The organism is Methylobacterium sp. 275MFSha3.1, assembly GCF_900108435.1.
Taxonomy (GTDB): domain Bacteria; phylum Pseudomonadota; class Alphaproteobacteria; order Rhizobiales; family Beijerinckiaceae; genus Methylobacterium.
Genome location: NZ_FNWP01000018.1, coordinates 1 through 54,473, shown reverse-complemented (window position 1 = coordinate 54,473; position 54,473 = coordinate 1). Strand labels below are relative to the sequence as shown.

The 54,473-nt window shown below is 72.9% G+C and carries 59 protein-coding genes (1 of these 59 running past the window's edge); 38 read left to right on the top strand and 21 right to left on the bottom strand.

All coding sequences use genetic code 11. The annotated features are described in order from the left end of the window. Together zwf and BLW78_RS20710 are read left to right on the top strand one after the other, a co-directional pair. On the top strand, positions 1-357 hold the 3' portion of the coding sequence (zwf, locus tag BLW78_RS20715; RefSeq protein WP_091681801.1) for a glucose-6-phosphate dehydrogenase. It extends 1,116 nt beyond the left edge of the window; the window shows 357 of its 1,473 coding nt (coding positions 1,117-1,473); the start codon falls outside the window, past its left edge; its stop codon occupies positions 355-357. Between the two features lie 122 nt (positions 358-479). Beyond that, the gene (locus tag BLW78_RS20710) at positions 480-680 is read left to right on the top strand and encodes a hypothetical protein (protein ID WP_056523710.1); all 201 of its coding nucleotides are present in this window, start codon (positions 480-482) and stop codon (positions 678-680) included. Between the two features lie 103 nt (positions 681-783). Here BLW78_RS20710 and BLW78_RS20705 read toward each other — a convergent pair whose 3' ends face one another. Further along, a complete protein-coding gene (locus tag BLW78_RS20705) occupies positions 784-2,298 on the bottom strand; it encodes an OpgD/OpgG family glucan biosynthesis protein (protein WP_091681799.1) in 1,515 nt (504 codons plus the stop codon). 271 nt (positions 2,299-2,569) lie between these two features. Here BLW78_RS20705 and mdoH point away from each other — a divergent pair, with 271 nt between their 5' ends. After that, positions 2,570-4,498: a glucans biosynthesis glucosyltransferase MdoH gene (gene mdoH, locus BLW78_RS20700; RefSeq protein WP_091681797.1), complete on the top strand. Its 1,929-nt coding sequence runs from the start codon at positions 2,570-2,572 to the stop codon at positions 4,496-4,498. Positions 4,499-4,723: 225 nt separating this feature from the next. Then, positions 4,724-5,389, top strand: coding sequence for a L,D-transpeptidase (locus tag BLW78_RS20695; protein WP_091681796.1), 666 nt, complete (start codon positions 4,724-4,726; stop codon positions 5,387-5,389). A 219-nt stretch (positions 5,390-5,608) separates the two neighbouring features. Here the strand turns inward: BLW78_RS20695 and BLW78_RS20690 are convergent, their stop codons facing one another. Together BLW78_RS20690 and BLW78_RS20685 are read right to left on the bottom strand one after the other, a co-directional pair. Next, positions 5,609-5,929 (bottom strand): cupin domain-containing protein, encoded by a 321-nt coding sequence (locus BLW78_RS20690; RefSeq protein ID WP_020093808.1) that lies wholly within the window; start codon positions 5,927-5,929, stop codon positions 5,609-5,611. 173 nt (positions 5,930-6,102) lie between these two features. Beyond that, a complete protein-coding gene (locus BLW78_RS20685) occupies positions 6,103-6,525 on the bottom strand; it encodes a gamma-butyrobetaine hydroxylase family protein (RefSeq protein ID WP_056523722.1) in 423 nt (140 codons plus the stop codon). Between the two features lie 81 nt (positions 6,526-6,606). Between BLW78_RS20685 and moaA the strand changes: the two genes are divergently transcribed. Further along, the gene (moaA, locus tag BLW78_RS20680; protein WP_091681793.1) at positions 6,607-7,659 is read left to right on the top strand and encodes a GTP 3',8-cyclase MoaA; all 1,053 of its coding nucleotides are present in this window, start codon (positions 6,607-6,609) and stop codon (positions 7,657-7,659) included. Positions 7,660-7,765: 106 nt separating this feature from the next. Here moaA and radA read toward each other — a convergent pair whose 3' ends face one another. Together radA and alr are read right to left on the bottom strand one after the other, a co-directional pair. Next, positions 7,766-9,202, bottom strand: coding sequence for a DNA repair protein RadA (radA, locus tag BLW78_RS20675; protein ID WP_091681792.1), 1,437 nt, complete (start codon positions 9,200-9,202; stop codon positions 7,766-7,768). 45 nt (positions 9,203-9,247) lie between these two features. Beyond that, positions 9,248-10,357, bottom strand: coding sequence for an alanine racemase (gene alr / locus BLW78_RS20670; RefSeq protein ID WP_139307705.1), 1,110 nt, complete (start codon positions 10,355-10,357; stop codon positions 9,248-9,250). Positions 10,358-10,633: 276 nt separating this feature from the next. On the opposite strand from alr, the gene BLW78_RS20665 reads away from it, so the two are divergent. The 5 genes from BLW78_RS20665 to BLW78_RS20645 all read left to right on the top strand — a co-directional run bounded on the left by BLW78_RS20665 (position 10,634) and on the right by BLW78_RS20645 (position 15,450). After that, complete coding sequence (locus BLW78_RS20665; protein ID WP_056523728.1) at positions 10,634-11,242, top strand: CvpA family protein; 609 nt, start codon at positions 10,634-10,636, stop codon at positions 11,240-11,242. Positions 11,243-11,373: 131 nt separating this feature from the next. Then, complete coding sequence (gene purF / locus BLW78_RS20660; protein WP_091681890.1) at positions 11,374-12,849, top strand: amidophosphoribosyltransferase; 1,476 nt, start codon at positions 11,374-11,376, stop codon at positions 12,847-12,849. A 64-nt stretch (positions 12,850-12,913) separates the two neighbouring features. Continuing rightward, positions 12,914-13,663, top strand: coding sequence for an SDR family NAD(P)-dependent oxidoreductase (locus tag BLW78_RS20655; RefSeq protein WP_091681790.1), 750 nt, complete (start codon positions 12,914-12,916; stop codon positions 13,661-13,663). Positions 13,664-13,859: 196 nt separating this feature from the next. Next, positions 13,860-14,270: a dihydrofolate reductase gene (locus BLW78_RS20650; protein WP_012320823.1), complete on the top strand. Its 411-nt coding sequence runs from the start codon at positions 13,860-13,862 to the stop codon at positions 14,268-14,270. Between the two features lie 61 nt (positions 14,271-14,331). Next, positions 14,332-15,450: a carboxylate-amine ligase gene (locus tag BLW78_RS20645; RefSeq protein ID WP_091681788.1), complete on the top strand. Its 1,119-nt coding sequence runs from the start codon at positions 14,332-14,334 to the stop codon at positions 15,448-15,450. Between the two features lie 123 nt (positions 15,451-15,573). Here the strand turns inward: BLW78_RS20645 and der are convergent, their stop codons facing one another. From der to BLW78_RS20630, 3 genes are all read right to left on the bottom strand, one after another. Beyond that, positions 15,574-16,923: a ribosome biogenesis GTPase Der gene (der, locus tag BLW78_RS20640; RefSeq protein WP_020093798.1), complete on the bottom strand. Its 1,350-nt coding sequence runs from the start codon at positions 16,921-16,923 to the stop codon at positions 15,574-15,576. Between the two features lie 31 nt (positions 16,924-16,954). Further along, positions 16,955-17,665 (bottom strand): tetratricopeptide repeat protein, encoded by a 711-nt coding sequence (locus BLW78_RS20635; protein WP_091681787.1) that lies wholly within the window; start codon positions 17,663-17,665, stop codon positions 16,955-16,957. A gap of 128 nt (positions 17,666-17,793) precedes the next feature. Continuing rightward, positions 17,794-18,405 carry an NnrU family protein gene (locus BLW78_RS20630; protein ID WP_091681785.1) on the bottom strand — a complete coding sequence of 204 codons (612 nt, stop codon included), beginning with the start codon at positions 18,403-18,405 and terminating at the stop codon, positions 17,794-17,796. A gap of 117 nt (positions 18,406-18,522) precedes the next feature. Here BLW78_RS20630 and BLW78_RS20625 point away from each other — a divergent pair, with 117 nt between their 5' ends. Continuing rightward, on the top strand, positions 18,523-19,782 hold the full coding sequence (locus BLW78_RS20625) for a hypothetical protein (RefSeq protein ID WP_244526998.1): 1,260 nt from the start codon (positions 18,523-18,525) through the stop codon (positions 19,780-19,782). Between the two features lie 77 nt (positions 19,783-19,859). Here BLW78_RS20625 and BLW78_RS20620 read toward each other — a convergent pair whose 3' ends face one another. Further along, positions 19,860-20,081, bottom strand: a complete 222-nt coding sequence (locus BLW78_RS20620) for a hypothetical protein (protein WP_020093794.1) — start codon at positions 20,079-20,081, stop codon at positions 19,860-19,862. A gap of 137 nt (positions 20,082-20,218) precedes the next feature. Between BLW78_RS20620 and BLW78_RS20615 the strand changes: the two genes are divergently transcribed. The 3 genes from BLW78_RS20615 (at position 20,219) to BLW78_RS20605 (ending at position 21,661) form a co-directional block, all read left to right on the top strand. Then, entirely contained in the window at positions 20,219-20,509 is a 291-nt protein-coding gene (locus BLW78_RS20615) for a hypothetical protein (protein ID WP_170855206.1), read from the top strand. 48 nt (positions 20,510-20,557) lie between these two features. Beyond that, positions 20,558-20,818, top strand: a complete 261-nt coding sequence (locus BLW78_RS20610; RefSeq protein WP_020093792.1) for a hypothetical protein — start codon at positions 20,558-20,560, stop codon at positions 20,816-20,818. 72 nt (positions 20,819-20,890) lie between these two features. Beyond that, on the top strand, positions 20,891-21,661 hold the full coding sequence (locus BLW78_RS20605; RefSeq protein ID WP_091681783.1) for a lytic transglycosylase domain-containing protein: 771 nt from the start codon (positions 20,891-20,893) through the stop codon (positions 21,659-21,661). Positions 21,662-21,667: 6 nt separating this feature from the next. On the opposite strand, the gene BLW78_RS20600 is transcribed toward BLW78_RS20605, so the two are convergent. The 9 genes from BLW78_RS20600 to BLW78_RS20560 all read right to left on the bottom strand — a co-directional run bounded on the left by BLW78_RS20600 (position 21,668) and on the right by BLW78_RS20560 (position 30,328). Next, positions 21,668-22,336 (bottom strand): SOS response-associated peptidase, encoded by a 669-nt coding sequence (locus BLW78_RS20600; protein WP_091681782.1) that lies wholly within the window; start codon positions 22,334-22,336, stop codon positions 21,668-21,670. Between the two features lie 114 nt (positions 22,337-22,450). Beyond that, entirely contained in the window at positions 22,451-23,626 is a 1,176-nt protein-coding gene (locus BLW78_RS20595) for a zinc-dependent alcohol dehydrogenase (protein ID WP_091681780.1), read from the bottom strand. A 185-nt stretch (positions 23,627-23,811) separates the two neighbouring features. Beyond that, on the bottom strand, positions 23,812-25,053 hold the full coding sequence (locus BLW78_RS20590) for a cytochrome P450 (protein WP_091681778.1): 1,242 nt from the start codon (positions 25,051-25,053) through the stop codon (positions 23,812-23,814). Then, the gene (locus BLW78_RS20585) at positions 25,046-26,371 is read right to left on the bottom strand and encodes an NAD(P)/FAD-dependent oxidoreductase (protein ID WP_091681776.1); all 1,326 of its coding nucleotides are present in this window, start codon (positions 26,369-26,371) and stop codon (positions 25,046-25,048) included. The genes BLW78_RS20590 and BLW78_RS20585 overlap by 8 nt, the downstream gene beginning before the upstream one ends. After that, positions 26,368-26,604 carry a ferredoxin gene (locus tag BLW78_RS20580; protein ID WP_020093786.1) on the bottom strand — a complete coding sequence of 79 codons (237 nt, stop codon included), beginning with the start codon at positions 26,602-26,604 and terminating at the stop codon, positions 26,368-26,370. The genes BLW78_RS20585 and BLW78_RS20580 overlap by 4 nt, the downstream gene beginning before the upstream one ends. Continuing rightward, entirely contained in the window at positions 26,604-27,920 is a 1,317-nt protein-coding gene (locus BLW78_RS20575) for a glycosyltransferase (RefSeq protein ID WP_091681774.1), read from the bottom strand. The genes BLW78_RS20580 and BLW78_RS20575 overlap by 1 nt, the downstream gene beginning before the upstream one ends. A 303-nt stretch (positions 27,921-28,223) precedes the next feature. Next, positions 28,224-28,856 (bottom strand): TPM domain-containing protein, encoded by a 633-nt coding sequence (locus BLW78_RS20570; protein WP_091681772.1) that lies wholly within the window; start codon positions 28,854-28,856, stop codon positions 28,224-28,226. After that, a complete protein-coding gene (locus tag BLW78_RS20565; RefSeq protein WP_091681771.1) occupies positions 28,846-29,658 on the bottom strand; it encodes a TPM domain-containing protein in 813 nt (270 codons plus the stop codon). The genes BLW78_RS20570 and BLW78_RS20565 overlap by 11 nt, the downstream gene beginning before the upstream one ends. 34 nt (positions 29,659-29,692) lie before the next feature. Next, positions 29,693-30,328, bottom strand: coding sequence for a LemA family protein (locus BLW78_RS20560; protein ID WP_020093782.1), 636 nt, complete (start codon positions 30,326-30,328; stop codon positions 29,693-29,695). A gap of 218 nt (positions 30,329-30,546) precedes the next feature. Between BLW78_RS20560 and BLW78_RS20555 the strand changes: the two genes are divergently transcribed. From BLW78_RS20555 to BLW78_RS20520, 7 genes are all read left to right on the top strand, one after another. After that, positions 30,547-30,921: a hypothetical protein gene (locus BLW78_RS20555; protein WP_020093781.1), complete on the top strand. Its 375-nt coding sequence runs from the start codon at positions 30,547-30,549 to the stop codon at positions 30,919-30,921. Positions 30,922-30,946: 25 nt separating this feature from the next. Continuing rightward, on the top strand, positions 30,947-31,867 hold the full coding sequence (locus BLW78_RS20550; RefSeq protein WP_056523758.1) for a LysR family transcriptional regulator: 921 nt from the start codon (positions 30,947-30,949) through the stop codon (positions 31,865-31,867). Between the two features lie 100 nt (positions 31,868-31,967). Then, a complete protein-coding gene (locus BLW78_RS20545) occupies positions 31,968-33,161 on the top strand; it encodes a CaiB/BaiF CoA transferase family protein (RefSeq protein WP_091681769.1) in 1,194 nt (397 codons plus the stop codon). Beyond that, on the top strand, positions 33,158-34,084 hold the full coding sequence (locus tag BLW78_RS20540) for a hydroxymethylglutaryl-CoA lyase (protein WP_020093778.1): 927 nt from the start codon (positions 33,158-33,160) through the stop codon (positions 34,082-34,084). Before BLW78_RS20545 ends, BLW78_RS20540 begins: the two co-directional genes overlap by 4 nt. Before the next feature lie 339 nt (positions 34,085-34,423). Beyond that, positions 34,424-35,752, top strand: coding sequence for an MFS transporter (locus BLW78_RS20535; RefSeq protein WP_091681768.1), 1,329 nt, complete (start codon positions 34,424-34,426; stop codon positions 35,750-35,752). Between the two features lie 477 nt (positions 35,753-36,229). Beyond that, on the top strand, positions 36,230-36,637 hold the full coding sequence (locus BLW78_RS20525; protein WP_020093775.1) for a Ros/MucR family transcriptional regulator: 408 nt from the start codon (positions 36,230-36,232) through the stop codon (positions 36,635-36,637). Positions 36,638-36,640: 3 nt separating this feature from the next. After that, complete coding sequence (locus BLW78_RS20520) at positions 36,641-36,892, top strand: hypothetical protein (RefSeq protein WP_091681764.1); 252 nt, start codon at positions 36,641-36,643, stop codon at positions 36,890-36,892. A gap of 89 nt (positions 36,893-36,981) precedes the next feature. Here the strand turns inward: BLW78_RS20520 and BLW78_RS20515 are convergent, their stop codons facing one another. After that, positions 36,982-38,610 (bottom strand): inorganic phosphate transporter, encoded by a 1,629-nt coding sequence (locus tag BLW78_RS20515; protein ID WP_091681762.1) that lies wholly within the window; start codon positions 38,608-38,610, stop codon positions 36,982-36,984. Between the two features lie 197 nt (positions 38,611-38,807). Between BLW78_RS20515 and BLW78_RS20510 the strand changes: the two genes are divergently transcribed. The 7 genes from BLW78_RS20510 to phnE (BLW78_RS20480) all read left to right on the top strand — a co-directional run bounded on the left by BLW78_RS20510 (position 38,808) and on the right by phnE (BLW78_RS20480) (position 45,049). Continuing rightward, on the top strand, positions 38,808-39,956 hold the full coding sequence (locus tag BLW78_RS20510) for a ceramide glucosyltransferase (protein WP_091681761.1): 1,149 nt from the start codon (positions 38,808-38,810) through the stop codon (positions 39,954-39,956). 24 nt (positions 39,957-39,980) lie between these two features. Next, a complete protein-coding gene (locus BLW78_RS20505) occupies positions 39,981-40,667 on the top strand; it encodes a DUF1045 domain-containing protein (protein ID WP_091681759.1) in 687 nt (228 codons plus the stop codon). Beyond that, positions 40,660-41,280 (top strand): LbetaH domain-containing protein, encoded by a 621-nt coding sequence (locus tag BLW78_RS20500; RefSeq protein WP_091681758.1) that lies wholly within the window; start codon positions 40,660-40,662, stop codon positions 41,278-41,280. The genes BLW78_RS20505 and BLW78_RS20500 overlap by 8 nt, the downstream gene beginning before the upstream one ends. Before the next feature lie 114 nt (positions 41,281-41,394). Beyond that, complete coding sequence (phnC, locus tag BLW78_RS20495) at positions 41,395-42,243, top strand: phosphonate ABC transporter ATP-binding protein (RefSeq protein WP_091681756.1); 849 nt, start codon at positions 41,395-41,397, stop codon at positions 42,241-42,243. 118 nt (positions 42,244-42,361) lie between these two features. Then, positions 42,362-43,288: a phosphonate ABC transporter substrate-binding protein gene (gene phnD, locus BLW78_RS20490; RefSeq protein ID WP_012320793.1), complete on the top strand. Its 927-nt coding sequence runs from the start codon at positions 42,362-42,364 to the stop codon at positions 43,286-43,288. Positions 43,289-43,304: 16 nt separating this feature from the next. Then, positions 43,305-44,186 (top strand): phosphonate ABC transporter, permease protein PhnE, encoded by an 882-nt coding sequence (gene phnE / locus BLW78_RS20485; RefSeq protein ID WP_020093767.1) that lies wholly within the window; start codon positions 43,305-43,307, stop codon positions 44,184-44,186. Then, positions 44,183-45,049: a phosphonate ABC transporter, permease protein PhnE gene (gene phnE, locus BLW78_RS20480; RefSeq protein ID WP_091681755.1), complete on the top strand. Its 867-nt coding sequence runs from the start codon at positions 44,183-44,185 to the stop codon at positions 45,047-45,049. Before phnE (BLW78_RS20485) ends, phnE (BLW78_RS20480) begins: the two co-directional genes overlap by 4 nt. 130 nt (positions 45,050-45,179) lie before the next feature. Here the strand turns inward: phnE (BLW78_RS20480) and phnF are convergent, their stop codons facing one another. Then, positions 45,180-45,923, bottom strand: a complete 744-nt coding sequence (phnF, locus tag BLW78_RS20475; protein WP_091681753.1) for a phosphonate metabolism transcriptional regulator PhnF — start codon at positions 45,921-45,923, stop codon at positions 45,180-45,182. 79 nt (positions 45,924-46,002) lie between these two features. Here phnF and phnG point away from each other — a divergent pair, with 79 nt between their 5' ends. Genes phnG through phnN form a run of 9 tightly spaced genes read left to right on the top strand, consistent with a single transcriptional unit; the run spans position 46,003 to position 52,709 of the window. Continuing rightward, positions 46,003-46,485, top strand: a complete 483-nt coding sequence (gene phnG, locus BLW78_RS20470; RefSeq protein WP_091681751.1) for a phosphonate C-P lyase system protein PhnG — start codon at positions 46,003-46,005, stop codon at positions 46,483-46,485. Positions 46,486-46,487: 2 nt separating this feature from the next. Further along, positions 46,488-47,075, top strand: a complete 588-nt coding sequence (gene phnH, locus BLW78_RS20465) for a phosphonate C-P lyase system protein PhnH (protein ID WP_056523801.1) — start codon at positions 46,488-46,490, stop codon at positions 47,073-47,075. A gap of 3 nt (positions 47,076-47,078) precedes the next feature. Beyond that, the gene (locus BLW78_RS20460) at positions 47,079-48,191 is read left to right on the top strand and encodes a carbon-phosphorus lyase complex subunit (protein ID WP_091681750.1); all 1,113 of its coding nucleotides are present in this window, start codon (positions 47,079-47,081) and stop codon (positions 48,189-48,191) included. Then, positions 48,188-49,075 (top strand): alpha-D-ribose 1-methylphosphonate 5-phosphate C-P-lyase PhnJ, encoded by an 888-nt coding sequence (locus tag BLW78_RS20455; RefSeq protein ID WP_020093761.1) that lies wholly within the window; start codon positions 48,188-48,190, stop codon positions 49,073-49,075. The genes BLW78_RS20460 and BLW78_RS20455 overlap by 4 nt, the downstream gene beginning before the upstream one ends. Beyond that, a complete protein-coding gene (locus tag BLW78_RS20450) occupies positions 49,072-49,557 on the top strand; it encodes a GNAT family N-acetyltransferase (protein WP_244526997.1) in 486 nt (161 codons plus the stop codon). Before BLW78_RS20455 ends, BLW78_RS20450 begins: the two co-directional genes overlap by 4 nt. Further along, positions 49,554-50,327 carry a phosphonate C-P lyase system protein PhnK gene (gene phnK / locus BLW78_RS20445; RefSeq protein WP_091681747.1) on the top strand — a complete coding sequence of 258 codons (774 nt, stop codon included), beginning with the start codon at positions 49,554-49,556 and terminating at the stop codon, positions 50,325-50,327. The genes BLW78_RS20450 and phnK overlap by 4 nt, the downstream gene beginning before the upstream one ends. After that, entirely contained in the window at positions 50,324-51,031 is a 708-nt protein-coding gene (gene phnL, locus BLW78_RS20440; RefSeq protein WP_091681745.1) for a phosphonate C-P lyase system protein PhnL, read from the top strand. Before phnK ends, phnL begins: the two co-directional genes overlap by 4 nt. 11 nt (positions 51,032-51,042) lie before the next feature. Next, positions 51,043-52,179: an alpha-D-ribose 1-methylphosphonate 5-triphosphate diphosphatase gene (locus BLW78_RS20435; protein WP_091681743.1), complete on the top strand. Its 1,137-nt coding sequence runs from the start codon at positions 51,043-51,045 to the stop codon at positions 52,177-52,179. After that, a complete protein-coding gene (phnN, locus tag BLW78_RS20430) occupies positions 52,179-52,709 on the top strand; it encodes a phosphonate metabolism protein/1,5-bisphosphokinase (PRPP-forming) PhnN (RefSeq protein WP_091681741.1) in 531 nt (176 codons plus the stop codon). Before BLW78_RS20435 ends, phnN begins: the two co-directional genes overlap by 1 nt. A 168-nt stretch (positions 52,710-52,877) precedes the next feature. Here phnN and BLW78_RS20425 read toward each other — a convergent pair whose 3' ends face one another. Continuing rightward, complete coding sequence (locus BLW78_RS20425) at positions 52,878-53,741, bottom strand: outer membrane protein (protein WP_020093755.1); 864 nt, start codon at positions 53,739-53,741, stop codon at positions 52,878-52,880. A gap of 308 nt (positions 53,742-54,049) precedes the next feature. Here BLW78_RS20425 and BLW78_RS20420 point away from each other — a divergent pair. After that, the coding region (locus tag BLW78_RS20420; protein ID WP_139307704.1) for a GTP-binding protein at positions 54,050-54,473 on the top strand (424 nt) is incomplete at its 3' end.

Here is a 54,473-nt window from a genome sequence, read left to right as displayed (position 1 = left end):
GTGATCCGCCTGCAGCCGCAGGAGGGCATGAAGCTCGAGGTGATGACCAAGGACCCGGGGCCCGGCGGCCTGCGGCTGCGCCCGACCGACCTCGACATCTCCTTCGAGGAGACCTTCAAGCAGCGCTACCCCGACGCCTACGAGCGGCTGCTGATGGACGTGGTCCGCGGCAACGCGACGCTGTTCATGCGCCGCGACGAGGTCGAGGCCGCCTGGGCCTGGGCGGACGGCGTGCTCAAGGCCTGGGCCGACCGGCCCGAGGCGCCCCGGCCCTACCCGGCCGGGAGCTGGGGCCCGACCGCCGCCATCGCGCTGATCGAGCGCGACGGCCGGACGTGGCACGAGGAATTGCGGTAACGACGCGCCGCGGCTCACGGCCAAGCTGCCTTGATACGGTCAAGCCGGATGTGAAATCTGTCGGCGCTGCCGGATACCGCCCCGCCAGAGGGTGGAGACGGCGCAGCACGAGGGATCATCACATGCTGGACCATCATCGGGACGCGGCCGTCCAGGCCGAGCGTCGCCTGGAGCGTTCGGTCGCCGCCGCCCTCCGCGTCATCGCGGCCGCCCACGACGAGCGGCAGGCGCCGCCGGTCACCGCGGCCCGCCGCCGCCTGAGCGAGGTCTACGGCGCCACCCGCCTGGCCCGGCGCCTGGAGCAGGAGCGCCGGACCGCCTGAGACACGCCGTCTTCGCGAGCGCGGCGAAGCGGCCCAGTGTCGCGCCACCTTCGGGGATGTCGCGCCGCCCCGGGTCGCTTCGCCACGCGCGCGATGACGGAGCCTACACGGCGGCGTCCCAGGTCTCGCTGAGGGGTGCCGTGCCGCGGACCAGCCGGGCGCGCAGGACGACGTCGCCCGGCGGCACCGGCTCCGGCGGGCGCCACTCGACGTAGATCCGCCAGCCTCCGGTCTGCGGCACGAAGTTGGCCACCGGATCGTGCAGCGTGCCGGCGCTGGCCGAGACCTCCGCGGCGACCGCGTCGTCGGGACCCTTCGGCAGGCCCGGACCCTCGAAGTCGATGACGCAGAGCCGCCGCCGCGGGTCGGGCGGGTTCGACGGGCGCAGGCGCTCCGCCGAGCCGAGTCGCGTCGACGTCACCCGGGCGAGGGCGGTCTCCGGGATCGCCGGCACCGGCTCGGCCCCCACCGTGGTCAGCCCGTAGCGGACGTGCAGCGGCGCGCCGGGCTGCGCCGGGGCCGCCGGCACGAAGGCCGCCACGATGTTGTCCATGTACTCCTCGCCCGACGGGATCTCGAAGAGCTGCACGGCGCCGTCCGCGAAGGCGCCCCCGGCGGAATCCGGCGCCACCCACAGGCCCGGCCGCGCCTCGTGGCGCGCCTCCACGTCGAGGTAGGCCGCGAAGCTCCGCTCCCGCTGCAGCAGCCCGAAGCCGGCGAGCGGCCGGGCCGCGAAGGCGGAGATCTGCGGCTGCGCCCGCCCGTTGACCAGGGGCCGCCAGATCCGGTCGATCCGCGCCGGGTCGGCCCCGGCCGCGACGCAGAGCCCGTCGGAGTCGTGCACCTGCGGCCGGAAATCGTCGAACGGCTTGGCGCCCCGGGCCCCGGGCCCGTTCTGGCCGTACAGGAACATGCTGGTGAGCGGCGCCAGCCCGAGCTTCGGGAGCGCCCGGCGCGGGTAGAGCGCCGCCGTGACGGCGATCCGGGCCGGGTCGCCGGGCGCGATCTCGAACCGGTAGGCGCCGGCCACGCTCGGGCTGTCGAGGAGGGAGAGCACCGTGAGGGTGCGCGCCTCCGGCTCCGGCTCGCAGATCCAGTGGGCGACGAAGTCGGGGAATTCCTCGCCCTCCGGGGCGCCGGTGCCGATGGCGAGCCCCCGGGCCGAGAGCCCGTATTCCTGGTTCGCCGCCCGCAGGCGGAAGTAGGAGGCGCCCAGGAAGACGAGGAACTCCTCCTGGAAGCCCTTCGGCCGCCAGGCCGGCGTGTCCGGGAAGGCGTAGTGCAGGCGGAAGCCCGCGAAGCCGAGATCCGCCGGGAAGCCCTGGCCGGCGAGCCGCGTGCCCAGGTCGAACAGCCCCGTGTCGTAGGGGATCGGCCGCGCGGGCCCCCGGAGCGGCTGGAGGTGGAGCGCCACGCGCCGGCGCTGCAGGAAGCCGCGGTGGAACAGCTGGGCGCTGAAATGCGCGCCGAGCCGCAGGCCCGCGTCCGGCCGGAAGGTGATCGCCCGGTAGCCGTCATAGTCGAGGGCGGCGAGCGCCGGCGGCAGGTCCTCGGGCGGCGGGGCGTAGGGCACTGCGGCGCGCTGCGCCGCCTGCGCCGACAGGCTCTCGAAGGTCATCGCGTCGCCCTGCGGCGGAAGCGCCGGCCCGGCCCACGTTCTGGACCCATTCAGATCCGTCGCGCTAGGTAGAACCGTGCCGGCAGCCGCGGCCAGGACTGTTCGAAGAACGCGGCGCCGGGAGGGGGGATTGATCCGTTCGGCTTCCGGCGGCCTGGGCTGCCGGCTCGGCTCCGTATCCTCACCCCGCACATCGGTATCCACGGTCATCGGTTCCCGGCCCCGCACGGCCGGGCGGCCGGCAGCCTTCCACGGTCGAGTTCCTCGCGCCATGTCGTCACGCGTCACCTCCTCCGCCGAGCGGTCGCACCGGAACGCGGCTCCCGCCATACCCGATCCGTCGGAGAACGCAGCCTGCCGCGAGGTCTGGACCGACGCGCCGCGCGGCGCCCTGCGCGCCCGCCGCCTCGCCCTGGCCGTCCCGAGCCTCGCCACCGCCGGCGGCCTCGTCTGGCTCGCCGCGCTCGCCTACCCGGCGGGTGTCAGCCCGCTGGCCTGGGCGGTCCTGGTGCTGTTCGGCCTCGTGATGGGCTGGCAGGCCTTCGTCGCCTGCCAGTACGTCTACGGGTTCGTCGCGGCTCTCCTGGGCGATCGGGCGAAGTCCGCGCTGGAGCGCCGCTCCGAGCAGGCTGGCGCCGGCCCGGACGGGGCCGGTCGCACCGCCGCCGTGGTGGCAATCCACGCCGAGGACGCGGTCGCGGTCTTCGCCCGCCTGCGGGTGATGGCCCGGTCGCTCGCCCGCGCCGAGGCGCGGGGCATCGACATCTTCGTCCTCTCCGACACACGGGACGGCGCGATCGCCGCCGTGGAGGAGCACGAGTACGCCCGCATCCAGGCCTGGGCGGCCTCCGACCCGGCGCTGCCGCGGATCCGCTACCGGCGCCGGACGGAGAATGTCGGCCGCAAGGCCGGCAATATCGGCGAGTTCTGCCGCACCTACGGCGGCGAGTACGCCTTCATGATCGTGCTGGACGCCGACAGCCTGATGACCGGCGCGGCCATGGGCCGCCTCGTCGGGCTGATGCAGGCGAGCCCGCGCACCGGCCTGATCCAGACCGTCTCGTACGCGGCCGGCCGGGACACGCTCTTCGCCCGCATCCAGCAATTCGCCGTCCGCCTCTACGCGCCGCTGGCCCTGCGCTGCCTGGAGACCTGGCAGGGCCCGGAGGGCAGCTACTGGGGCCACAACGCGATCCTGCGGGTCGAGGCCTTCGCGGAGAACGCGCAGCTCCCGAAGCTCCCGGGCCGGGAGCCGCTCGGCGGCGAGATCCTGTGCCACGACATCGTCGAGGGCGCGCTGATGGTGCGCGCCGGCTGGGAGGTGCGGCTGCTGCCCGAGATGGGCGGCACCTGGGAGGAGATGCCCACCAACCTCGTCGACCTGCTGGGCCGCGAGCGCCGCTGGTGCCAGGGCAACCTCCAGCACCTGCGGGTGCTGCCCTGGGCGGGCCTTCACGGCGCGAGCCGCTGGCACCTCCTCGTCGGCATCCTCTCCTACGGGGTGCTGCCGCTCTGGATCGCCTTCCTGGGCCTCGCCGCGTGGCAGGCCGCCCGGACCGGCGATCTCGGCCTCCTGGCCTACGGGCTGACCGGGCAGGGCGCCGCCGCCCACGCGCTCGCCGCCCTCAGCGTCGCCGTGCTGGCCCTGCCCAAGCTCCTGAGCCTCGGCCACGTCCTCGCCTCCGCGGAGCGCCGGGCGGCCTTCGGCGGCACGCGGGCGCTGCTCGCGAGCGCCGCCCTGGAGCAGGCGGTGTGGGTGGTCCTGTGGCCGGTCCTGACCCTGTTCACCGCCGGCGCCGTGGTCTCGACCTTCTTCGGCCGGGTGGTCCGCTGGGAGACGCAGGACCGGGACGACCGGCAGGTCTCCTGGGCGGAGGCGTTCCGGCTCCAGGCCGACGCCGTGGTGGTCGGCGCGCTGATGGTGCTCGCCCTGGTCCTCGTCGGGAACCCGTGGCTCGCCCTCTGGCTGGCGCCGATCGCCCTGGCGCTGCTCACGAGCCCGGCCCAGAGCGTCTGGACCAGCCGGGCCGATCTCGGCCGCGCCGCCCGGGCGCGGGGCCTGTTCCTGAACGCCGACGACACCGCGCAGGCGCCGGAGCTCGCCGAACTCGCCCAGCTGCGCGGTCTGCCCGCCGCCCCGGCCCCGCTCCGCCCGGCCGCGCGCGAACCGGCGATCTGGCTCGCCGCCGACGAGGCCTGACGGGGGGCGCGAACGCGCGGATCCGCGCCCGTCATCCCGGCTCTTACGGCCAAGCTGCCACAGTGTTGCCATCGAGTCACGGGCGGGCGGAACCGCCCCGGCCGGGCGGTTTCAGGCTTGGATTTGAGGCGCGAGCGTTTACCCCTTGGCGAGGATCGGCACGGCATCGTGCCGCGGTCTTCGCCGCGTTCCCGCCATAGTCCGCGCCTGCCCCGAGAGGCTTTGATGCGTCGTTTTCTCCCCGCCCTGATCGGGCTTCTCGGCGCGGCCGCCTGCGCCGCGCCGGCACTGGCCTACGAGATCGACCCGCTGACCCGCCAGCCGCTGAACGACGCGCTCACCGTGCGCGTCCGCCCGCAGGCCGTCGAGACCGTCGCGGTGCCGGTGGCCAATGCTGCCCTGAACCCCGCCGACCCGCTGAGCGCCGACGCGGCGGTCCCGCAGATGTCGGCGATCCCGCGCGAGACGGTGGCCTATAACGGCCCCTACGGCGCCGGCACGATCGTCGTCTCCACCGCCGAGCGGCGGCTCTACTACGTGCTCGGCGGCGGCCAGGCCCTGCGCTACGGCGTCGGCGTCGGCCGGCCGGGCTTCACCTGGGGCGGTGTGCAGACCATCACGATGAAGCGCGAGTGGCCGGATTGGCGCCCGCCGTCGACCATGCTGAAGCGCCGGCCCGACCTGCCGCGCTACATGAAGGGCGGTCTCGAGAACCCGCTCGGCGCCCGCGCCATGTATCTCGGCGGCTCGATTTACCGCATCCACGGCTCCAACGAGCCGGAGACGATCGGCACGGCCGTCTCGTCGGGCTGCATCCGCATGACCAACGACGACGTGACGGACCTCTACACCCGCGCCAAGGTCGGCACGAAGGTCATCGTCCAGCGCTGATTCCTTTCGGAGCTTCGACGAGGGGGCCGGCCGCGAGGTCGGCCCTTTTCGCGTTTCGTAGGGTTTCCGGTCGATGGCTTCGGCGCGGCCGTCTTTGCGAGCGGAGCGAAGCAATCCAGCGGCGCCACGCCTGCAGAGGTCGCGCTGCCCTGGGTCACTTCGCTTCGCTCGTGATGACGGGATAGGCACATCAACCGAAGCGTTCAAACGGAAACCGGATCAGGGCAGCGTGACCAGCGCGTCCGGACGCTTCACCTCGATCTCGACGAACGCGATCGGGTGGTCGGATCCGTTCATCACGTCGTGTCGGATGCCCGCGGGACGCATGTACGATTGCCCGGCCGCGAGCGCCGTCTCGCTGACTGCCGCGCCGTCGTGGACGCGCAGGATCCCGTCCACCAGCATCACCACGAAGTAGGGCCAGCCGTGCTCGTGCCAGCCGGTCACGCCGCCGGGCGGGAAATCCCAGCGGGTGATGCGCACAGCGGCGTCGTCCTGCTGGATCGTGGGCGTCGCGGGGATGGTGCAGGCGAAGGCCATGGCGGCTCCGAAGGTGCGGGCTGACGGGTGCGCGGCTCGACGCCGCCGTCATCGCGAGCGCAGCGAAGCGACCCAGGGATGCGCGACGCCGAAAATCGTGGCGTCACTCTGGATTGCTTCGCTCCGCTCGCAAAGACGAGGCTCGGGGCCGGAGTGAGCGGGAGCGGCTGCCCTCAGTGGCAGCCGCACGAGCCCGACCCGCAGCCCCCGCCCTGCTTTACCGGGGCGGTGCGCGCGGTCTCGCGGTCGAGGCCGCGCTCGGCGAGCTCGCCGAGATAGGTGTTCCAGCGCGTCTCGTACTCGCGGCCCAGGGTGTGGAGGTAGCCCCAGCCGTAGATGCCGGTGTCGTGCATGTCGTCGAAGCCGAGCTTCACCGCGTAGTTGCCGACCGGCTCCACCGCCAGGATCGCCACGGCGCGCTTGCCGCCGATCACCTTCCGCTCCAGCGGCGAGTGCCCCTGCACCTCGGCCGAGGGGCTCGACACCCGCAGGTACTCGGCCGGCAGGGCGTAGCGGGCCCCATCCTCGAAGGCGACGTTGAGCACCCGCCGGTCGGCCGACAGGCGGATCTCGGTCGGCCACAGATCCTCGCTCACGGGTCACACTCCTCACGCAATCCGGGACTGCGGCGCGGGATCGGCTTGCCCGCGACCGCCGGTGGCATCATATGCCGGACGATGCTCGATGACAGCTCCCTGACGCCGCAGACGTCCGCTCTCGGCGCGCCCGCCGAGCCCGCGCCGCTGATCGACCCGTTTCAGCGGGCGATCTCGTACCTGCGCATCTCGGTGACGGATCGCTGCGACCTGCGCTGCGCCTACTGCATGTCCGAGCACATGGAGTTCCTGCCCAAGCGCGACCTGCTGACCCTGGAGGAGCTGGACCGGCTCTGCAGCGTGTTCATCGCCCGGGGCGTGCGCAAGCTCCGGATCACCGGCGGCGAGCCGCTCGTGCGCCGCGACATCATGCACCTGTTCCGCCGGCTCTCGCGCCACCTCGATTCGGGGGCGCTGGAGGAGCTGACGCTCACCACCAACGGCACGCAGCTCACGCGCTACGCCGACGAGCTGGCGAGCCTGGGCGTGCGCCGGATCAACGTCTCGCTCGACACCCTCGATCCGGACAAGTTCCGGGAGATCACCCGCCGCGGCGACCTGAAGGTGGTGCTCGATGGCATCGCGGCGGCGCGGGCCGCCGGGATGAAGGTGAAGATCAACGCCGTGGCGCTGCGCGACGTCAACGCCGACGAGATCCCCGGCATGATCGCCTGGGCCCACGGCCTCGGCATGGACATGACGCTGATCGAGGTCATGCCGCTCGGCGAGATCGAGGCGGACCGGACCGACCAGTTCCTGCCCCTGTCGGTCGCCCGGCAGCGCCTGGAGACCCGCTACACCCTGACGCCGCTGCCCGACCGCACCGGTGGCCCGGCGCGCTACGTGCGGGTCGAGGAGACCGGCGGGAAGCTCGGCTTCATCACACCGCTGACCCATAATTTCTGCGAGAGCTGCAACCGGGTCCGCCTGACCTGCACGGGCCAGCTCTACATGTGCCTCGGCCAGGAGGATTCGGCCGACCTGCGCGCGGTCCTGCGCGCCTCCCAGGACGACGCGGTGCTGGCCGCGGCGGTGGTCGAGGCGATCACCCGCAAGCCCAAGGGCCACGACTTCGTCATCGAGCGCCAGCGCCCGGCCGCCGTGCCGCGGCACATGAGCGTGACGGGGGGCTGACCGCCTCCGTCCTTGCGAGCGCAGCGAAGCAATCCAGTGCAGCGGGCCCTTCCCGGACGTAGCGCATCCCTGGATTGCTTCGCTGCGCTCGCAAGGACGGGAGCGCTCACATCTCCTCGTCGGCGTAGCGGGCCTGCTGCCGCCCGCGCTGGCCGGATCCCCGCCGCGGCGCGCCCGCGCTGATCCCCGCCACCAGGTCGGCGATGTGGCGGAGCGTCTCCACGGAGAGCGCCTTCTCGCCCTCGCCGCGGCCCTGCGGGATCAGCGCCTTGGCGAAGCCGAGCTTCTGCGCCTCCTTCAGCCGGGAGCCGGCCTGCGCCACGGGCCGGATCGCCCCCGACAGGCCGATCTCGCCGAAATAGACCGTCTCGGGCGGCAGCACCGCCCCCGACAGCGACGAGACGAGCGCCGCCGCCACCGCCAGATCCGCTGCCGGCTCGGTGATGCGTAAGCCTCCGGCAACATTCAAATAAACGTCGTGGCTGCCGAGCCGGATGCCGCCGTGGGCCTCCAGCACGGCGAGCACCATCGACAGCCGGTTCGGGTCCCAGCCGACCACGGCGCGCCGGGGCATGCCGAGCGACGAGGGCGCGACGAGCGCCTGGATCTCCACCAGCAGCGGCCGCGTCCCCTCCATGCCGGCGAAGACCGCGGTGCCCGCCGCCTGATGGTCGCGGCCCGCCAGGAACAGCGCCGACGGATTCGGCACCTCGCTGAGGCCGGCATCGGTCATCTCGAACACGCCGATCTCGTCGGTGGGCCCGAACCGGTTCTTCACGGCGCGCAGGATGCGGAAATGGTGGCCCTGGTCGCCCTCGAAGGAGGCGACCGCGTCGACCATGTGCTCCACCACGCGGGGACCGGCGATCTGCCCGTCCTTGGTGACGTGGCCGACCAAGATCACCGCCGTGCCGGTGGTCTTGGCGAAGCGGATCAGCGCCTGCGCGGAGGAGCGCACCTGCGTGACCGTGCCGGGGGCCGATTCCACCGTCTCGGTCCACATGGTCTGGATCGAGTCGATGATCGCGAGCGCGGGCGGGCGCCCCTGGCTCAGGGTCTCGACGATGTCCTCGACGTTGGTCTCGGCGGCGAGCTGGACCGGGCGCGCGCTCAGGCCCAGCCGCTCGGCCCGCAGGCGCACCTGTCCGACCGCCTCCTCGCCCGAGATGTAGGCGACCCGCTCGCCCGTGCCCGCCATGGCGGCCGAGGCCTGCATCAGCAGGGTCGACTTGCCGATGCCAGGATCGCCGCCGAGCAGGATCACCGAGCCGCGCACGAAGCCGCCCCCGGTCACCCGGTCGAGCTCGCCGATCCCCGAGGGGATGCGCGGCGCCTCCTTGGCCTCGCCGGTCAGGCCCTCGAGGGGGAAGACCCGGCCGCGATTGCGCGACGGCCGGGTCGCGGCGGGGCCGGACTGGCCGGGGGCTGAGGGCGCCTCCTCGACGATCGTGTTCCAGCCGTTGCAGGCCTCGCAGCGCCCGCGCCAGCGATTGTAGACCGCCCCGCAGGACTGGCAGACGAAGGTCTGGTGGATCTTGGCCATTCGGGTCCGGGCGCCGGCCGTCCGGCGTGTCAGGATGGAGTCGCGTCAGCCTACATAAGTTCGAACATACCGAGAACCCAGCCCCGTCAGGATCTCGTACCCGATCGTGCCGCCGGCGCGGCCGACCGCGTCGATGTCGAGGCTGTCGCCGATCAGCACCGCCTCCGCCCCGCGCCGGGCCGCGGGCGCCGCCGTGACGTCGAGGATGATCAGGTCCATGGAGACGAGGCCCAGGATCGGGCACGGGACGCCCCCGACCAGCGCCTGGCCGCGCCCGCTGATCGCCCGGGGGAAGCCGTCGGCGTAGCCGAGCGAGAGCGTCGCCAGCCGGCTCGGCGCGGCGGCGGTCCAGCGGCCGTTATAGCCCGCGGTGGCACCGGCCGCGACGCCGCGCACCTGCGCGATCGCCGCCTCCAGCCGCACCACCGGGCGCATCGGGTTCGCGGCGCCCGGCGTCGGGTTGCCGCCGAACAGGGCGTAGCCCGGCCGCAGCAGGTCGTGCCGGGCCCCGTCGAGGAAGATTCCCGACGAGTTCGCCAGCGAGGCCCGGAGCCCGGGATAGGCGGCCCGGACCCGCGCGAAATCGGCGATCTGCCGGGCGTTGACCGGGTCCTCCGGCTTCTCGGCGCTGACGAAGTGGCTGAGGAGCAGGTCGATCCCGGCCGCCGCGATCCGCGCGTCCCCGGCGAGGTCCAGCGCCTCGGGCACCGACAGGCCGAGCCGGTTCATGCCGGTATCGACGTGGAGCGCCGCGGGCGGCCGGTTCCCCGGGAACGCTGCCCAGTCCGACAGCTCCTCGACGCTGCCGAGCACCGGGCGCAGACCGTGGGCCGCGAAGGCCGCCGCGGCGCCCGGGGGCAGACCGTTCAGCACGTAGATCGCGGCCTCCGGCAGGGCGGCCCGGGCGGCGACGCCCTCGGACAGGTGCGCGACGAAGAAGGTCCGGCAGCCGGCGGCCCACAGGGCCGGCCCGACGCGGCCGACGCCGCAGCCGTAGGCGTCGGCCTTCACCACGGCGGCGCAGTCGGCGCCCGCGCCGCGGGCCGCCAGGATCCGCCAGTTGGCCGCGATCGCCCCGAGGTCGATCGTCAGCCGGGCGCCGTGGGCGCCGATCTCCGTCACAGGTCCGGCCTCGGACACGCGGAACGCCTCCATCCATTCGCCACCGGGAGTCCGGACGCGCGGACCGGACCCCGGGCGCGACCCATAGCACCGGGACGGTGCCCGGGTGGAGCCGGGCATTCCGCGCGGCGGCGCGCGCCACGGTGATCGGCGCGTCCGATGCACGGTCTGATGCACGGACGGCACAGGCGCGCGATCAGGCGGGCGCGCCAGGGTGACGGCCGAGGTCGGGCTTGGTATAAATCCGCCGCGGCCCGGGGGAGCCGCACGGCCGACGCGCTATCCCCGCGGGTACCAAAAAGCTCAACGATGCCGTTTACCGTCCTGGATCTCGCCGTGCTCGGCATCGTCGCGGTCTCCGCGCTGCTCGCGGCCGTGCGTGGTGTGACCCGCGAGGTCCTGGCGATCGTCGCCTGGGTGGCGGCCGCCGCGGTCGCGTGGACGCTCCACCCCATGCTGCTGCCCACCGTGAAGCAGCACGTGAACAGCGACACCGTGGCGCTCGTCGCCTCGATCGCGGCGATCTTCCTCGGCACCCTGATCGTCGTGTCGATCATCACGGTGAAGATCTCCGACGTCGTGCTCGACTCGCGGATCGGCGCGGTCGACCGCTCGCTCGGCTTCCTGTTCGGCGCGGCCCGCGGCTTCCTGATCTGCGTGATCGGCTGGGTGTTCCTGTCGTGGCTGGTGCAGGGCAAGGTGCCGGACTGGGCCGCCCAGGCCCGCACGCGCCCGATGCTGGAGAAGTCCGGCGACGCCCTGGTGGCGCAGCTGCCCGAGAATCCGGAAGGCTTCCTCAAGCAGTTCAAGAAGCCGAAGACCGGCGCGCCGCCGAGCGATTCCGCCGACGCCCCGGCCGAGACCGACGCGGCGCCGCAGCGCCGGACCGAGACCGCGCCGACCCCGACGCGACGCTGATCTGCGGTATTCGCCGTAGGTCTCGTCGCGCGGAACGCCTAGATAGCGGTTCCGGTGGTGTACGGATTGCTTCCGCGACGACCGGCGCGCCGGCCCGTCGCCGCCGGGATCTGTGAGTGATCGACAGCCCCATGTCACACGCCGCCGCCTCCACCGACACCTTCGATCTCGATCTCGACGGCGACACGCTCCGCGAGGAGTGCGGCGTCTTCGGCATCTTCGGCCATCCGGACGCCTCGGCGATCGTCGCGCTCGGCCTGCACGCCCTGCAGCACCGGGGCCAGGAGGCGGCCGGCATCGTCTCCTTCGACGGCTCGGTGTTCCACTCCGAGCGCCGCCCCGGCCTCGTCGGCGATTCCTTCTCGGACGGGGACACGATCGCCCGCCTCAAGGGCCGCGCCGCCATCGGGCACGTGCGCTACTCGACCACCGGCGGGACGATCCTGCGCAACGTCCAGCCGCTCTTCGCCGAGCTCGCCAGCGGCGGCCTCGCGGTCGCCCACAACGGCAACCTGACCAACGCCCTGTCGATCCGCCGCGACCTCGTGCGCGACGGCGCGATCACGCAGTCGACCTCCGACACCGAGGTGATCCTGCACCTCGCGGCCCGCTCGCGGAAGCCGCGGATCATCGAGCGCTTCATCGACGCCCTGCAGGCGATCCAGGGCGCCTACGCGATCGTGGCGCTCACCAACAAGAAGCTGATCGGTGCCCGCGACCCGCTGGGCATCCGCCCGCTGGTGCTGGGCGAGCTCGACGGCCGCTACATGCTGGCCTCCGAGACCTGCGCGCTCGACATCATCGGCGCCCGGTTCGTGCGCGACATCGAGAACGGCGAGATCGTGGTGATCTCCGAGGAGGGGATCGAGTCGATCCGCTTCGCCGACGCCGTGCCGATGCGGCCCTGCATCTTCGAGTACATCTACTTCGCCCGGCCGGACTCGGTGGTGAACGGCAAGAGCGTCTACGCGGTGCGCAAGGCGATCGGCCGGGAGCTGGCCCGCGAGGCCGCGGCGCCCGCCGACATCGTCGTGCCGGTGCCGGATTCCGGGGTGCCTGCGGCGCTCGGCTTCTCGCAGGAGACCGGGATCCCGTTCGAGATGGGGATCATCCGCAACCACTATGTCGGCCGGACCTTCATCCAGCCGACCCAGTCGGTGCGCGAGCTCGGCGTGCGGATGAAGCACTCGGCCAACCGCGCGGCGATCGAGGGCAAGAGCATCGTCCTCGTGGACGACAGCCTCGTGCGCGGCACGACCTCGGTGAAGATCGTCCGAATGATGCGCGAGGCCGGCGCCGCGGAGGTGCATTTCCGGATCGCCTCGCCGCCGATCACCTACCCGGACTTCTACGGGATCGACACGCCCGAGCGGGAGAAGCTGCTCGCCGCGACCCACGATCTCGAGGCCATGCGCAAGTATATCGGCGCCGATTCGCTGGCCTTCCTGTCGATTCCCGGCCTCTACCGGGCGATGGGCGAGGAGGCGCGCAACGCGGCCTGCCCGCAATACACCGACCACTGCTTCACGGGCGACTACCCGACCGGCCTGACCGACCTGTCCATCGCCGGCCCGAAGCGCTTCGCCATGCTGGCCGAGGCCGACTGACAGGATCCGGCCGTTTCGCGCGATCGGGCATCCCCTGCGCGCGGAAATGCGCTAGGTCCTCGCCATGGCTGAGTCTCAGAGAATCCTGGAAGGCCGCGTCGCGGTCGTCACCGGCGCGTCCCGCGGCATCGGGCGCGCCGCCGCCCTGGCGCTGGCCGGGGCCGGCGCGCACGTCATCGCGGTGGCCCGGACCGTGGGCGCCCTCGAGGAGCTCGACGACGCCGTCCGGGCGGCCGGCTCCAGCGCCACCCTGGTGCCGTTCGACCTCGCCGACTACGACGCGATCGACCGCCTGGGCGCGGCGATCAACGAGCGCTGGAAGCGCCTCGACATCCTGGTCGCCAATGCCGGCATCCTCGGCGCGCTCATGCCGATCGGCCACATCACCCCGAAGATCTGGGGGCAGGTGATGGACGTGAACGTCACCGCCAACTGGCGCCTGATCCGCTCCCTCGACCCGCTGCTGCGCATGTCGGACGCCGGCCGGGCGATCTTCGTCTCGTCCGGGGCCGCCTCGAAGTGCCGGCCCTACTGGGGGCCCTACTCGGTCTCGAAGGCGGCGCTGGAGGCCCTGGTGCGGACCTACGCGGCCGAGAACGAGAGCGCGGCGATCCGGGCCATGCTGCTCAATCCGGGCCCCCTGCGGACCGGCATGCGCCGCTCGGCCATGCCCGGCGAGGATCCCGAGACCCTCCGGACGCCCGAGGAACTCGCGCCTCATTTCGTGCGGCTCGCGTCCCCGGACTGGACCGAGACCGGGAAGCTCTACGATTTCCCCACCGACCGGGTGCTGAGTTTCCGCGCACCCGAGTGAGCCCCTGCGCTGTTATTCGAACGCACATCCCACCGCCTGCCTCATCCTGAAGTGCCGGAGCGAAGCGGAGGCCTCGAGAGAACGGCTCGGAGGTCGCGCGATCCCTGGAGTCCTCCTTCGCGGTCCGCTCGCGCGGGCATCTCGGGATGAGGGGTTGTATGGGACGGGCCTGATCTTCCTCTCTGAGTTCATCACGATGATCGACGTCCGCTGCATCTGCGCGATCGGCCTGCGAGGCCAGCTCGGCCTCAACGGCCACCTGCCCTGGGAGGGCAACACCGACCCGCTCTTCGTGGAGGACGTCACGCGCTTCTTCGCGCTGACCATGGGCCACGTGCTGATCGCCGGGCCGAAGACCGTGGCCTCGGTGCCCGAATTCGCCTTCAAGGACCGCACCATCGACGTGATCCGCAGCCACGAGGATCCGGAGGCGGTGCTCAAGCGCTATCCCGGGCGGCGGATCTTCGTCGGCGGCGGGATCGCGGTGTGGAACGTCTACGCGCGGTACATCCAGAACTGGGACATCACGCGCCTGCCCTACGACGGCGAGGCCGACCGCTGGTTCGATCCCGCCTGGCTGGTCGGCGGGCCGCTGCGGACGCCCTGAGCGGCACCTTCGTCCCCGCCGGCGCGTTGGCGCGCACGCGTCGCGTTTTCCGGAGACCACGATGAGCGCCCCGAGCTACCGCTTCGGCATGGAGGAGGAGTACTTCCTGGCCGATGCCGAGACCCGCGGGACGCCGCGGGGCGACCTCGCCGCCTTCCACGCGCGGGTGAAGGCGGAGCTGCCCGAGACGGGGCGCGAGCTGGTGGCCGCGCAGGTCGAGGTCTGCACCCCGCCGCTCACCGACGCCGCGGCGGCCCGCGACAATCTCGGCGGCCAGCGGGCGCAGCTCGCCGGGATCGCCGCGGAGAACGGCCTCCGGCTGCTGGCCTGCGGCACCCATCCCCTGGCGCGCTGGTCGCGCCAGACCGCCACCGACGGGGCGCGCTACAAGGGCATCCTGTCGGATGTCGGCATCGCGGCGCGGCGGGCCCTGATCTGCGGCATGCACGTCCACGTCGAGGTGCCAAACCCCGAGGCCCGCGTCGACCTGATGAACCGGCTGCTGCCGTTCCAACCGCTGCTGCTCGCGCTGTCGGCCTCCTCGCCGTTCTGGCAGGGCGAGGCGACGGGCCTGCGGGCCTACCGGCTCAGCGTCTTCGGGGAATTGCCGCGCACCGGCCTGCCGGAACTGTTCGCCGACGCCGCCGCCCACGCGCGGTTCGTCGCCATCATGACCCGGTCGGGCGCCATCGCGGACGCGAGCTTCCTGTGGTGGTCGCTGCGGCCCTCCATCAAATTCCCGACCCTGGAGCTGCGCATCGCCGACGCCTGCACGCGCCTCGACGATTCGCTCTGCGTCGCCGCGCTGTTCCGCTGCCTCGTGCGCTTGTGCGCGCGCCGGCCGGACCTCCATGCCGGGCTCGACGGCGTCTCGCGGGCGCTGGCCTCGGAGAACCTCTGGCGCGCCCAGCACAGCGGCGTCGCCGCGTCCCTGATCGACGAGGCGCGCGGCGAGGCCGTGCCGTTCGCCGAGGCGCTGGAGGCGGTGCTCGCGCTGGTGGCGGAGGACGCGGACGCTCTCGGCTGCGCGGCGGACGTGGCCCGCGCGCGGGCGATCGTGGCCGAGGGGACCAGCGCGGACGGGCAGATCGCGGCCTACGAGGCCGCGCTCGCCGCGGATCAGGACGAGCGCGCCGCGCTGGCGGCCGCGGTGGACTGGATCGCCGACGCGGCGCGCTGAGCACTGCCGCATCCGCGCCGTCATCACGAGTGGAGCGACGTGACCCGGGGTGCCGCGACCTCGACCAGCGCGGCGCGACACTGGGTTGCTTCGCTCCGCTCGCAAGGACGACAGGAGCTCGGATCAGCCCTTGTCGAACGGGTTCTGCGAGGTGCGCAGGGACAGGCGGATCGGCGTGCCCGGTAGGTCGAACGCCTCGCGCAGGCCGTTCACGAGGTAGCGCGTGTAGGATTTCGGCAGGGCGTTGAGCTGGTTGCCGAACAGCGCGAAGTGCGGTGGCCGGCTCTTCACCTGGGTAGCGTAGCGGATCTTGATCCGCCGGCCCGACACCGCCGGCGGCGGGTTGCGGGAGGTGGCCTCGTTCAGCCAGTCATTGATGCGCGAGGTCGAGACGCGCCGGTCCCAGACCTCGGCGGCCTGCACCACCGCCTGCATCAGCTTGTCGACGCCGTCGCCGGCGAGACCCGAGAGCGGCACGACACCGACGCCGCGCACCTGCGGCAGCAGCCGGGTGCAATCCTCGCGGAGCTGCTTGAGCAGGCCCGGCTGGTCGGCGACCAGATCCCACTTGTTGAGGCCGATCACCAGGGCGCGGCCCTCGCTCTCGACGAGGTCGACGATGGTGAGGTCCTGCTTCTCGAACGGGATCGTCGCGTCGAGGAGCACCACCACCACCTCGGCGAAGCGCACCGCGCGCAGGCCGTCCGAGACCGCGAGCTTCTCCAGCTTGTCGTCGATCCGGGCGCGGCGGCGCATCCCGGCGGTGTCGTGCAGCTTGATCCGCCGCCCGCGCCACTCCCAGTCCAGGGAGATCGAGTCGCGGGTGATGCCGGCCTCGGGGCCGACGAGCAGCCGGTCCTCACCGAGCATGTTGTTGATCAGGGTCGACTTGCCGGCATTCGGGCGGCCCACGATCGCGACCTTCAGGGCGCGGCCGCCGGGGGCGTCGTCGTCGGCCTCCTCGTCCTCGTCGCGCTGGGGCAGGGCGCCCTTGAGCGCCTCGTGCAGCTCGCCCAGGCCCTCGCCGTGCTCGGCGGAGAACGGGATCGGGTCGCCGAGCCCGAGGGTGAAGGCCTCGTAGGCGCCGGCGAGGCCGGCGCCGCCCTCGGCCTTGTTGGCGATCAGGATCACCGGGCAGCCGGCGCGGCGCACCAGCTCGGCGAAGGGCTGGTCGGCCGGAAGCACGCCGGCGCGGGCGTCGATCACGAACAGGACCACGTCGGCGGCGAGGATCGCCGCCTCGGTCTGCATCCGCATCCGGCCCGTGAGGGTCTTCTCGTCGGCCTCTTCCAGGCCGGCGGTGTCGATCACCCGGAACTGGAGGCCGCCGAACGCGACGTCGCCCTCGCGCCGGTCGCGGGTCACGCCCGGGCGGTCGTCGACCAGCGCGAGCTTCTTGCCCACGAGGCGGTTGAACAGGGTCGACTTGCCGACGTTCGGCCTCCCGACGATCGCGACGGTCGGCATATCCATGGTGGTTCTCGAAACAGTCCGGACGATGAAATCAGCGCGTGATCGGCGGCGGCGGGGCGGCGGGCTCGGGCTTGGCCGCGGTCACCGTCACGGGGCCGCCCGCGACGATCGCCGCGTAGACCTCGATCCGCTCGCGCAGGTTCCGCGGCGTGTCGGGATCGGCCACAATCTGGTCGAACCAGCGGCTGGCATCCTCGTAATCGCCCTTCTTCAGGGCGGCGAGGCCCAGCATCTCGCGGGCCGTGTGGCGGAACGGCGTCCCGGCGGCGAGGCCCTGGAGATTGGCGAGTGCCGGATCCGGGTTCGCCCCGTCGAGGCGCAGCAGCGCGGCGCGCAGGCGCGCGAGGTCGCGCAGGCCATCGCCGAGTCCGGTATCGTCGGCGAGCTTGTCGAACTCCGCGGCCCCGGCCGCCGGGTCGCGCTTGCCGATCTCGGCCGCCGCCCGGAACCGGGCGAGCAGGCGGTAGCCCGCCGGGCCCTGCGCCTCGAGGGCGTCGAAGGCCTTGTCGGCCTCCGCGACCTTGCCGTCCTTGGCGAGGCGGTTGGCGTCGTCGAACTGCACCGAGGCGACCTCGGCCGCCGCGCGCTGCTGGGCCTGCCAGTAGCGCCAGCCCGCGACGCCCGCCACCAGCAGCACGGCGAGCGCGATGATCACGCCGCTGTAGCGCTTCCAGATCTGGAGGATCCGGTCGCGGCGGTAATCCTCGTCGACCTCGCGGAGGAACTCGTTGTTCTCGGCCATTCTATCCCGGCCCGCATGATCTCAGCGGGCCACCTCGTCGCGTTCGGGCCCCGCGCCTAACACACGGGCGCCGGGTTGGCGACAGGCCATGTCTCGGGGCCGCCTCGTGTGTCGTCTCGGGGGCCGGCTCAGGCCGGGGTGCCCGGCCAGACCGGCACGCCGATCACCGGGTAGTGCAGGTAGCGGGCGAAGACGAACCACGCGGCCGTGCCGATCACCAGGGCCAGGACGTCGTTGCGCCAGCCCAGCGGGGCCGCCGCCGGACCGCCGTGCTGGGCCGCGACCGCCCCCGGGGCGAGGCCCCGGCGCTTGGCGCTGATCCGGGCGGTCACCGCCCAGGCAAGGAAGCCGCCGAACAGCAGCATCGAGCCGAGATCGCCGTTGGCGAGGAGGTGCGCCGTCGCCCAGATCTTCACGGCGAGCAGCATCGGGTGCTTGGCCTTGGCGCGGATATGGCCCGGCAGGTAGGCGGCCGCGAGGCACACGAAGGCGGCCCAGACCAGCGTCAGGGCGAGGTGGCGCGTCCAGACGGGCGGGTCCCAGACCGGGATGTAGCCGGCGAGCCGGTAATTGTGGAAGCCGATCCCGATCAGCACGAGCCCGAGCAGCGACAGGGCGGTGTAGCCGAGCTTGTAGCGGCCCTCGCCGATCCGGCCGACGATCGCGGCGCGGCGGGTGCGGGCCATCGAGAAGGCGTGCGTGCCGAGGAACAGCACCAGCCCGAGGATCAGGAGAACCATGGATGACTTTCGGTCGGGCCGCGCGCGTCCGGTCGGCGGCAAGCACTCTGTAATGGTTCTCAAGCGAATCTCCGCCTGTTTGTCCAGGCGCGGCCGGGACGCAGCCGGGTGGCGATCATGGGTTGGGCGAACGGGATCGCCGGACGGACGCGCGCCGCGCGCCCAACCGGCTCCGGGACGGCGGCGCGCCGGATCCTGCCGACGCTTTCCCTGGCGCTCCCCCTGGCGCTATCCCTGGCGCTCCTCCCGCGCGTTGCCGCGGCCGCGCCCGAGCCGCCGCTCTCGGCGCTGACGCTGGTCGGGCCGCCCGCGCTCGTCTTCAAGGCGGGGCGCGACGCCTGCGACGGCGCCGACGTGCCCGACGCGCCGGCGCGCGCCTTCCGGGACGCGTCGGGCGCGGTGGCGCTCTACGGGATGCATTACCGCAACCGGGCGCTGCGCGGTCCCGACCTCGAGCATCTCAAGATCGACTGCGCGGTGGGGCTCGATTCGGGCGAGAAGCCCGATCCGGCCGCCTACGACGACCGCTCCTGGATCACCGCCACCTGGACCGAGGACGGGAGCCGCGTGGCCGCGCTCCTCCACCACGAGTACCAGGCCAACGAGCATCCCGGCCGCTGCCCGGCGGCCAGCTACATGGCCTGCTGGTACAACACGATCACGGCCGCCGCCTCGACGGATGGCGGCCGCAGCTTCAAGCGCCAGAGCCCGCCTGTCGTGGTCGCCGGGGCGCCGTTCCGGCAGGAGATCGACCAGGGCCGCCACCGCGGCTTCTTCAACCCGTCGAACATCGTCGCGGACGGGACGTGGCGGTACTTCCTCGCCTCGACCACCGGCTGGACCCGGCCCGGCAGCGATCAGGAGGCCGGGGTCTGCCTGTTCCGCAGCGACGACCCGGCCGACCCGGCCCGCTGGCGGGCCTGGACCGGCACCGGCTTCACTGCCACCTTCCCGGACCCCTACCGCGCCGCCCGCCCGAACACGGCGACCTGCCGGCCGGTCGGGCCGTTCCCGGGCCCGGTCGGCGCCGTCGTCCGGCACCGCGGCACGGGCGCCTGGATCGCCGTGTTCATGGCCAAGGCGGGGGAGGGCTTTCCCCGGTCGGGCTTCTACTGGACCACCTCCCGCGACCTGATCGCCTGGGACAGCCCGCGCCTGCTGCTCGAGGGCGCGACCCTCTACGACGACCCGTGCGCGGCGACGGCGCCGCTCCTCGCCTACCCTTCGCTGCTCGACCCGGACGCGCGCGGCCGCAACTTCGACGACGTCGGCGACCGGGCGCTGCTGACCTACGCGAGCCTGCGCACGGACGGCTGCACGATCACCTCCGACCGCGACCTGCTGCGCCGCCCGGTGGCGATCCGCGTCTGGCCCTGATCCCGCTCGACCGGCGCGGCCCCACCGCGCGACACCGTCCCGAGCCTCGGGCGCATCCCGTCATACCGGACGCGGCTCTACGGAGCGGGCCGGCCGAGCGCCACCGTGTAGGACGGGCCGGCCGCGACGGAGCGCCCCGGAAGGCCGATCCGCTGGCAGAGCACGGTGCCGAGGGTGACGCTCAGCATCAGCACGGTCGCGGAGAGCAGGAGCGTGGTCGCCCGGGCATAGGCGCGACCGGCATGGATCAGCAGGCAGCCGAACGCGAAGATCGCGACGGCCTGGAACAGGTGCTGCACGGGCGACGTCCTCTCTGGCGGCGGACGCGCGGTCCGGGCCGGCCGGGATCGAGCGCCATCGTCTCCGAGCGGCGTGAAAACGCGGTTAACGTCGGGTATAGCTGGCTCCGCAATCGCCCGCTCGGAGAGGAATCCGCATGTCGCGTTCGAGGGTTCCGGAGGCGCAGAGCCGCCCCGACGGGACGGGGGTGATCCCGTCCCACGACACGGCGATCCTGGGATCGGGCGCCGTCGGCGCGGGGGCAATCGGGGCGTCGGCCCTGGGCGCGCTGGCCCTCGGGGCCGCGGCCCTCGGCGTCGTGGCGGTCGGCGCCTTCGCGATCGGCCGCCTCTCGGTGGGCCGCGCCCGGGTCGGCACCCTGGAGGTCGGTTCGCTGGAGATCGACACGCTCACGGTGCGGTCGGTGCGGATGCCGGACCGCGGCTGAGCCGCGGCGCCGGGGACCGGCGCCGGGAGGAATGCGAGGAGGGGAGCGATGACCGATCGGAAACCGCCCTTCCGGCCCGCGGACGCGGTCGACGCCCTCGGCGAGGTCGAGGGCGATTTCGTCCTGCCGCTCTGCCTGCCCGGATCCAACCTGCTGATCGGCGAGGACCTCGCCATGCTGGTCCTCGACACGATCCACGGGCAGCGGGTCGGCCTGCCGCTGAGCCAGCAGGGCGCGGCCGACCTCCACGCGGTCCTGGGCGAGGCCCTGCGGCTGCTGCAGGCGCGGGACCGCGGCCCCATCCAGTAGGGCGCGCGCCGGCGAAAGGCTTCGTTGAGGCGGCCGGGATAGACAGGTCCCGGTTCCTCTCCGTGGCGGTCGATGCGCGCTCCGTTGCTTCTCCTGCTGCTGACCTGCGCCGCCCCCGCGCAGGCCCGGCCCGCCACCTTCCTGGCGGTGCACGCCGTCGGCATGGCCGCCCTGCCGCTGGTCCCGCCCGCGCCTGCGGCCGTGCCCGCGCCCGCACCGGTCGCCGCCGACGCCCGCGCCCGCTACCTGCCGCTCATCGCCCGCGAGGCCGCCGGCACCGGCCTGCCCCTCGCGGTGGCCGACGCCGTCGCGCGGATCGAGAGCGGCTACGACCCCACCGTGGTCGGCAGCGTCGGCGAGGTCGGTCTGATGCAGGTCCGCCCGACCACCGCGGCGATGCTCGGCTTCCGCGGCACCGTCGCCGAGCTGGCGTCGCCGGAGATCAACGTCCGCTACGGCGTCCGCTACCTCGCCGAGGCGTGGCGCCGGGCCGACGGGGACCTCTGCCGCGCCCTGATGAAGTACCGGGCCGGTCACGGTTCGGAGGCGATGTCGCCGCTGTCGCAGCTCTACTGCGCCCGCGCCCAGGCGATCCTCGGCAACCCGGAGGCGCGTGTCGTCCGGGCGAGCGCCCGCGTGGCCGCGCCGGACCGCCTCGCCGCGCGGCCGGCGGGCCCCGTCCACCGGACCCGCGTCGCCGCCGTCCCGGCGAAGCCGATGTCGTTCTGGGAGGCGCACCGGGCGCGCATCGCCCGGCTCAACGCCGCCGTGGTGTCGCGCTGGCGGGCCCGCGGCTGGTCGGCCGCGCCCGACGGGCCCTCCGGCGAGCCGGCCGGCGGCTAGCGCCCCTCACACCTCGGCTTCGGCCTCCGGCCCGTCCGAGCGCGCGCCGCGGGCGACCTCGCGCATCGCTGTGTCCGGGAGCGGCCGCTGGAGCCGGAGCGCCTCCGCGGTCGGCGCCTCCAGCCACGTCGCCCATTCCTCCGGCTTCGTGAGCAGGACCGGCATGGCCTTGGGATGGACCGGCCCGACGACGCCGTTCGCCTCGGTGGTCAGGAAGGCGAAGAGCCGGTGCTCCGCGGCGACGCGGTCGGGGTTCTCGCGCTTCGTGCCGCGCACGCCGGTCCAGGGCCGCCAGATCCCCGCGAAGGCGAAGAGCGGCCGGTCCTCGTCCAGGGCGAACCAGACGGGCGTCTTGCGCGGCTTGGTGTCGGCGTACTCGCTGAAGGCGGTGACCGGCACGAGGCAGCGGTGGGCGACGCCGAGCCAGGGCCGCCAGTGCGGGCTCGCGGCGTTGCGCACGTTGGTGATCGGGTGCTCGCCGAACGCCTTCGGGCCGGGCATGCCCCAGCGCATCATCGCGAGGTCGCGGCCGGTCGCGCCGTTCAGGACCACAGGCGCCAGCTGGTCGGGAAAGATAGCCGGCAACAGCGGGAGGTTTCCGGTGCGATCCTCCGCGATCTCGAAGGCCCGGCGCAGGTCCGCCGGGCCGGTTCGCAGGCTGTAGAGATTGCACATGGACACCCCGCGTGGTCGGTGAGCGCGTTGCCGGCTCTACACGCTTTCGGGACGCCGCGCCCAGCCCGGCGGAGAGGGGCGTCCCGGCCGATCGCCGACCGGGACGCCGCCGCCTCAGTTCAGGTGGAACACCACCTTCACGCAGCCGTCCTTCTTGTCGCGGAAGGTCTTGTAGAGGTCCGGGCCCTCCGCGAGATCCTGCGAGCGGTGGGTGATCAGGGAGGTCATGTCGATCTTGCCCTCTTGGATCAGCTTGGTCAGCGGCTCGAGGTAGCGCTTCACGTGGGTCTGGCCGCTCTTGAGGGTCAGGCCCTTCTGGACGATCGAGCCCATGTTGACCGGAATCGGGCCGCCGTAGACGCCCGGCACCGAGACGATCCCGCAGGGGCGGACCGCCTTGATGGCCTCGGCCAGCGCGTAGGGGCGCTCGGTGGCGGTGAGCTTCTCCTGCACCGTCGACAGCATGCCGGTGAGGCCGCCGTGGCCGGCGCTCGCCTCCATGCCGACGCAGTCAATCACGCCGTCGGCGCCCTGGCCCTTGGTGATCTCCTTGATCCGCTCGAACACGTCCTCGTTCATGAAGTCGATGACGTCGGTGGCGCCGGCCTTCTTGGCCAGGGCGATCCGCTCGGGCACGGTCTCGATGGCGATGATCCGCCCGGCCCCCATGATCTTCGCGGACTGGATCGCGAAGATGCCGACCGGGCCGGTGCCCCAGACCGCGATCGTCTCGCCGCCCCGGATCTCGCAGTGCTCGGCGCCCTGCCAACCGGTGGGCAGGATGTCGGTGAGGAACAGGACGGATTCGTCGTCCATGCCGTCCGGCACCTTCATGGGGGCGACGTCCGCCATGGGCACGCGCACGTACTCGGCCTGGCCACCCGCGTAGCCGCCGGTGAGGTGCGAGTAGCCGAACAGGCCGGCCGTCGTGTAGCCGAACTGCGCGGCCGCCATCTCGGCGTTGCGGTTCGACCGCTCGCAGACCGAGAAGTTGCCGAGCTTGCACTGCCGGCATGCACCGCAATTGATGTTGAAGGGCACGACGATCCGGTCGCCCTTCTTGAACTTGGTGAAGCCCTGTCCGACCTCGACGACCTCGCCCATGAATTCGTGGCCGAGGACGTCGCCGCTCTTCATGGTCGGCATCAGGCCGTCCATCAGGTGCAGGTCCGAGCCGCAGATCGCGCAGCTCGTCACCTTGATGATGACGTCGCGGGAATCCTCGATGACCGGATCCGGGACCGTGTCGCAGCGGATGTCGTTGCGGCCGTGCCAGCACAATGCCTTCATGGCGTCGTCTCTCCGGAAGCTCTCGGGATTGCGGCCGTCTCGGCCGCTCTCCCGTAAAGCCCGCTTCGGCACGGCCAAGTTCCGGCGTCGCCGTCCGGGCGACCGCGGACGAAGGGGTTTACGAATGTTTCACGTGAAACAGCCCCGTTCACCGTCGCTTTACGACTCGCGCGGCTCCGCTCGGATCAGGCGATCCCGTCGATGCCGATGCCGAGCTGCTCGGGCCCCCGGAGCGACGCGCCCGGCCGGTAGGGCGGCGGATCGACCGCGAGCCGCGGGGCGACGAGGCGGCGGCTCAGCGCCACCAGGGCGATCTCGGCCTCGAGCCGCGCCAGGGGCGCGCCGACGCAGTAGTGCAGGCCCCCGCCGAAGCCGAAATGCTCGATGTCGCCCCGGTCGGGATCGAAGCGGTCGGGATCCGCGAACCGGTCGGGATCGCGGTTCGCGGCGGCGAACATCAGGATGACGGGGGCCCCCTTCGGGATCATCTCGCCGGCCACCGCGATCGCGCCGAGAGCCTTGCGGGTCCGGAAGTGCACCGGCGGCTCGTAGCGCAGAACCTCCTCGATCAGCCGCGGCGCGCGCTCCGGATCGGCCCGGAGCCGCTCCAGCTCTTCGGGGTGCCGGAGCAGGGTCAGCATGGCGTTGGTGATGAGGTTCACGGTGGTCTCGTGACCGGCGACCAGCAGCAGGACCGCCGTCGACAGGAGGTCGAAGTCGCTCATCTGCTTCCGGCCGTCCGGACCGGGGGCGGCGAGGCCGCTCAGCATGTCGTCGGCCGGGCGCCGCCGCTTCTCGCGGATGAGGTCGCGCATGTAGGCGGCGATCTCGTCGAAGGCGCCGACGATCTGGCGCCGGGTCGTGTCGTCGTGGCGCGCGTCCGGCTCGACGGCCGTGGCGAGCTGCGTCGCCCAGGCCTGGAACCGCGGCTCGTCCTCGCGCGGCACGCCGAGCAGCTCGCAGATCACCGTCACCGGCAGCGGGTAGGAGAGGTCGCTCACGAGACAGACCTCCCGCCGGTCCCGGCAGGCGTCGATCAGGCCGTCCACCTCCCGGGCGATCCGCGGCCGCAGCGCCTGAACCCGCGCGATCGAGAATTCCCGCATCACCAGGCTGCGCAGCCGGTCGTGGTCCGGCGGATCGCGGAAGATGAACGGGCGGTGCGTGGCGCTGATGCGGTTCTTGATCGGGTTGAGGATCAGGTCCTTGAGCGGATTGCCGGTGCGGGGCCGCCGGGGCGGCGGCAGATCCTCGGAGCTGAGCCGCGGGTCGAACAGCAGGCTGCGGATCGCCGCGTGCGTGGAGACGACGTAGCTGCCGTCGCGCTGGCGGGAGACCGGCTGCTGCCGCATCCGTCGATAGAGCGGGTACGGGTCGGCCCGGTTGGCCGGATCCATCACCGCGGCGAACAGCGCGTCGTCAGACATGGACGGTCTCGGCGGAAGGCCGCGCCGGGGCGGCTCGGTGCGGCGGCGGGAAGCCCGGTGCCGCCATCTCGACGCGCGGCCGGTCGGTGGCGTCGGTGATCGGCGGGAACGGGTCGCCGGCCGTGATCGCCTCCGCGTAGGCCGGCAGCCAGCGGGCCTGATCGAACGAGACGGCCGCGATGCTGCGCCCGGCGCGGCCGTAGACGGCGAGGAAGCGCCGGGAGGCCCGCGAACCCTGCACCACCGCCACGGAATCGGCGCCGTCGGGGAGACCGACCAGCTTGATGTTGATCCCGAACTGGCTCGACCAGAAGGCCGGCAGGTGGCCGTAGGGGCGCTGGTCGCCGGGGCCGGCCAGCATGTTGCGCGCGGCGTGGGCGGCCTGCTCGACGGCGTTGCCCCAGTGCTCCACGGCGATCAGGCGATTGCCGTAGAGCGGGATCGGCCATCGGGCGACGTCGCCCGCGGCGTAGATGTCCGGGCAGGGCACCCCGTCGGCGTCGAGGACCCGGCAGGCGGCGTCGCAGGTCACGCCGCCGGCATCCGCGCGCAGGCCCGCGCCCCGCAGCCAGCCCGTCGCCCGGGTCGCCCCAAGGGCGGCGATGACGAGGTTGGTCTCGACGGTGCTGCCGTCCGCCAGCCGGGCCCGGGCGACGTGCCCCGCCGCGTCGCCCTCGAACGCCCGCACCATCGTGCCGGGGCGGAACGTGGCGCCGGATTCGCGCAAACGCTCGGCGATCACGCCGCCGACGAAGGTCCCGAGACCCCGGGCCAGGGGCGCGGCGTTCGGGTCGACCAGGGTCACGGGCAGGCCGAGGTCGCGCAGGCAGGAGGCCGCCTCGCAACCGATCAGGCCGCCGCCGACAATGAGCACCTGCCGCGGGCGCGCCAGCAGGGCGTCCCGCAGGGCGGCCGCGTCGTTGCGCCCGCGCAGGGTGAAGATGCCGGCGAGCCCGCCGCCGGTCTCGGCCGGCCAGGGCCGGGCCTCGGCGCCGGTGGCGATGAGCAGGGCCTCGTAGGCCAGCTCCGACCCGTCGGCGAGCCGGAGCGTGCGGGCTGCCCGGTCGAGGGCGACGGCCGGGCTCCCGAGACGCCAGCGGGCGCGCAGATCCGCCAGTTCCGGCAGCCGGGTCGCGTCGGCGGCGAGTTCCCCGGCAAGCACGTGCTTCGACAGGGGCGGCCGGTCGTAGGGCCGGTACGGCTCGGCGCCGACCAGCGTGAGCGGGCCGTCGTACCCGCCCCGCCGCAGCGTCTCGGCGCCGCGCAGGCCGGCGAGGGAGGCGCCGACCACGACGATGCCGGCGGGTTCGGCAGTCACGGCGCGTCTCCGTCGTCCGGGCCGGCCTGGAGGCTGATGGCGCGGACCGGGCAGGCCTGCACGGCCCGCTCGATGGCGCCGCGGCGGTCGGCCGGCGGCGCGGGATCGTAGAACAGGATCTCGTGGCCGCGGATCGCGAAGGCGTCCGGCGCGGCGTAGCAGCACTGGGCGTAGCCCTGGCAGCGGTTGAGATCCACGACGACCCGGAGCGCCGCGGTGTCGGAGGCCGGCATCACGCCGACCTCGCCAGCCGGCGCGCGGTCCCGGCATCGGTCCCGGCGCGCGCGAGATCGTCCAGAGCCGTCAGGATCGACGCCATGGCGTCCCGGGCCGCGAAGGCGTCCCGCAGCGCCCCGGCGCGCGCCCGGAAGTCGGGCTCGCCGAGCACCCGCGCCACCGCGGCGCCGACCGCCTCCGGGGCCGGCGCGTTGGTCCCGAGGTTGATCCCGACGCCGGACCAGCCGATGCGCGCGTTCACCTCCGCCTTGTCCTCGGTCAGGCCGGCCGACACGATCGGCACGCCGGCGGCGAGCGCCTGCGAGACGCTGCCGTAGCCGCCGTTGGTCACCAGCACGCTCACCCGCGGCAACAATTCGCGGAACGGCAGGAAGCACGACACCCGGGCGTTGGCCGGGACCGGAACCTTCAGCGCGTCCACCGGGCGGCCGCCGGTGGTGGCCAGGACCAGCAGATCGTCCCGGTCGGCCAGGGCGGTCAGTGTCGGCTCGACCAGCTCGCCGAAATCCGCGTTGGCCAGCGTGCCCTGGGTGACCAGCACGACGGGCCGGCCCGCCGCGTTCGCCGCCTCCAGATCGGGCCACCAGTCCGGGAGCGGCGCGGGCGGCGTCGGCGGATCGAGCAGGCCGATGAAGCGCAGGCCGGGCGGCAGGGTGCCGTACTCGTACTCGAAGCCCGGCACCGTCGGCTGCAGGAACAGGTCCGGCAGGACCACGATCGAGTGGGGCAGGGACGCCGGCAGGGGCGGCAGGCCGAGCGCGGCGAGCTTCGCGTCCGTGTAGGCCCGCACCGGGTTGACGAAGGCCGCGTCCATGTCGGCCTTCAGGGTCGCGTAGCGGACGAGATCGTCCCGGTCGCGGGCCGGCGGCAGGCCGAGGCCCACGGGCGCGTGGTCGGGCCGGTCGAGGAACAGGATGCTGACGTTGACGGTCACGATCGGCGGCCGCGGCGCGCTGTCGAGGAGCAGCGGGAGCGCGCCCAGGAACATGCTGCCGGCCAGGATCACGTCGGGCGCCTCGGCCGCGATCAGCGCCCGCAGGGCGGCGGCCTGGACCGGCATCGGATCCACGAACCGGCGCTCGAACTCGCGGCGGTAGCGCTCCGGGCCGGCCGGCAGCTCGGTCTCGCGGTACTCGGCCGCGTGGTTGTCCGCGTAGGGCGTGAAGCGCAGGCCCGCCGCCTCGACCTTCGGCCGGAAGGCCGGGTCGGTGAGCACGAGGACGTCGTCCCCCCGGGCCGCCACCGTCCGACCGATGGCGAGGAGCGGGTTCACGTGGCCGGTGAGCGGCGTCGCGGCGATCAGGATCTTCATCACGGCCTCCTCGAGCGCCGCCGGTCGGGCCGGCGTCGCTCCTGCTCGGGTGCCGGCGCCTTCACGCGCGGGTGCCCCGTGGCCCCCGGCGCGCCGGACTCACAGGGGAAATCGCGGCCGGTCCAGCGCAGTTACACAACCCCAAGGTGCTTGGTGCGGCGCCGCACCATGGCATCCGGTTGAAGTCCGACGCAATATCGGAGTGTCACAGGCCACAGCGATCGTGCGGCCTGCCGGATTTGGGCGCGTCCACCGTTCGAATGACGCGTCACCGGCGCCCGACCGCGACGGCCGGCGGCGCCGTCAGTCGACCACGACGACCCGGTTCGGCAGCTCGTCGGGATCGCCCGGGCCCGCGGGGAGATGCTCCGCCAGGCAGGCCCCGACGCGCGCGACCGCCGCCGTCAGGCCGTCCTCGATGGCGCCGCGCCCGAGCGCCGGTATCAGCTCGGCGAGGATCCCGTCCCAGGCGGAGGGCGGGATCTCCCGCAGGACGCCGAGATCGGTGACGATCTCGGCGTGCCGCTCGGCGAGCGACAGGTAGAGCAGGATGCCGGTGCGCCGGCGCGTCAGGCTCAGGCCGCGCGACCAGAAGGCTCGCCGGGCCGCCTCCCGGGCGCGGGCGCGGCGCAGGCGGCGCGGCACCAGGGCCATGCGCAGCCGCTCGTTCTGGCTCGCCGCGAGGATCGCCGCCACGAGGGCCGCCTGCGCCAGCAGGATCGACGCGGCGCTCCAGGCGGTCAGGGCGATCAGCGGCCAGGGCAGGACCAGCGCCGTGACGAGGGCGGTGAGCAGCACGATCGAGCGGTAGGCGCCGGCGCGCCGGCTCACCATCACGACGATCTCGCCGGAGGTCCCGGCCTCCGCGCGCCCGACCGCCTGAGCGAGCCGCTCCTGCGCTTCCGGAGTCAGGACAGCCGCGCGTCTACCAGTCACCGGAGGCCCCTCCGCCGCCCGACGAGCCGCCGCCGCCGGAAAATCCACCGTCGAAACCGCCCGAGGAGCCGCCCGACCCGCCGTCCGAGAAGCCGCCGCCCCACCCGCCCGAGCCGGGGCCCGGCAGGATGACGAGGCCGCCGGACCTCGACCGGCCGCCGCGGCTCATGCGCCACGCGACGAACACCACGATCAGGAGCAGGACGACGAAGACCGCCACCTGGGCGGGGTCGACCTCGTCGGACCGCACCTGCGGCTTGCGCTGCCAGTCCTGCGCGTCGCCGGCCAGGATCGACAGGATGCCGTCGACGCCGGCGTCGAGGCCGCCGAAATAGTCGCCGGTCTTGAAGCGCGGCGTGATGGCGCCGGCGATGATCACCTTGGACAGGGCGTCGGTCAGCGCCCCCTCCAGGCCGTAGCCGACCTCGATCCGGACCTTCCGCTCGCTCGGGGCCACCAGCAGCAGGACGCCGTTGTTGGTCTTGGCTTGCCCGAGCTTCCAGTCCCGGAACAGGCGGTTGGCGTAGTCCTCGACGGTCGTGCCCTGCAGGTTCGGCACCGTGGCGACGACCACCTGGTCCGAGGTCTTGTCCTCGTGCGCCTTCAGCTTGGCCTCGAGGGTGCCGCGCTGCTCCGGCGTCAGGATGCCGGCCGCGTCGACCACGCGGCCGGTCAGCGTCGGGAAGGTCAGCTCCGCCGCCAGCGCCCCGAGCGCGAAGACCGTCAGGCACGCCGCCAGGACGGCGAGCGACAGGGCGAGCCGCACCCGGTCGGGCAGGATCCCGCCCCGGGTCCGGGTCATGGTCGGTCCTACGCGCCGCCCCACGCGCCGCATCCTAGAACTTCACGTTCGGCGGCCGGTCGGCGTTCGGCGTCGCCGTGAAGGTCTCCATCGGCTTGGCGTCGGGGTACAGCACGGCCGCGATCCAGCGGCCCGGGATCGTGCGCACCTCGGTGTTGTAGGCCTGGACCGCCGTGATGTAGTCGCGCCGCGCCACCGCGATGCGGTTCTCGGTGCCCTCCAGCTGGGATTGCAGGGCGAGGAAGTTCTGGTTCGACTTGAGGTCGGGATACCGCTCCACCGTCACCAAGAGGCGTCCGAGTGCGCCCGAGAGCTGGTTCTGGGCGTCTTGGTACTCCTTGAACTTCTGCGGATCGCTGACCGTGGAGGCGTCGACCTTCACGCTGGACGCCTTGGCGCGCGCCTCGGTGACGCCGATCAGCACGTCCTTCTCCTGCTGGGCGTAGCCCTTCACGGTCTCGACGAGGTTGGGGATCAGGTCGGCCCGCCGCTGGTACTGGTTCTGCACCTCGCTCCACGCGGATTTGGCCTGCTCCTGCAGCGTCGGCACCCGGTTGACCGCCCCGCAGCCGGAGAGACCCGCGGCCACCAGGATCACCGAGAGCACGCCGAGGAGGCGCGCCGCGGGCGATGTCCGGCGCACCGCGCCGGCCGTCAGCGTCGTTCCCATATCGTCCCCCATCTGCCGGCCGAGACTCGGCCGCTTGATCACGAGCCCCAGAGATAAGGGCCGGAACCGCCAAGGTAAGGCCCTCGCCCGACGGGTCTTGAAGGTTTGTGGCGCGGCCCGCTAAGGGCGTCGGCAACGGACCGGGCCGGCGCACGTTCGGACCCTCGAGCCGATGGTCCGGCCGAGGACCGATCGGCGCGGCGCCGCGGAGGCCGGGAATGGATGCAGCACTCGCCGACGATGTCAGGGCCGCCAGCGCCGACGCGCGGCGCCACGCCCGGGCGTACCGGGCGCCGTCCGGCAAGGACGCGCTGCCCTGGTCGGTCATCGCGACGTTCGACGCCCGGGTCCGGGGCCACCTCGCCCGCGATCCGCGGATCGAGGACGAGCGCGACCGCGTCCTGATCGCCGCCGTGAAGCTCGCAGAGACGCCGGTCGAGGAGGGGGACGAGAGCGTCGCCGCGGCGCGCGCCCACCTCGTCGACGCGATCGACTACCTCGAGCAGGCTGTGCTGCGCTTCGGCCTCGTCAACCGGGAGGGGGCCAAGGCCGGTCTCGGCACCTACGGCCAGCCGGTCGGATCCCGCGACTGACGGCGCGCCCGGACCGAGCCGCCGGATGTCCGCCGACCTGCCCGCGGCCGCGACCCTGAGCCGCCTCGACCTGAAGACGCTCCGGCTGTTCGCGGCCATCTGCGCGGAGGGGACCCTGAACGGCGCGGCCCGCCGGGCGGCGATCGCGCCCTCGGCGGTGAGCAAGCGCCTCGCCGAGCTGGAGCACGCGCTGGGCTGCACGCTGCTCACCCGCGAGCCGCGCGGCATGCGGCTCACCCCGGCGGGCGAGACCCTGCTGCACCACACCCGGCGGATGCTGGCGAGCGCCGAGCAGATCGCCCTGGAACTCGCCGAGCACGCCCGGGGCGTGCGCGGCTTCGTGCGGGTGCTCGCCAACCTCTCGGCCATCGTGGAGTTCCTGCCCGAGGACCTGCAGGCGTTCCTGGCGGCGCAGGACGGGATCCGGGTCGACCTGGAGGAGCGGCCGAGCGGCGGCGTCGTCGCCGGCGTCGAGGAGGGCTTCGCCGATCTCGGCCTCTGCGCGGACAACACCGACACCCGCAGCCTCACCGCCTACCCGTACCGGAGCGACCGCCTCGTCCTGGTGATGCCGGCCGGACATCCCCTGAGCGGCCGCGGCGCCGTCGCGCTGGCCGACACCCTCGACTACGACCATGTCGGGCTGCACGCGGAGAGCTCGATCTACGCCGCCCTGCGCGACGAGGCCCGGCGCCTCGGCCGGCCGCTGCGGCTGCGGATGCACGTCCCGAGCTTCGACGCGATCTGCCGCATGGCGCAGGTCGGGCTCGGCCTCGGGACCGTGCCGGAGCGCGTCTACGCCCTGCTCGGCCCCCCGATGCGGCTCGCCGCGGTGCCGCTCACCGATCCCTGGGCCGTGCGCACGCTGCGCCTCGTGGTCCGCCCGGGCGCCCTGTCGCCGGCGGCCGCCCTCCTGCTGGAGCATCTCCGGGCCGCCGGTCGCTGAGCGTGCGTTCTCCTGCGGCGAACGCACGGTGGTGCATGGCGTTTGGACTTGGCCACCGGAAGAGCCCTATCTCCGGGGCAACAAACGATGGAGGAAAGCCGTGTCCGGTCCGCTCAGCGGTATCCGCGTTCTCGAGCTCGGTCAGCTGATCGCCGCGCCCTTCGCGACGCGGCTGATGGCCGAGTTCGGCGCCGAGGTCATCAAGGTCGAGCCCCCGGGTGAGGGCGATCCCCTCCGGAAGTGGCGCAAGATGCACGAGGGCACCTCGCTCTGGTGGTACCTGCAGTCGCGCAACAAGAAGTCGATCGCCGTCAATCTGAAGGCGCCCGAGGGGCTCGACATCGTCAAGCAGCTCGCCGCGAGCGCCGACGTGGTGGTCGAGAACTTCCGGCCCGGCGGCCTGGAGAAGCTCGGCCTCGGCTGGGACGTGCTCTCCGCACTCAACCCGAACCTCGTGATGGTCCGGATCTCGGGCTACGGCCAGACCGGCCCGTACCGCGACCGGCCCGGCTTCGGCGCCATCGGCGAGTCGATGGGCGGCATCCGCTTCACCACCGGCAGCCCGGAGGCCCCGCCGGCCCGGGTCGGCGTCAGCATCGGCGACACCCTTGCCTCGCTCCACGGCGTCATCGGCGCGCTGATGGCCCTGCTGCGGGTCAAGACCGGGCAGGGCGCGGGCCAGGTCATCGACGTCTCGCTCGTCGAGAGCGTGTTCAACGTCATGGAGAGCCTCGTCCCGGAATACGACCTGCTGGGCGAGGTCCGCACCCGCACCGGCGGCGCCCTGCCGGGCATCACCCCGTCGAACACCTACCCGACGCGGGACGGCGGCTACGTGGTCATCGCCGGCAACAGCGACCCGATCTTCCGCCGCCTGATGACGGCGATCGGCCGGCCCGACCTCGCGGACGACCCGGCGCTGCGCAACAACGAGGGCCGCTCCAGGCAATCCGCCATGCTGGACGGCACCATCGCCGACTGGTCGAAGACGCAGACGGTCGAGGAGGCGCTCGCCGCCCTCGACGCCGCCGACGTGCCGGCCGGCCGCATCTACTCGGTGGCCGACATCGTGGCCGACCCGCATTATCAGGCGCGCGACATGATCCTGCAGGCGGAGCTGCCCGGCGGGACCGCGGTGAAGATGCCCGGCATCGTCCCGAAGCTCTCCGACACGCCCGGCGAGGTCCGCTGGCAGGGGCCGGCCCTCGGCGCCCACACCGATTCCGTGCTCGCCGAGCTCGGTCTCGACCCGGCGCGCATCGCCGCGCTGCGCGAGAAGGGAGCCGTGGCATGAGCGGCGACGCGCTGATCGTCCAGGAGGTCGCGACCCGCGACGGCTTCCAGATCGAGCCGGTCTTCGTGCCGACGGCGGAGAAGATCCGCCTGATCGACGCCCTGGCGGCGGCCGGCTTCAGCCGGATCGAGGTCTCGTCCTTCGTCTCGCCGAAGGCGGTGCCGGCGCTCGCCGACGCGGCCGAGGTCTTCTCCGGGATCCGGCGCCGGTCCGGGACCGTCTACGTCGCCCTGGTGCCGAACCCGAAGGGCGCCGAGCGGGCGCTCGCCGCCAGGGTCGACGAGATCAACCTCGTCGCCTCGGTGAGTGAGACCCACAACCGCGCCAACATGGGCATGAGCCCGGCCGACTCGATCGCCGGCTTCGCGCGGATCATGGATTCGGTGCGCGGCGCCCCGCTCAGCACCAACGCCACGGTGGCGACCGCCTTCGGCTGCCCGTTTGAGGGCGACCAGCCGGCCGACAGGGTCGTCGCGCAGGTGGAGCGCTACCTGTCGCTGGGCGTCGACGGGGTGACGCTGGCCGACACGACCGGCATGGCCAATCCCCGGCAGGTGAGCCGCCTCGTCGCGCGGGTCCTGCCCCTGGTCGGTCCCGGGCGCCTGACGCTCCACTTCCACAACACGCGCGGCCTCGGCCTCGCCAACGTGCTGGCGGCCTACGACGCGGGCGCCCGCCGCTTCGACGCCGCGCTCGGCGGCCTGGGCGGCTGCCCGTTCGCGCCGGGTGCCACCGGCAACATCTGCACCGAGGATCTCGTCAGCATGGCCCACGAGATGGGCCTGCCGACGGGCCTCGACCTCCCGGCGCTGATCGGCCTGTCGCGGGACCTGCCGCGCCTCGTCGGCCACGACGTGCCCGGCCAGGTCGCCAAGGCCGGACGGCCCTGCGACCTGCATCCGGCCCCCGCCCGGGCGGCCTGAGCCGGAGACGGGGAGGGGCGGGCTCACAATAGCCCGCCCCACGCGTCGGACGCGACGCGCTCCCTCTCCCGTTCGGGAGAGGGTTGGGGTGAGGGATGAGAACTCTCCGGATGCGGCACACCGTCGACGCGCCGGCAGGACGCTTCTCATCCGGACAGACCTGATCCCTCACCCTGTCCCTCTCCCGCACGGGAGAGGGTACCCGCGCCTCGTCCGGCGAAGGCGGCGTCGCCGTCGTGTGCCGTGAGCTGCGCCCGAACCTGACTTCGCGGGAAGCCGCCCGCCCGAAGGCGGCACCGCCCACGACACGTCCCTCAAGAACACACCACGGAGGAAACCATGACCGCAGCCCTGTCCGGGTCGCCGGCCGCCGCCGAGGCCGGCGCGGTGACGGAGACCGGCGTCGTCCGCAAGGTCGCGTGGCGGCTCATGCCGCTGATCATGATCTGCTACATGTTCGCGTTCTTCGACCGCATCAACATCAGCTTCGCCAAGTTCCAGCTCCAGAGCGACCTCGGCTTCAGCAACGTCGCCTACGGGCTCGGCGCGAGCATGTTCGTCGTCGGCTACGTGATCTTCGAGGTGCCCTCGAACCTGTTCCTCTACCGGGTCGGGGCGCGGCGCTGGATCGCCCGGATCATGATCTCCTGGGGCATCGCCACCGCGCTGATGATCTTCATCCGCAGCGAGTGGCACTTCTACGCCCTGCGCTTCCTGATCGGCGCCATGGAGGCGGGCTTCGCGCCGGGTATCCTCTATTACCTGACCATCTGGTTCCCGGCCTCGCATCGCGGCCGCATCACCTCGTTCATGTTCGTGGCCTCGGCCTTCTCGGGGATCTTCGGGGCGCCGGTGGCGGGCCTGATCCTCGGCGGCCTCAACGGCGTCGGCGGCCTCGCCGGCTGGCAATGGCTGTTCCTGGCCGGCGGCCTGCCCTGCCTCGTGCTCGGAATGCTCGTGCTGACGCGCCTCGACGACCGGATCGCCGATGCCCGCTGGCTGTCCGAGCCCGAGAAGGCGCTCCTGTCGAGCCGGATCGCACACCACAACCGGGACATCGGCGACCACTCGCTGATCGGGGCGATCAGGCAACCCGGCTTCCTGATGATCGCGCTGATCTACTTCCTGCTCCAGATCGGCTCGTACGGCCTGAACTTCTGGGGGCCGGACCTGATCAAGACCGCGAGCGGCGGGCAGGCGGCCTCGGTGGGCTTCCTGACGGCGATCCCCTACATCTGCGGGGCGATCAGCATGGTGGTGATCGGGCGCCTGTCCGACGCCTCGGGCGAGCGGCCGAAATTCGTCGCGGGCCTCGCCATCGCGGCCGCGCTCGGCTTCTTCGGCGCCGGCCTGTTCGACAAGCACATCGTGCCGCTGATGTTCGCCCTGGCGCTGTTGGGGGCCGGCATCGTCGCCTCGATCCCGACCTTCTGGACCCTGCCGGCCAAGCTCGTCACCGGCGTCGGCGCGGCGGGCGGGATCGCGCTGATCAACACGCTCGGGCAGTTCGGCGGCATCGTCAGCCCGGTGATGGTCGGCTGGGTGAAGGATCTCACCGGCTCGACGACGCCCGCGCTCTACGGGATCGGCGTGCTCTGCCTCGTCGCCGCCGGTCTCGCGCTCTTCGCCATGCCGGCGAGCCTGCGCCGGAGCGACCGCGCGGCGTGACATGGACCGCCGCCCCGGCGCGGCCGGGGCGGCGGGTCGCGGCTGGCCCCGGAGCGGGGCGAGACGGGCGTGGCCGCACGCCGCGCGGGCGGGATCGGTCAGGCGCGCGACCGCCGCGACCGAGCGGTCCTGGATCGGCGCCGGGGCCCCCCGAGGTTGCGCGCCGCCGGGATCGACCGATGCCGATATCCGGTTCAGACGCCGATCTCAGCGGCCGAAATCAGTGAACGTATCAGTAACCATGGCGGGAATGCCGCCGGTTGCGCGGTGGAGCAAAAAACCTCGCGCTGCCGGACAAACCGCCGGCCGCTCATATTGTATATTATCTGCAACCTCAAGAAACGGAGTGAAATCAACTTGAGGTAGAAATCCCTCGGCTGGCCCGTCGCCTCGGTTTCGTCCTGCAAAGCCCGCGCGAGCGGGTCCACCGGGGGCGGGGCACGAGGATCGGGACGCCCTCGAACAGCGATGTCTCAGATGGACCACCTCACCGACCACCGTTCAACCTTCATGCTGGAGAAGGTCGGCGCGATCGTCGCGGCCTACGTCTCGCGCAACGCGATCGAGGTCACGGCGCTGCCGGCGCTGATCGACCAAGTGCACACGGCGATCGCGGTGCTCCGCTGCGCGCCGTCGGAGTTCGGCGGGGTCGGGCTGAGCCAGTCGCAGGTCGATGCCTCGATCCAGCAGGACGGCCTGATCAGCTTCATCGACGGCCGGTCCTACCAGACCCTGAAGCGCCACCTCACCGCGCACGGCCTCACCCCCGAGCGGTACCGGGCCAAGTACGGCCTGCCGGCCGACTACCCGATGGTGGCCCCGGGCTACGCCGCGCGGCGCTCGGAGATCGCCCGGGCGATCCAGCTCGGCCACAAGGCGGCCTGAGCGATGGCGCCCGACGCTTCCGCGGATCCGGCCCGGGACCGCGCGCCGTTACCGGGGGCGGCGCGCACGAGCGACGCCCTGAGCCGCATCGCCGGCATCCTCGACGTGCCGGTGGCGAGCTTCTACCCGGATGCCGACCGGCCCGACGCGGCCATGACCCAGGCGGCCGACCTCGTCTCGGCCTTCGTGGCGATCGACAGTCCGGCGGCGCGCCGGACCTGCCTGGCCTTCGTGCGGGCGATGGCGAGTTCCTGAAGCGCCGGGGCGCGCTGCGGGAGGCCGGAGACCGGGTCGCTTCGTCGGGGGGCGGAGCGCGGTCTCCGGCCCGTCCGGCCGGACCCGCGTCAGAACAGGTGGCGCAGGAGGTAGAACAGAGCGGCCGCGAGGGTGATCGCCGCCGGCAGGGTCAGGATCCAGGCGAGCGCCATGTTGCGCACCGTGGACATCTGGAGGCCCGAGCCGTTGGCCGCCATCGTGCCGGCGACGCCCGACGACAGGATGTGGGTGGTCGAGACCGGCAGGCCGTAGAGCTCGGCCAGCCCGATCGTGCCGGCGGCGACGATCTCGGCCGAGGCGCCCTGCGCGTAGGTCAGGTGGGTCTTGCCGATCTTCTCGCCCACCGTGACGACGATGCGCTTCCATCCGACCATGGTGCCGAGACCCAGCGCCAGGGCGACGCAGACCTTGACCCAGCCCGGGATGTAGCGCGTGCCGTCGTTGAGCAGGCCCGCGTAGCGCTTCAGGTCGGCCTTTTCGGCCTCCGAGAAGTCGGCCCCGGCGCCCGGCAGCACGCGCACCGCGTCGGCGGCGAGGTACATGTCGCTGCGCAGGTTCTGGGTCTGGGCGGCCGGCACCGTGCGGATCGCGCCGTAATTCTTCACGCTGGCGGCGATGTCGTCCGAGAGCGCCGCCAGCGCCGCGTAGACGGGCGGCGTGTTCAGCGCCTTGGTCTTGAGCGCCTCCGTCACGGTCCGGCGCGCGGCCGCGGCGTCCGGCACCGACGCGCCGGGGGCGCGGGCGGCGAACACCGCGCTCGCCGCCGTCGAGGCCTGCACGAAGGCGGGCGTCGTGTCGTCCGCCATGGTGCGGTTGAGCGCGTAGGCGGTGGGGGCGGCGCCGATCAGGATCAGCATGATCAGGCCCATGCCCTTCTGCCCGTCATTGCCGCCGTGGAAGAACGAGACCAGCGTGCAGGTGAGGATCAGCAGGCCGCGGATCCACGGGGGCGGCGGCGCCTCGCCCGCGGGCGCCTCGTAGAGGTCCCCGCGGCGGACCGTGACCTTCAGGGCGAGCAGCAGCAGCGCCGCGAGCACGAAGCCGCAGACCGGCGAGAACAGCAGCGCCTTGAAGACGTTGAGCGCCTGGGTCCAGTCGACGCCCGCGGTGCCGTCGCCGCCGTTCATCAGCTGGTTGGCGAGGCCGACGCCGAGCACCGAGCCGATCAGCGCGTGGGACGACGAGTTCGGCAGCCCGAACGCCCAGGTCCCGAGGTTCCAGATGATGGCCGCCAGCAGCAGCGCGAAGATCATCGCGTAGCCCGCGTGCGAGCCGACGTTGAGGATCAGCTCGACCGGCAGCAGCGTGACGATCGCGTAGGCCACCGCGCCCGAGGACAGCATCACGCCGAGGAAGTTGAACACGCCCGACCAGATCACCGCGACGAGCGGCGGCATCGAGTGGGTGTAGATCACCGTGGCGACCGCGTTGGCGGTGTCGTGGAAGCCGTTCACGAACTCGAAGGCGAGGGCGATCAGCAGGGCGAGGCCGAGCAGCGCGAAGGCGCCGTAGGCCAGGGGCGCTTCCCCGACCGCGTTCATGTCCGCGATGAGGCTCACCACCGCGTAGCCCAGGCCCGCCACGAGGACGAGCAGGAACGCCACCACCCCGCCGAGATGCATCCCGTGGTCGAGGCGCGGGCCGCCCGCCTTCCGGCCTCCCACCGCCCCCGACGGCATCACGGCGGTATCGGACATGAACCCTCGCGCGGAATCTTTCGTGGTGAGCGGGGATTAAAACCGCGCGGTGACGGTTGGGTGACGGCCCGCGACGCCGCGCGTCGGCGAGCGTGTCCGAGAGCGTGTCCGAGAGCGTCGGGCGGCGCTGTCACACGCCTGACGCGGTCCGGCCGCTAGCGGACCGGACCGCTCGCCCGATCGCACGAGGGATCCGCATGATTGACGCCACGGTGCCGGCCCTGTCCCTCGGCGCGCTCCTGGCCGTCGTCCAGATCGGCAGCATCGCCGTCGCGGCCCGGCGCCTCGGCCGGGACCACGGCCCGTCGCGGTTCCCGGACGGCGCGCCCGTCTCCCTGGTCCGCCCCCTGCGCGGGGTCGAGGCCTACAGCGAGGAGATGCTCCTCCGCAGCTTCCGTCTCGACTACCCGTCCTACGAGCTGATCTTCTGCGTGGCCGACCCGGCCGACCCGATCGTCCCGATGGTGGAGCGCCTGATCGAGGCCCACCCGCACGTGCCCGCCCGCCTGATCCTCGGCGACGAGCGCGTCAGCGCGAACCCGAAGCTCAACAACTGCCTGCGCGGCTGGCGCGCCGCCGCCCACGACTGGGTGGTGCTCGCCGATTCCAACGTCGCCATGCCGCCGGACTACCTCCAGCGGCTGCAGGCGGCGTGGCGCGCCGATACCGGGCTCGTCTGCTCCACCCCGGCCGGCGCCCGCCCGGGCAGCTTCATGGCGGAGGTGGAGTGCGCCTTCCTGAACACCCTGCAGGCGCGCTGGCAATACGCCGCCGAGGCCTTCGGGCTGGGCTTCGCGCAGGGCAAGAGCATGCTCTGGCACAAGCCCTTCCTGGAGGCGCAGGGCGGCCTCCAGGCGCTCGCGGCCGAGATCGCCGAGGACGCGGCCGCCACCAAGCTCGTGCGTGCCGCCGGCAAGCGGGTCCACCTCGTGGCGAGCCCGTTCGAGCAGCCGCTCGGCCCGCGCGGCTTCCGGGAGGTCTGGTCGCGGCAGCTGCGCTGGGCGCGCCTGCGCCGCGTGACCTTCCCGCTGTTCTTCACCCCCGAGATCGGCAGCGGCGTCCTGCTGCCGGCGCTCCTCGTCGCCCTCTGGGCCGGAAGCCTCGCGGGCCTCGCGGGCGCTGCCGGCCTCGCCGCCCTGTGCTATGCCGCCGAGCACCGGCTCGCGGCCCGCGCGGGCTGGCACCGCTCGCCCCGCACGCTGGCCGCCTTCCTGGCGCGCGACGCCCTGATCCCGGTGATCTGGGTCGGCGCCTGGATGCGGAGCGCCATCGTGTGGCGGGGCAATGCCATGGACGTGCGCCCCCGGCGGGCCGCCGACGCGCGCACCTACGCGCCGACGGCCTGACCGCCCGGCGATCGGAGACCCTACGTGTCGCGCCGCTACGCCCTCTACTGGCTGCCCGCCCCGGATTCGCGCCTCGAAGCCTTCGGCCGGGCGATCCTCGGCACCGACAACGTCACCGGGCTGCCGGTGCCGCACCCGGAGGGGCTCGGTGATCTCGCTGCGGTCACGGCGGGCGCGCGGGTCTACGGGTTCCACGCCACCCTCAAGGCGCCGCTGCGCCTCGCCCCGGGCACCGGGGAGGCCGACCTCGTGGCCGCCGCCCGCGCCCTCGCGGCCGCGCACCCGCCGGTGGCGGTGGGGCCGCTCCGGGTCGCCGCCCTCGGGCCGTTCCTCGCCCTGGTACCGGAGGTCCCGCCGCCGGAACTCGGGCTCCTCGCCGCCGAGTGCGTCGCCGCCCTCGACCCGTTCCGGGCACCGCTCACGGAGGCCGAGCGCGCCAAGCGCCGGCCGGAGCGCCTCGACCCGCGCGGCCGCGCGCTCCTCGACCGCTGGGGCTACCCCTACGTGTTCGAGGCCTTCCGCTTCCACATGACCCTGACCGACGCCCTGCCGGAGGCGGAGCGCGACCTCTGGCACCGGCGCCTGTCCGAGGCCTACGCCGCCGCGGGACCGGAGCCCCTGCGGATCGACGCCGTCAGCCTCCTGACCCAGGACGGGTCGGGGCCGTTCCGGCTCCTGGCGCGCCTGCCCTTCGGAGAGGCCCGTGGTTGACCGCCCCCTCGGCCTCGAACCCGCGCTCGATCCGAGCGCCCGGGTCGTCGACAGCCGCCTCGGCCGCTACACCGAGGTCGGCGCCCGCACCCGCCTCACCGAGACGACCCTCGACGACTATTCCTACATCGGTGAGGACGGCGAGGTGATCTACACCGCGATCGGCAAGTTCTGCTCGATCGCCGCCAGCGTGCGGATCAATCCCGGCAACCACCCGATGGAGCGGGCGTCGCAGGCGCACTTCACCTACCGGGCGCGCGCCTACTGGCCGGAGGAATCGGACGAGCCCGCCTTCTTCGACCGGCGCCGGGCGAGCCCGGTGGCGATCGGCCACGATGTCTGGATCGGCCACGGCGCGGTCGTCCTGCCCGGGCGCACGATCGGCACCGGCGCGGTGGTGGGGGCGGGCGCCATCGTCACCCGCGACGTCGAGCCCTACACGATCGTCGTCGGCAATCCCGCCCGGCCGGTCCGGCGCCGCTTCCCCGAGGTGGTCGCGGACCGTCTGACCCGCTTGGCGTGGTGGGACTGGGACCACGAGCGCCTGCGCCGGGCGCTGCCGGATTTCCGCGGGCTGCCCATCGAAGCATTCCTGGAGCGCCACGAAGATTAAGTCGGCTATCGAAATGCCAAGATGCTGCGCCGGCAAATATAATCGTTCCGAATACGTCATCCAATCGTCGTCAAACCGGCGTCTACGTGCGGCCGTTCCCCGGCGGATGGTGGCATGCTGGTTATCGAGGATCTCACGCGCCAGTACGGCGACCGACGCGCCGTCGACGGCGTGTCGCTCCGGATCGAGCCCGGCAGCTTCGTCGGGGTGATCGGCCGGTCCGGTGCTGGCAAGTCCACGCTGCTGCGCCTCATCAATCGGCTGGCGGATCCGAGTTCGGGGCGCATCCTCCACGACGGCCGCGAGGTCACCACCCTGCGCGGCCGCCCGCTGCGCGAGTGGCGCACCCGCTGCGCCATGATCTTCCAGCAATTCAACCTCGTCGGCCGGCTCGACGTCATGACCAACGTGCTGATGGGGCGCCTCAGCCACGTGCCGACCCACCGCGCCCTGCTCCGGCAATGGTCCGCCGAGGACCGCGCCATGGCCCTCGCCGCCCTGGAGAGCTTCGACATGGGCGAGTTCGCCGGCCAGCGGGCCGACGGCCTGTCGGGCGGCCAGCAGCAGCGCGTCGCCATCGCCCGCGCCCTCGTGCAGGAACCCGAGATCCTGCTCGCCGACGAGCCGGTCGCCTCGCTCGACCCGCGCAACACGCGGCTCGTGATGGACGCGCTCGCCGACGTGAACCGGCGCTACGGCATCACGGTGCTGTGCAACCTGCACTCCCTCGACCTCGCCCGCGCCTACTGCGACCGCCTCGTCGGCCTCGCGGCCGGGCGGGTCGTGTTCGAGGGCGGCCCCTTCGACCTCACCGAGGACGTGGCGCGCCGGCTCTACGGCCTGGAGGCCGGCGAGGTGCTGGACGATTCCGCGCAGCGCGAGGCGGAGCAGCGGGCCGCGATGCCGGGCCGGCCCGGTCTCGTATCGGTCCGCCCGGTCCGCGAGGCCGCCCTCGGCGCCTGATCCGGGCCCCGGGCCCCAACAAGCACCGCCAGAGCGCACCGCCAGAGCGCACCGTCTTGAAAACGCCCGACCGGCCTCCGGCCGGCCGAACCTCGCCGACGCCACGAAGGACGACCCGATGATCACCCGACGCACCCTCGCCGCCGCCGCGGCCCTCGCCCTCCTCGGCCTGCCGGCCGCCGCCCAGGACTGGAAGGCCCAGTATCCGGAGCTGACGCTGGGCGTGATCCCGGCCGAGAACGCCTCGGGCACCGCCGACCGCTGGGCGCCGCTCACCGCCTACCTGACCAAGACGCTCGGCGTGCCGGTCAAGCTGCGAGTGGCGAGCGACTACGCCGCCGTGATCGAGGGCCAGCGCGCCGGCAATATCCAGATCGCGTGGTACGGGCCGGCCTCGTTCGCGCGGGCCGTGATGACCGGCGTCAAGATCGAGCCGATCGTCAACCAGAAGCACGAGACCGGCGCCTCGGGCTACTATTCGGTGGTCTACGTGCTGGCCTCCAGCCCCTACAAGACCGTCGAGGATCTCAAGGGCAAGAACCTCGCGCTGGTCGATCCGAACTCCACCTCCGGTAACCAGGCGCCGCGCTTCTTCCTGAAGCGGGCCGGCTACGACGTCGAGAAGTTCTTCGGCAAGACCTTCTACGCGGGCAGCCACGAGAACGCCGTCCTGGCGCTCACCCAGGGCACGGCCGACGCCGCCGCCAACCTGTGGAACTCCGAGACCGACACGATGGTCACCCGCATGGCCGCCAAGGGCATGCTCAAGAAGCCCGACGGCACGCCGATGCAGCAGTCGGACTTCCGGGTCGTGTTCAAGTCCGACTTCCTGCCGGAGGGGCCCTTCGCCGTGCTGGCGAGCCTGCCGGACGACCTGAAGGCCAAGATCCGCGACGCCTTCGTGGCCCTGCCGAAGGCCGACAAGGCCGCGTTCGACCGGCTCTCCGACGGCAAGGACCAGGATCTCACGCCGGTGACCCTCAAGGATTACCAGCCGATCATCGACATGCTGCGGTTCAACGACGAGCAGCGCCGGAAGTCCTGATCCGGAGCCGCCCGCCTTGCGCGGTCTGACACCCCTGTCGCCGGAGCGGGCAGCCGCCCTCTCCGGACTCTACGCGGCGGCGACCGGCGAGGCCCGCCGCCGCACGCTGGCGGGCTTCGCCCTGGTGGCGGCGCTCGCCGTGGTCGCGGGCCTGATCGCCGAGGTGCGGCCGCTGGTCTTCGCCGAGAACATCGGCAAGTTCACCGCCTACATCCAGCAGATCCTGCCGCCGATCAGCCTCGAGCACCCGCTGGAGGACGTCCGCGCCTGGTACTGGGGCCTGCCCAAATGGCTGGGCCTGCTGGGCGAGACCCTGCTCATGGCCTATCTCGGGACGCTGCTCGGGGGGCTGGCGGGCTTCGCCCTCAGCTTCGTGGCCGCCGCCAACCTCGTGCGGTCGCGCGTGCTGCGCGTCGGCGCCAAGCGCCTCCTGGAACTGTGCCGCACCGTCCCCGAGGTGGTGTTCGCGCTGATCTTCGTCATCGCCTTCGGCCTCGGCCCGATGGTGGGCGTGCTCGCCATCGCGATCCACACCACGGGCGCGCTGGGCAAGCTGTTCTCCGAGGTGGTCGAGAACATCGACATGCGGCCCGTCGAGGGCCTGTCGGCCTCGGGCGCGACCTGGGTCCAGACGGTGCGCTTCGCGGTCCTGCCGCAGGTGCTGTCGAACTTCGCCTCCTACGCGCTGCTGCGCTTCGAGATCAACGTGCGCGGCGCCGGGGTGATGGGCTTCGTCGGCGCCGGCGGCATCGGCCAGGAATTCCTCGTGGCGATCCGCAATTTCTACTACGCGGACGTGAGCGCGATCCTCGTGCTGATCATCCTGACCGTCTTCTGCATCGACCTCGTCACCGAGCGGGTCCGCCACCGCCTGATCGGCGCGGAGCACGCCCGATGAGCGCGCGTCCCGAGACCCTGCGGGCGGCGGCCCGGGCCGACCTCGGCCGCCTGCGCGCGCGCTACCCCGCGCAGTTCCGCACCGACTGGCCGGGGCGGGCGCGGCTCGCCGCCCTGCTCGTCGTCCTGGTGGGGCTCGCAGCGCTCGGCTACTGGCGCCTCGACTTCTCGGTGGCGCGGATCCTCCACGGGCTCGGGCGGCTCGGCACCTTCGCGGTGTTGATGCTGCCGCCATCGCCGGAGGGCCAGTTCTGGACCTTCCTGCACGCGCTGGGCGAGACCCTCGGCATCGCCTTCCTGGGCACGCTGACGGCGGCGATCTCCGCCTTCCCGGTGGCGTTCCTGGCGGCGCGGAACGTCGTGCCCAACCCGTTCGCGCGGTTCGCGGTCCGCCGCGGCCTCGACGTGATGCGCTCGGTCGACGTGCTGATCTGGGCGCTGATCTGGATCAACGTCGTCGGCCTGGGCCCGTTCGCCGGGGCGCTCGCGATCGCGTGCTCGGATTTCGGGGCGCTCGGCAAGCTGTTCTCGGAGGCGATCGAGACCTGCGACAAGCGGGCCGGCGAGGGCGTCGTCGCTTCGGGCGGCTCGGCGCTCCACCGCATCCGCTTCGGGCTGATCCCCGGGGTGCTGCCGGTGCTGGCGAGCCAGGTCCTCTACTTCTTCGAGTCGAACACCCGCTCGGCGACGATCATCGGCATCGTCGGCGCGGGCGGCATCGGCCAGTACCTCACCGAGCTGATCCGCGTGCTGGAGCTGCAGCAGGTCGCCTTCCTGGTGCTGATGATCCTCGTGACCGTGGCGGCGATCGACTGGGTCTCGACCCGCCTGCGCCGGGCGATCATCGGGCCGGCGGCGCGCTGAGGGAGGCCTCGGCTTTCTGGCATCACGCGCGGAGCGCAATCATCCAGGGTCGCGCTGCCCCGGGTCGCTTCGCTCCGCTCGCGAGGACGGAGTGCCGAGGCCGTCGCGCGGAGGTCGCGCGGGCATCGCATCACCCGCCGATCACCAGCTCCACGCGGTCGGCGGCGAACAGGGTACGGTTCGCCTGGATCGGCACGCCGGCGGGATCGATGTTGACGCTCGACACCACCAGCACGACCCGCCCCGGCGCGATGTCGAGGCGCTGCGCCTCCGCGGGATCCGCGGGGCGGGCCCGGATCCGCGTCGAGAGCCGGGTGTAGTCGTGGACGCCGCAGGTCGCGAAGGCCCGGGTGATCGAGCCGCGCGCCGCGTAGGCCTCGGCGAAACCCGCGAAGCGCGGCAGCGGCAGCCAGGTCAGCGCCGTCGAGAGCGGAGCGCCGTCCGCCCGGTGGACCGTCAGCAGCTCCAGGATCGGCGCGCCGGGGGCGAGGGCCAGGGACGCCGCCTGCTCGGTCCCGGCCGGGACCGTGGTCGCCGCGACGAGGTCGCCCCAGGCCTCGCGCCCGGCCCCGGCGACGATCTCGGAGAAGCGCGTGCGCGGCCCGATCGGGTAGGCGAGCGGCGCCTCTTCCACGAAAGTGCCCCGGCCCTGGCTGGCGCGCACGAGCCCGCCCTCGGCCAGCGCCGCGAGGGCGCGCCGCACCGTGTGCCGGTTCACCGCGAACCGCGCCGCCAGCGCGGCCTCGGCGGGGAGCTGCTGTCCCGGCGCGTAGCGTCCCGCCGCGATCTCGGCCGTCAGCGCGTCGGCGATCTGCCGCCACGCCGTCAGCCCCTCGCCCCGGACGAGGCCGGCCGCCTGCTCCTGCGCATCCATCCTGTCATCCAAACTTCATTTGTGCGGCGCACGCCAGTTGTCTATACACCTAGACAACCGAGCGACGAAGGGATTCGCGATGACGACGACCCCGAGACATCCGGGATCCGAGGGCGAGACCGCGGCGCGCCAGGCGGTCATGGCCCTCTGTGCCGAGGCGAGCCGCGCGGATCTCGAGGCGGCCCTCGAGGCAGCCGTGTCGGGCCTCGAAGCGCCCGCGGCCGCGGACCTGCGTCCGCCCGAGACCGGTCTCGTGATGGCGTCGGGCCGGATCGGCGGCGACGGTCGCCCGTTCAATCTCGGCGAGGTCAGCGTGACCCGGGCCGCCATCCGCCTCGCGGACGGTCCGGCGGGCTTCGCCTACCATCTCGGCCGCGACCGCGCGAAGGCGCGGCTCGCCGCGATCCTCGACGCCCTCTGGCAGGATCCGGTCCGGCGCGCCCGGGTCGAGGCCGCCCTGGCGCCCGCCGCCCGGCGGCTCGCGGCCTCCCGGGATCGGGCCGCCCGGCGCACGGCCGCCACCCGCGTCGATTTCCTGACCCTCGCCCGCGGAGAGGTTTGAGCATGCTCGCCCCCGGCTTCGCCGACCCGGTTCACGACGCGCAGGACACGTTCCGCGCCGTGATGGACGCCCTCGCCCGCCCCGGACGCGTCCGGCTCCTCGCGCCGGGCCTCGCGCCGCCCGCGCCCCTGACGCCGGAACTGGCCGCCGTCGCGCTGACGCTCACCGATGCCGACACGCCGGTCTGGCTCGATCCGGCCCTCGCCGCGGCGCCGGAGGTCGCGGAATACCTGCGCTTCCACACCGGCGCGCCGCTGACCGGCGACCCGGCCGCGGCGGCCTTCGCGCTGGTCAGCGACCCGGCGCGCTGCCCGCCGCTGGCGGAGTTCGCCGCCGGGACGCCGGCCTATCCCGACACCGCCACGACGCTGGTGCTCGCCCTCGACGCGCTCGCGGAGGGGGAGGGGCTGCGCCTGTCCGGCCCCGGCATCCGGGGCACCGCCGGGATCGCGCCGGCGCCCCTGCCGGACGGCTTCGCGGCGCAGCTCGCGGAGAACCGCGCGGGCTTCCCCCTGGGCATCGACCTGATCCTGACGGCGCCCGGCCGCGTGGCCGGCCTGCCGCGCTCCACGACGGTGACGGAGGCCTGATCCATGTACGTGGCCGTGAAGGGCGGCGAGGCCGCCATCGACAACGCCCACCGGCTCCTCGCCGAGGCGCGCCGCGGCGACCCGGCCGTGCCGGAGCTCTCCGTGGCGCAGATCCGCGCGCAGATGGCGCTGCTCGTCGACCGGGTCATGACTGAGGGCTCGCTCTACGATCCGGACCTCGCGGCTTTGGCGCTCAAGCAGGCGCGCGGCGACGTGGTCGAGGCGGTGTTCCTGGTCCGCGCCTACCGGACCACGCTGCCGCGCTTCGGCGCCTCCGCGCCGGTCGACACCGGCGCCATGGCGGTCGAGCGCCGGATCTCCGCGACGTTCAAGGACCTGCCCGGCGGGCAGGTGCTCGGGCCGACCTTCGACTACACCCACCGGCTGGTCGACTTCGCGCTCGCGGCCGAGTCCGAAGCCGGGATCGAGCCCGCCGCCGAGGCCGCGCCGCGCGCCGATGCCGGCACCTGCCCGCGGGTCACCGATCTGCTGGCCCGGGACGGCCTGATCGAGCCCTCGCCGCCGGACGACGGCGCGCCCGCGGGCGACCTCACCCGCGAGCCGGTGGACTACCCTGCCGACCGGGCGCTCCGCCTTCAGGCGCTGGCCCGGGGCGACGAGGGCTTCGTGCTCGGCCTCGCCTACTCGACGCAGCGCGGCTACGGCCGCACCCACCCGTTCGTCGGCGAGATCCGGGTCGGGGAGGTCGCGGTCGAGTTCGTGCCCGAGGAACTGGGCTTCGCGGTGCCGCTCGGCCGGGTGCGGCTCACCGAGTGCCAGATGGTGAACCAGTTCAAGGGCTCGGGGGCGGCCCCACCCCAGTTCACCCGCGGCTACGGGCTGAGCTTCGGGCAGAGCGAGCGCAAGGCCATGGCGATGGCCCTGGTCGACCGGGCGCTCCGCGCGGAGGAGCTGGGCGAGCCGGTGGCGAGCCCGGCCCAGGACCAGGAATTCGTGCTGGCCCACTGCGACAGTCTCCAGGCGACCGGCTTCGTCGAGCACCTGAAGCTGCCCCACTACGTCGACTTCCAGGCCGAGCTGGAACTGGTTCGCCGGCTACGTACCGAGTTCGAGCGCGGGTCCGACACCGTCGAGATGCAGGAGGCCGCCGAATGAGCGCTGCGATCGCGCACCGCCCGGAGAGCGAACCGGGCTACAACTTCGCCTATCTCGACGAGGGCACGAAGCGGATGATCCGCCGGGCCATCCTCAAGGCCATCGCGGTGCCGGGCTACCAAGTGCCCTTCGCCTCCCGCGAGATGCCGATGCCCTACGGCTGGGGCACCGGCGGCGTGCAGGTGACGGCCGCGATCCTCGGGCGCTCGGATGTGCTGAAGGTCATCGATCAGGGCGCCGACGACACCACCAACGCGGTCTCGATCCGCCGCTTCTTCGCCAAGACCTCCGGGGTGGCCACCACCACCCGCACCGCGGAGGCGACGGTGATCCAGACCCGCCACCGCATCCCCGAGACGCCGCTCACCGAGGGGCAGACCCTCGTCTACCAGGTGCCGATCCCCGAGCCCCTGCGCTTCCTCGAGCCCCGCGAGACCGAGACCCGCCAGCTCCACGCGCTGGCCGAGTACGGCGCCATGCACGTGAAGCTCTACGAGGACATCAGCCGCCACGGCCACATCGCCACCACCTACGCGTACCCGGTGGAGGTGGCGGGCCGCTACGTGATGGACCCGTCGCCGACGCCGAAATTCGACAACCCCAAGATGGACGACTGCCCGGCGCTCCAGCTCTTCGGCGCGGGCCGCGAGCGGCGGATCTACGCGGTGCCGCCCTACACGCGGGTGCGGAGCCTCGACTTCGAGGACCACCCGTTCCGGATCCAGGCGTTCGAGCATCCCTGCGCGCTGTGCGGTGCCGAGGGCGTCTATCTCGACGAGGTGCTGCTCGACGATGCGGGCCGGCGCATGTTCGTCTGCTCGGACACCGACCATTGCGAGGGGCGCCGCGCGGACGGCCATGTCGGCACGGGGGACGCGGCATGAAACGCGCTATGACCGACCTCACGGTCCGCCGGGCCGGGAAACCTGACCTGCCCGCGATCCTCGACCTCTACGCCGAGCTGAATGGCGGGCGGGTGGCGACCCTGGCACACGCCGGGGCGCTGCTCGACCGGCTCGCGGCCTATCCCGATTACGGGCTCTACGTGGCCGAACGCGACGGCGCGGTCGTCGGCACCTTCTGTCTCGTCATCCTCGACAACATCGCCCACTGGGGCACGCCCTCGGCGCTCGTCGAGAGTGTCGTGGTCGCGTCCCGGCACCGCGGCGGCGGTCTCGGCCGGGCGATGATGCACGAGGCGGCCCGGCTCGCCGAGGCGCGGGGCTGCTACAAGCTCGCCCTGTCGTCGAACGTCGACGCCAAGCCGGCCCACGCCTTCTACGAGAGCCTCGGCTTCGAGCGCTACGGCTACAGCTTCCGCCTCGATCCCCCCTTCCTGCCCGACGCCGCGGAGGCGACCCGATGAGCGAAACCCTGCTTCAGGTCCGCGGCCTGACCAAGCGCTACGGCGCCCGGCTCGCCTGCGCCGACGTGTCGTTCGACCTCGTCCCCGGCGAGGTGCTGGCGATCGTGGGCGAATCCGGCTCGGGCAAGTCGACGCTGCTCTCCCTCATCGCCACCGAGCTGGCGCCCGATTCCGGGACGGTCGCCTACCGGACGCGCGACGGCGCGCTGCGCGACCTCGGCACCCTGAGCGAGGCTGGGCGCCGGGCGCTGATGCGCACCGAGTGGGGCTTCGTCCGCCAGGACGCGGCCCAGGGCCTGCGCATGGCGGTCTCGGCCGGCGGCAATGTCGGCGAGCGGCTGATGGGGCTCGGCGACCGCCATTACGGGCGGATCCGCGCCCAGGCCCTCGACTGGCTCGGCCGCGTCGAGATCGCCGCCGACCGGATCGACGACCCGCCGACGCGCTTCTCCGGCGGCATGCGCCAGCGCCTGCAGATCGCCCGGAACCTCGTCACCGGCCCCCGCCTGGTGCTGATGGACGAGCCGACCTCCGGCCTCGACGTCTCGGTCCAGGCCCGGCTCCTCGACCTGATCCGCCGGCTCTCGGCCGAGCTGGGGCTCGCGGTGATCATCGTCACCCACGACCTCGCGGTGGCGCGGCTCCTCTCGCACCGGATCATGGTCATGCGCGCCGGCCGGGTGATCGAGACCGGCCTCACCGACCGGGTGCTCGACGATCCCGAGCACGCCTACACCCAGCTCCTCGTCGCCTCGGTGCTCGCCGCATGACCGCGCTCCTGACCTTCGAGACCGTCGCCAAGAGCTTCACCCTGCACCTGCGCGGCGGCGTCGTGCTGCCGGTGGTGGGCGATGTCAGCCTGTCCGTGGAGCCCGGCGAGTGCGTGGTGCTCGGCGGCCCGTCCGGCGCGGGAAAATCCTCGCTGCTGAAGATGGCCTACGGCAACTACCGCTGCGACGGCGGCGCGATCCTGGTCCGCGACGGCGCGACGGTCGTGGACGTCGTCCGGGCCGATCCGCGGGCGGTCCTGGCGCTGCGGGCGCGGGTGATCGCCTACGTGTCGCAATTCCTCCGGGTGATCCCGCGGGTCCCGGCCCTCGACGTCGTCGAGGCCGCCGGCCGCGAGGGCGGATTGTCCGAAGCGGCGGCACGCGCGCGGGCCGAGACCCTGCTGGCCCGGCTCAACTTGCCGGAGCGGCTCTGGGGCCTGCCGCCCGCGACCTTCTCGGGCGGCGAGCAGCAGCGGGTGAACATCGCCCGGGGCCTGATCGCCGACCGGCCGCTCCTGCTCCTCGACGAGCCCACCGCCTCCCTGGACGCGGAGAACCGCGCCGTGGTGGCCGAGCTCGTCCGCGAGAAGCTCAGGGCCGGGGCCGGCGTGCTCGGCATCTTCCACGACAGCGAGATGCGCGACGCTGTGGCGACCCGGGTGGTCGATGTCACCCGCTTCGCGCCGCGCGCCCGGGCAGCCTGAGGATCCTCACGATGGACGACTTCATCCTCGAGAACGCGACCCTGGTCCTGCCGGACCGGGTGCAGCGCGGCTGGCTCGCGGTGTCGGACGGGGCGATCGCCGAGATCGGCGAGGGGCGCCCGCCCGCGCGCGGCCTCGATCTCGGCGGCGATCACCTGATCCCCGGCCTGATCGAGCTGCACACCGACCACCTGGAGAGCCATTTCGCGCCGCGCCCGAAGGTGCGCTGGCATCCCCTCGGCGCCGTCCTGGCCTACGACGCGCAGATCACCGCCTCGGGAATCACCACGGTGTTCGATTCGCTCCGTGCCGGCAGCGATCCGGACGGCAGCGGCCTCGGCTCCGAACTGGAGCAGCTCGCCGGCGCCATCGCCACCGCGCGCGCCGCCGACCTGTTCCGGGCCGAGCACTTCACGCACCTGCGCTGCGAATTGCCCTCCCTGGACGTGCTCGACACGGTGGCGACCTTCACGGCCCGCTACCCGGTGGGGCTGATCTCGCTGATGGACCACACGCCCGGCCAGCGGCAGTTCCGCGACATGGAGAAGTACTACACCTACGCCACCCGCGGCGGACGGCCGATGGACGAGATCCGCGCCAACACCGAGCGCAAGGTCCGCGACGGGCGCGCGCTCAACGCGAAGAACCGGCCGGCCCTCGTCCAGTTCGCCCGCGAGATGGGCATCCCGCTGGCGAGCCACGACGACACCACCCTGGCCGACGTCGACCTCGCGGTCGGCGAGGGCGTGCGGCTAGCCGAGTTCCCCACCACCCTGGAGGCGTCCGAAGCCGCGCACCGGCAGGGCATCACCGTGATGATGGGCGCGCCGAACCTGATTCGCGGCGGCTCGCATTCCGGCAACGTCGCGGCCCTGGCGCTGGCCGAGGCCGGGCACCTCGACATCCTGTCGTCGGACTACGTGCCGGCGAGCCTGCTGATGGCGGCCTTCCTGCTGCCCGAGCAGGCGCCCGGGATCACGCTGCCCGCGGCGCTCGCCACCGTCACGTCGAACCCCGCCCGCGCCACCGGCCTGACCGATCGCGGCGCCCTGGCGCCCGGGCTGCGGGCCGACCTCGTGCGCGTGCAGCGGGCCGAGGGCGTGCCGGTGGTCCGCCAGGTCTGGCGCGCCGGCCGGCGGGTCGCCTGATGGCGGGCTGCCTCGTCCTCGTGGTCGGCCCGAGCGGGGCCGGCAAGGACACGTTGATCCGGCTCGCCCGGGCGGCGCTCGCCGACGACCCGCGCTACGTCTTCCCGCGCCGCCTCGTCACCCGCCCGCCCTCGGCCGACGAGGACAACGACGAGATCGACGAGGCCGCCTTCGCCGAGGGCTGCGCGGCCGGGCGCTTCACCCTGAGCTGGCGCGCCCACGGCCTCGGCTACGCGCTCCCGGAGACGGTCGGCCGGCGCGTCGCCGACGGGCACGTGGTGGTCTGCAACGTCTCGCGCCGCGTCGTCGCGCGGGCGCGGGCGGCCTGCCCGCGGGTGAGCGTCGTCGAGATCACGGCGCCGGCCGAGATCCTGGCGCGGCGCATCGCCGCCCGCGGCCGGGCGCAGGACGGCGACCTGGCCGCGCGTCTCGCTCGGGAGGGCGGCGTCACCGCGGACCTGACGATCCTCAATACCGGCTCCGCGGAGGCTGCGGCCGGACGGCTGGTGGCGCACCTGCGCGCCTTCTGACACGGCTCTCGGCGGCTCGGGCCGCGATCCCGGTCGCAGATCGTGGGGCGCGATCCGGGTCTCGCGCGCCGGCCGCGCGGCGCGCGTGCGCCACGAAAAAAGGGCGGGCGCCGATGCCGGCACCCGCCCTCGCTGGGATCCGCCGGGGAAACCCCGGCGTCGTCCGACTCAGATGCCGCCGAACTTGTAGTTGAAGCCGGCGCGGACGATGCTGCCCTCGGTGCGGAAGCGCGAGATGTACGCGCCGTTGCCCACGCCCGGGACCGCGCCGACGAGAACGTTCTGGCTGCCGAGGTCGTAGTGCAGATACTCGGCCTTCACCGTGATGGCGTCGTACTTGATGCCGATGTAGCGGCCGAGCGCGAAGGTGTTCAGGAAGCTGTCGGTCGGCAGGGCGAACTCGATGCCGCCGCCGTAGGCGAAGCCGGTCTTGAAGTCGTCGTAGCGGCCGGCGAACTGGAGGCGGCCACCCGGAGTGTAGAAGTTGGCGTCGTGGAACACGTTGCCGTAGGCGAGGCCGCCCATCCCGTAGACCAGGACGCGGTCGAAGGCGTAGCCGACGCGGCCGGTGAGGGTGCCGAGCCAGTCGAGGCTCTGGCGGAACTGGCTGATGTTCGGCGGGCCGCCGGCGACGTTGCCGGTGCCGAGCACGACCCGGTTCTTGGTGATGTCCGTCCAGTCGATGCTGTTGGCGATACCGACGACGATGCCGGCGCCCGGCGTGAACTGGTAGTTGTAGCCGGCGGTGCCGCCGATGTTGGCGAAGCCGTCCTGCGAGGTCGAAGTCGCGAACGGGCGGCGGCCGAGGGCGACGTTGGTGGCGTTGCCGGGCTGGACGCCGACGGTCGTGATGCGCTCGCGGTCGGTGAAGGTGTAGGCGGACTCGAGACCGGCGTAGAAGCCCGTCCAGGTGAAGACCGGCACCGGCGTGAAGACCGGCGGCGGGGCGGCGCGACGCGGCAGGTCGGCGGCGGAGGCGGCCGTCGTGACCAGGGCCGTCGCGGCGGTGGCGAGGAGGAGCTTCTTCATCATGGCGGGGGTCCGAGGTGACGCGTTGTTGTCGCCACTTAAGCTCGGCCGCACGGATCCCGCTATGCCCGCGAAGCCACACTGTGGCGCGAAAGCGGCGCGGATACTGCCTGTGATTGATCTTTCTCCGTTCAAGACTCGCATCCGCAGCTTGACAGCGCGGTCGGTCGGCGGGCCCCCGCGCGTCGCGGAGCTTGATCCCTGGCGGCCGACCCTCTAAGCGGACCGCGTTTTTCGCCCCTGTCGGAACTTCGGGGCGGCGGACCAGGATTCGGGGCCCTTGCGTGGTCCCCGCCGCAGGAATGGGAATCATGGGCAAGGAAAAGTTCTCCCGCACCAAGCCGCACTGCAACATTGGCACGATCGGCCACGTCGATCACGGCAAGACGTCTCTGACGGCGGCGATCACGAAGGTCCTGGCCGAGACGGGCGGGGCGACGTTCACGGCCTACGACCAGATCGACAAGGCGCCTGAGGAGAAGGCGCGCGGGATCACGATCTCGACGGCGCACGTGGAGTACGAGACGCAGAACCGTCACTACGCGCACGTGGACTGCCCCGGCCACGCCGACTACGTGAAGAACATGATCACGGGCGCGGCGCAGATGGACGGCGCGATCCTGGTGGTGTCGGCGGCCGACGGCCCGATGCCGCAGACCCGCGAGCACATCCTGCTGGCCCGCCAGGTCGGCGTCCCGGCGCTGGTGGTGTTCCTCAACAAGGTCGACATGGTCG

Coding starts and splice junctions, on each gene's coding strand:
- phnF (WP_091681753.1), bottom strand. CDS start 45,923: ATGGATGCGCAGGAGCAGGCGGCCGGCCTCGTCCGGGGCGAGGGGCTG.
- BLW78_RS20525 (WP_020093775.1), top strand. CDS start 36,230: ATGGACCACCTCACCGACCACCGTTCAACCTTCATGCTGGAGAAGGTC.
- BLW78_RS20610 (WP_020093792.1), top strand. CDS start 20,558: ATGACCGATCGGAAACCGCCCTTCCGGCCCGCGGACGCGGTCGACGCC.
- BLW78_RS20600 (WP_091681782.1), bottom strand. CDS start 22,336: ATGTGCAATCTCTACAGCCTGCGAACCGGCCCGGCGGACCTGCGCCGG.
- BLW78_RS20705 (WP_091681799.1), bottom strand. CDS start 2,298: ATGACCTTCGAGAGCCTGTCGGCGCAGGCGGCGCAGCGCGCCGCAGTG.
- phnD (WP_012320793.1), top strand. CDS start 42,362: ATGATCACCCGACGCACCCTCGCCGCCGCCGCGGCCCTCGCCCTCCTC.
- phnC (WP_091681756.1), top strand. CDS start 41,395: ATGCTGGTTATCGAGGATCTCACGCGCCAGTACGGCGACCGACGCGCC.
- BLW78_RS20510 (WP_091681761.1), top strand. CDS start 38,808: ATGATTGACGCCACGGTGCCGGCCCTGTCCCTCGGCGCGCTCCTGGCC.
- BLW78_RS20695 (WP_091681796.1), top strand. CDS start 4,724: ATGCGTCGTTTTCTCCCCGCCCTGATCGGGCTTCTCGGCGCGGCCGCC.
- BLW78_RS20560 (WP_020093782.1), bottom strand. CDS start 30,328: ATGGGAACGACGCTGACGGCCGGCGCGGTGCGCCGGACATCGCCCGCG.
- BLW78_RS20690 (WP_020093808.1), bottom strand. CDS start 5,929: ATGGCCTTCGCCTGCACCATCCCCGCGACGCCCACGATCCAGCAGGAC.
- phnE (WP_091681755.1), top strand. CDS start 44,183: ATGAGCGCGCGTCCCGAGACCCTGCGGGCGGCGGCCCGGGCCGACCTC.
- BLW78_RS20710 (WP_056523710.1), top strand. CDS start 480: ATGCTGGACCATCATCGGGACGCGGCCGTCCAGGCCGAGCGTCGCCTG.
- BLW78_RS20435 (WP_091681743.1), top strand. CDS start 51,043: ATGGACGACTTCATCCTCGAGAACGCGACCCTGGTCCTGCCGGACCGG.
- BLW78_RS20630 (WP_091681785.1), bottom strand. CDS start 18,405: ATGGTTCTCCTGATCCTCGGGCTGGTGCTGTTCCTCGGCACGCACGCC.
- BLW78_RS20575 (WP_091681774.1), bottom strand. CDS start 27,920: ATGAAGATCCTGATCGCCGCGACGCCGCTCACCGGCCACGTGAACCCG.
- BLW78_RS20425 (WP_020093755.1), bottom strand. CDS start 53,741: ATGATGAAGAAGCTCCTCCTCGCCACCGCCGCGACGGCCCTGGTCACG.
- BLW78_RS20460 (WP_091681750.1), top strand. CDS start 47,079: ATGTACGTGGCCGTGAAGGGCGGCGAGGCCGCCATCGACAACGCCCAC.
- BLW78_RS20515 (WP_091681762.1), bottom strand. CDS start 38,610: ATGTCCGATACCGCCGTGATGCCGTCGGGGGCGGTGGGAGGCCGGAAG.
- der (WP_020093798.1), bottom strand. CDS start 16,923: ATGGATATGCCGACCGTCGCGATCGTCGGGAGGCCGAACGTCGGCAAG.
- moaA (WP_091681793.1), top strand. CDS start 6,607: ATGCTCGATGACAGCTCCCTGACGCCGCAGACGTCCGCTCTCGGCGCG.
- phnH (WP_056523801.1), top strand. CDS start 46,488: ATGCTCGCCCCCGGCTTCGCCGACCCGGTTCACGACGCGCAGGACACG.
- BLW78_RS20540 (WP_020093778.1), top strand. CDS start 33,158: ATGAGCGGCGACGCGCTGATCGTCCAGGAGGTCGCGACCCGCGACGGC.
- BLW78_RS20615 (WP_170855206.1), top strand. CDS start 20,219: ATGTCGCGTTCGAGGGTTCCGGAGGCGCAGAGCCGCCCCGACGGGACG.
- BLW78_RS20535 (WP_091681768.1), top strand. CDS start 34,424: ATGACCGCAGCCCTGTCCGGGTCGCCGGCCGCCGCCGAGGCCGGCGCG.
- BLW78_RS20455 (WP_020093761.1), top strand. CDS start 48,188: ATGAGCGCTGCGATCGCGCACCGCCCGGAGAGCGAACCGGGCTACAAC.
- phnG (WP_091681751.1), top strand. CDS start 46,003: ATGACGACGACCCCGAGACATCCGGGATCCGAGGGCGAGACCGCGGCG.
- radA (WP_091681792.1), bottom strand. CDS start 9,202: ATGGCCAAGATCCACCAGACCTTCGTCTGCCAGTCCTGCGGGGCGGTC.
- phnK (WP_091681747.1), top strand. CDS start 49,554: ATGAGCGAAACCCTGCTTCAGGTCCGCGGCCTGACCAAGCGCTACGGC.
- BLW78_RS20635 (WP_091681787.1), bottom strand. CDS start 17,665: ATGGCCGAGAACAACGAGTTCCTCCGCGAGGTCGACGAGGATTACCGC.
- phnN (WP_091681741.1), top strand. CDS start 52,179: ATGGCGGGCTGCCTCGTCCTCGTGGTCGGCCCGAGCGGGGCCGGCAAG.
- BLW78_RS20555 (WP_020093781.1), top strand. CDS start 30,547: ATGGATGCAGCACTCGCCGACGATGTCAGGGCCGCCAGCGCCGACGCG.
- BLW78_RS20645 (WP_091681788.1), top strand. CDS start 14,332: ATGAGCGCCCCGAGCTACCGCTTCGGCATGGAGGAGGAGTACTTCCTG.
- BLW78_RS20520 (WP_091681764.1), top strand. CDS start 36,641: ATGGCGCCCGACGCTTCCGCGGATCCGGCCCGGGACCGCGCGCCGTTA.
- BLW78_RS20580 (WP_020093786.1), bottom strand. CDS start 26,604: ATGCCGGCCTCCGACACCGCGGCGCTCCGGGTCGTCGTGGATCTCAAC.
- phnL (WP_091681745.1), top strand. CDS start 50,324: ATGACCGCGCTCCTGACCTTCGAGACCGTCGCCAAGAGCTTCACCCTG.
- purF (WP_091681890.1), top strand. CDS start 11,374: ATGTCACACGCCGCCGCCTCCACCGACACCTTCGATCTCGATCTCGAC.
- BLW78_RS20565 (WP_091681771.1), bottom strand. CDS start 29,658: ATGACCCGGACCCGGGGCGGGATCCTGCCCGACCGGGTGCGGCTCGCC.
- BLW78_RS20590 (WP_091681778.1), bottom strand. CDS start 25,053: ATGTCTGACGACGCGCTGTTCGCCGCGGTGATGGATCCGGCCAACCGG.
- BLW78_RS20605 (WP_091681783.1), top strand. CDS start 20,891: ATGCGCGCTCCGTTGCTTCTCCTGCTGCTGACCTGCGCCGCCCCCGCG.
- alr (WP_139307705.1), bottom strand. CDS start 10,357: ATGGAGGCGTTCCGCGTGTCCGAGGCCGGACCTGTGACGGAGATCGGC.
- BLW78_RS20450 (WP_244526997.1), top strand. CDS start 49,072: ATGAAACGCGCTATGACCGACCTCACGGTCCGCCGGGCCGGGAAACCT.
- BLW78_RS20650 (WP_012320823.1), top strand. CDS start 13,860: ATGATCGACGTCCGCTGCATCTGCGCGATCGGCCTGCGAGGCCAGCTC.
- BLW78_RS20655 (WP_091681790.1), top strand. CDS start 12,914: ATGGCTGAGTCTCAGAGAATCCTGGAAGGCCGCGTCGCGGTCGTCACC.
- BLW78_RS20595 (WP_091681780.1), bottom strand. CDS start 23,626: ATGAAGGCATTGTGCTGGCACGGCCGCAACGACATCCGCTGCGACACG.
- BLW78_RS20665 (WP_056523728.1), top strand. CDS start 10,634: ATGCCGTTTACCGTCCTGGATCTCGCCGTGCTCGGCATCGTCGCGGTC.
- BLW78_RS20625 (WP_244526998.1), top strand. CDS start 18,523: ATGGGTTGGGCGAACGGGATCGCCGGACGGACGCGCGCCGCGCGCCCA.
- mdoH (WP_091681797.1), top strand. CDS start 2,570: ATGTCGTCACGCGTCACCTCCTCCGCCGAGCGGTCGCACCGGAACGCG.
- BLW78_RS20550 (WP_056523758.1), top strand. CDS start 30,947: ATGTCCGCCGACCTGCCCGCGGCCGCGACCCTGAGCCGCCTCGACCTG.